The sequence below is a fragment of the Nocardiopsis sp. NPDC006832 genome, from assembly GCF_040635885.1.
In the GTDB taxonomy this organism is placed as follows: Bacteria; Actinomycetota; Actinomycetes; order Streptosporangiales; family Streptosporangiaceae; genus Nocardiopsis.
The window spans coordinates 57,672-104,901 of sequence record NZ_JBEYLC010000016.1; the positions used below are offsets into that span (position 1 = coordinate 57,672).

General features: G+C 68.5%; 42 protein-coding genes (1 of these 42 running past the window's edge). 20 read left to right on the forward strand and 22 right to left on the reverse strand.

The window, feature by feature from the left end:
* A protein-coding gene (locus ABZ717_RS10430) for a hypothetical protein (RefSeq protein WP_358508023.1) crosses the window boundary here: on the reverse strand, positions 1-2,901 show its 5' end (the start). It extends 7,527 nt beyond the left edge of the window; only the first 2,901 of its 10,428 coding nucleotides appear in the window; its start codon is at positions 2,899-2,901; its stop codon lies off the left edge, out of view.
* A 296-nt stretch (positions 2,902-3,197) separates the two neighbouring features.
* Positions 3,198-4,985, reverse strand: a complete 1,788-nt coding sequence (locus tag ABZ717_RS10435) for a BCCT family transporter (protein ID WP_358508025.1) — start codon at positions 4,983-4,985, stop codon at positions 3,198-3,200.
* Between the two features lie 628 nt (positions 4,986-5,613).
* Between ABZ717_RS10435 and ABZ717_RS10440 the strand changes: the two genes are divergently transcribed.
* Positions 5,614-5,853 (forward strand): hypothetical protein, encoded by a 240-nt coding sequence (locus ABZ717_RS10440; RefSeq protein ID WP_358508027.1) that lies wholly within the window; start codon positions 5,614-5,616, stop codon positions 5,851-5,853.
* Positions 5,854-6,116: 263 nt separating this feature from the next.
* Here the strand turns inward: ABZ717_RS10440 and ABZ717_RS10445 are convergent, their stop codons facing one another.
* A complete protein-coding gene (locus ABZ717_RS10445) occupies positions 6,117-7,190 on the reverse strand; it encodes an FUSC family protein (RefSeq protein ID WP_358508029.1) in 1,074 nt (357 codons plus the stop codon).
* 85 nt (positions 7,191-7,275) lie between these two features.
* Between ABZ717_RS10445 and ABZ717_RS10450 the strand changes: the two genes are divergently transcribed.
* On the forward strand, positions 7,276-8,142 hold the full coding sequence (locus ABZ717_RS10450; protein WP_358508031.1) for an SMP-30/gluconolactonase/LRE family protein: 867 nt from the start codon (positions 7,276-7,278) through the stop codon (positions 8,140-8,142).
* Between the two features lie 213 nt (positions 8,143-8,355).
* On the opposite strand, the gene ABZ717_RS10455 is transcribed toward ABZ717_RS10450, so the two are convergent.
* Both ABZ717_RS10455 and ABZ717_RS10460 read right to left on the reverse strand, forming a co-directional pair.
* Positions 8,356-9,108, reverse strand: a complete 753-nt coding sequence (locus ABZ717_RS10455) for a MerR family transcriptional regulator (protein ID WP_358508033.1) — start codon at positions 9,106-9,108, stop codon at positions 8,356-8,358.
* A gap of 43 nt (positions 9,109-9,151) precedes the next feature.
* Complete coding sequence (locus tag ABZ717_RS10460; protein ID WP_358508035.1) at positions 9,152-9,559, reverse strand: MerR family transcriptional regulator; 408 nt, start codon at positions 9,557-9,559, stop codon at positions 9,152-9,154.
* Positions 9,560-9,708: 149 nt separating this feature from the next.
* Between ABZ717_RS10460 and ABZ717_RS10465 the strand changes: the two genes are divergently transcribed.
* Both ABZ717_RS10465 and ABZ717_RS10470 read left to right on the forward strand, forming a co-directional pair.
* Entirely contained in the window at positions 9,709-10,770 is a 1,062-nt protein-coding gene (locus ABZ717_RS10465; RefSeq protein WP_358508037.1) for a hypothetical protein, read from the forward strand.
* 121 nt (positions 10,771-10,891) lie between these two features.
* On the forward strand, positions 10,892-11,359 hold the full coding sequence (locus tag ABZ717_RS10470; RefSeq protein ID WP_358508039.1) for a MarR family transcriptional regulator: 468 nt from the start codon (positions 10,892-10,894) through the stop codon (positions 11,357-11,359).
* 57 nt (positions 11,360-11,416) lie between these two features.
* On the opposite strand, the gene ABZ717_RS10475 is transcribed toward ABZ717_RS10470, so the two are convergent.
* A complete protein-coding gene (locus tag ABZ717_RS10475; RefSeq protein WP_358508041.1) occupies positions 11,417-11,617 on the reverse strand; it encodes a hypothetical protein in 201 nt (66 codons plus the stop codon).
* A 917-nt stretch (positions 11,618-12,534) separates the two neighbouring features.
* Here ABZ717_RS10475 and ABZ717_RS10480 point away from each other — a divergent pair.
* Positions 12,535-13,836, forward strand: coding sequence for an MFS transporter (locus ABZ717_RS10480; protein ID WP_358508043.1), 1,302 nt, complete (start codon positions 12,535-12,537; stop codon positions 13,834-13,836).
* Positions 13,837-14,076: 240 nt separating this feature from the next.
* Here the strand turns inward: ABZ717_RS10480 and ABZ717_RS10485 are convergent, their stop codons facing one another.
* The 4 genes from ABZ717_RS10485 to ABZ717_RS10500 form a co-directional block, all read right to left on the reverse strand.
* On the reverse strand, positions 14,077-15,036 hold the full coding sequence (locus ABZ717_RS10485; protein ID WP_358508045.1) for a DUF5996 family protein: 960 nt from the start codon (positions 15,034-15,036) through the stop codon (positions 14,077-14,079).
* Positions 15,037-15,439: 403 nt separating this feature from the next.
* Entirely contained in the window at positions 15,440-16,645 is a 1,206-nt protein-coding gene (locus ABZ717_RS10490; RefSeq protein ID WP_358508047.1) for a transposase, read from the reverse strand.
* A 97-nt stretch (positions 16,646-16,742) separates the two neighbouring features.
* Positions 16,743-16,982, reverse strand: a complete 240-nt coding sequence (locus ABZ717_RS10495) for a hypothetical protein (RefSeq protein WP_358508049.1) — start codon at positions 16,980-16,982, stop codon at positions 16,743-16,745.
* A 94-nt stretch (positions 16,983-17,076) separates the two neighbouring features.
* A complete protein-coding gene (locus tag ABZ717_RS10500) occupies positions 17,077-17,514 on the reverse strand; it encodes a hypothetical protein (protein ID WP_358508051.1) in 438 nt (145 codons plus the stop codon).
* A gap of 253 nt (positions 17,515-17,767) precedes the next feature.
* Between ABZ717_RS10500 and ABZ717_RS10505 the strand changes: the two genes are divergently transcribed.
* Complete coding sequence (locus ABZ717_RS10505; RefSeq protein ID WP_358508053.1) at positions 17,768-18,580, forward strand: Scr1 family TA system antitoxin-like transcriptional regulator; 813 nt, start codon at positions 17,768-17,770, stop codon at positions 18,578-18,580.
* On the forward strand, positions 18,580-18,759 hold the full coding sequence (locus ABZ717_RS10510; RefSeq protein WP_358508055.1) for a DUF397 domain-containing protein: 180 nt from the start codon (positions 18,580-18,582) through the stop codon (positions 18,757-18,759). Before ABZ717_RS10505 ends, ABZ717_RS10510 begins: the two co-directional genes overlap by 1 nt.
* 170 nt (positions 18,760-18,929) lie before the next feature.
* On the opposite strand, the gene ABZ717_RS10515 is transcribed toward ABZ717_RS10510, so the two are convergent.
* A complete protein-coding gene (locus ABZ717_RS10515; protein ID WP_358508057.1) occupies positions 18,930-19,352 on the reverse strand; it encodes a VOC family protein in 423 nt (140 codons plus the stop codon).
* Between the two features lie 140 nt (positions 19,353-19,492).
* Between ABZ717_RS10515 and ABZ717_RS10520 the strand changes: the two genes are divergently transcribed.
* Together ABZ717_RS10520 and ABZ717_RS10525 are read left to right on the forward strand one after the other, a co-directional pair.
* On the forward strand, positions 19,493-20,503 hold the full coding sequence (locus ABZ717_RS10520; protein ID WP_358508059.1) for a WYL domain-containing protein: 1,011 nt from the start codon (positions 19,493-19,495) through the stop codon (positions 20,501-20,503).
* Positions 20,496-21,068: a YdeI/OmpD-associated family protein gene (locus ABZ717_RS10525; protein ID WP_358508061.1), complete on the forward strand. Its 573-nt coding sequence runs from the start codon at positions 20,496-20,498 to the stop codon at positions 21,066-21,068. Before ABZ717_RS10520 ends, ABZ717_RS10525 begins: the two co-directional genes overlap by 8 nt.
* Before the next feature lie 35 nt (positions 21,069-21,103).
* Here the strand turns inward: ABZ717_RS10525 and ABZ717_RS10530 are convergent, their stop codons facing one another.
* The 3 genes from ABZ717_RS10530 to ABZ717_RS10540 all read right to left on the reverse strand — a co-directional run bounded on the left by ABZ717_RS10530 (position 21,104) and on the right by ABZ717_RS10540 (position 24,288).
* On the reverse strand, positions 21,104-21,487 hold the full coding sequence (locus ABZ717_RS10530) for a hypothetical protein (RefSeq protein WP_358508063.1): 384 nt from the start codon (positions 21,485-21,487) through the stop codon (positions 21,104-21,106).
* Positions 21,488-21,792: 305 nt separating this feature from the next.
* Entirely contained in the window at positions 21,793-22,923 is a 1,131-nt protein-coding gene (locus ABZ717_RS10535; protein WP_358508065.1) for a PQQ-binding-like beta-propeller repeat protein, read from the reverse strand.
* Between the two features lie 444 nt (positions 22,924-23,367).
* The gene (locus ABZ717_RS10540) at positions 23,368-24,288 is read right to left on the reverse strand and encodes an AraC family transcriptional regulator (RefSeq protein ID WP_358508067.1); all 921 of its coding nucleotides are present in this window, start codon (positions 24,286-24,288) and stop codon (positions 23,368-23,370) included.
* 124 nt (positions 24,289-24,412) lie between these two features.
* On the opposite strand from ABZ717_RS10540, the gene ABZ717_RS10545 reads away from it, so the two are divergent.
* The 3 genes from ABZ717_RS10545 to ABZ717_RS10555 all read left to right on the forward strand — a co-directional run bounded on the left by ABZ717_RS10545 (position 24,413) and on the right by ABZ717_RS10555 (position 29,426).
* Positions 24,413-26,542 carry an alpha-L-rhamnosidase C-terminal domain-containing protein gene (locus ABZ717_RS10545; protein WP_358508069.1) on the forward strand — a complete coding sequence of 710 codons (2,130 nt, stop codon included), beginning with the start codon at positions 24,413-24,415 and terminating at the stop codon, positions 26,540-26,542.
* A gap of 332 nt (positions 26,543-26,874) precedes the next feature.
* On the forward strand, positions 26,875-28,185 hold the full coding sequence (locus ABZ717_RS10550; RefSeq protein WP_358508071.1) for an ABC transporter substrate-binding protein: 1,311 nt from the start codon (positions 26,875-26,877) through the stop codon (positions 28,183-28,185).
* Positions 28,186-28,277: 92 nt separating this feature from the next.
* Positions 28,278-29,426, forward strand: a complete 1,149-nt coding sequence (locus ABZ717_RS10555) for a mandelate racemase/muconate lactonizing enzyme family protein (RefSeq protein WP_358508073.1) — start codon at positions 28,278-28,280, stop codon at positions 29,424-29,426.
* A gap of 33 nt (positions 29,427-29,459) precedes the next feature.
* On the opposite strand, the gene ABZ717_RS10560 is transcribed toward ABZ717_RS10555, so the two are convergent.
* The gene (locus ABZ717_RS10560) at positions 29,460-30,701 is read right to left on the reverse strand and encodes an MFS transporter (RefSeq protein ID WP_358508075.1); all 1,242 of its coding nucleotides are present in this window, start codon (positions 30,699-30,701) and stop codon (positions 29,460-29,462) included.
* A gap of 450 nt (positions 30,702-31,151) precedes the next feature.
* Here ABZ717_RS10560 and ABZ717_RS10565 point away from each other — a divergent pair, with 450 nt between their 5' ends.
* The 4 genes from ABZ717_RS10565 to ABZ717_RS10580 are packed head-to-tail and all read left to right on the forward strand — an operon-like array spanning position 31,152 to position 34,661.
* Positions 31,152-31,928: a methyltransferase gene (locus ABZ717_RS10565; protein WP_358508077.1), complete on the forward strand. Its 777-nt coding sequence runs from the start codon at positions 31,152-31,154 to the stop codon at positions 31,926-31,928.
* Complete coding sequence (locus ABZ717_RS10570; protein WP_358508079.1) at positions 31,925-32,716, forward strand: DUF364 domain-containing protein; 792 nt, start codon at positions 31,925-31,927, stop codon at positions 32,714-32,716. Before ABZ717_RS10565 ends, ABZ717_RS10570 begins: the two co-directional genes overlap by 4 nt.
* Positions 32,713-33,687 carry a GHMP kinase gene (locus tag ABZ717_RS10575; protein ID WP_358508081.1) on the forward strand — a complete coding sequence of 325 codons (975 nt, stop codon included), beginning with the start codon at positions 32,713-32,715 and terminating at the stop codon, positions 33,685-33,687. Before ABZ717_RS10570 ends, ABZ717_RS10575 begins: the two co-directional genes overlap by 4 nt.
* On the forward strand, positions 33,645-34,661 hold the full coding sequence (locus ABZ717_RS10580) for a pyridoxal-phosphate dependent enzyme (RefSeq protein ID WP_358508083.1): 1,017 nt from the start codon (positions 33,645-33,647) through the stop codon (positions 34,659-34,661). Before ABZ717_RS10575 ends, ABZ717_RS10580 begins: the two co-directional genes overlap by 43 nt.
* Positions 34,662-34,708: 47 nt before the next feature.
* Here ABZ717_RS10580 and ABZ717_RS10585 read toward each other — a convergent pair whose 3' ends face one another.
* Positions 34,709-36,646, reverse strand: coding sequence for a S9 family peptidase (locus ABZ717_RS10585; protein ID WP_358508085.1), 1,938 nt, complete (start codon positions 36,644-36,646; stop codon positions 34,709-34,711).
* 167 nt (positions 36,647-36,813) lie between these two features.
* Here ABZ717_RS10585 and ABZ717_RS10590 point away from each other — a divergent pair, with 167 nt between their 5' ends.
* Positions 36,814-37,560: a MerR family transcriptional regulator gene (locus ABZ717_RS10590; RefSeq protein WP_358508087.1), complete on the forward strand. Its 747-nt coding sequence runs from the start codon at positions 36,814-36,816 to the stop codon at positions 37,558-37,560.
* A gap of 15 nt (positions 37,561-37,575) precedes the next feature.
* Here the strand turns inward: ABZ717_RS10590 and ABZ717_RS10595 are convergent, their stop codons facing one another.
* The 5 genes from ABZ717_RS10595 to ABZ717_RS10615 all read right to left on the reverse strand — a co-directional run bounded on the left by ABZ717_RS10595 (position 37,576) and on the right by ABZ717_RS10615 (position 43,319).
* Positions 37,576-38,895 carry a YjiH family protein gene (locus ABZ717_RS10595; protein ID WP_358508089.1) on the reverse strand — a complete coding sequence of 440 codons (1,320 nt, stop codon included), beginning with the start codon at positions 38,893-38,895 and terminating at the stop codon, positions 37,576-37,578.
* A 131-nt stretch (positions 38,896-39,026) separates the two neighbouring features.
* Positions 39,027-40,193: a transposase gene (locus ABZ717_RS10600; protein ID WP_358508091.1), complete on the reverse strand. Its 1,167-nt coding sequence runs from the start codon at positions 40,191-40,193 to the stop codon at positions 39,027-39,029.
* 212 nt (positions 40,194-40,405) lie between these two features.
* The gene (locus tag ABZ717_RS10605) at positions 40,406-41,407 is read right to left on the reverse strand and encodes an ABC transporter substrate-binding protein (RefSeq protein WP_358508093.1); all 1,002 of its coding nucleotides are present in this window, start codon (positions 41,405-41,407) and stop codon (positions 40,406-40,408) included.
* The gene (locus ABZ717_RS10610; protein ID WP_358508105.1) at positions 41,404-42,186 is read right to left on the reverse strand and encodes an ABC transporter ATP-binding protein; all 783 of its coding nucleotides are present in this window, start codon (positions 42,184-42,186) and stop codon (positions 41,404-41,406) included. Before ABZ717_RS10610 ends, ABZ717_RS10605 begins: the two co-directional genes overlap by 4 nt.
* 14 nt (positions 42,187-42,200) lie before the next feature.
* Positions 42,201-43,319, reverse strand: a complete 1,119-nt coding sequence (locus tag ABZ717_RS10615) for an iron ABC transporter permease (protein ID WP_358508095.1) — start codon at positions 43,317-43,319, stop codon at positions 42,201-42,203.
* Between the two features lie 109 nt (positions 43,320-43,428).
* Here ABZ717_RS10615 and ABZ717_RS10620 point away from each other — a divergent pair, with 109 nt between their 5' ends.
* Together ABZ717_RS10620 and ABZ717_RS10625 are read left to right on the forward strand one after the other, a co-directional pair.
* Positions 43,429-44,235, forward strand: coding sequence for an AraC family transcriptional regulator (locus tag ABZ717_RS10620; RefSeq protein ID WP_358508097.1), 807 nt, complete (start codon positions 43,429-43,431; stop codon positions 44,233-44,235).
* Between the two features lie 404 nt (positions 44,236-44,639).
* Positions 44,640-45,251 carry an NAD(P)H-dependent oxidoreductase gene (locus tag ABZ717_RS10625; protein WP_358508099.1) on the forward strand — a complete coding sequence of 204 codons (612 nt, stop codon included), beginning with the start codon at positions 44,640-44,642 and terminating at the stop codon, positions 45,249-45,251.
* A gap of 112 nt (positions 45,252-45,363) precedes the next feature.
* Here ABZ717_RS10625 and ABZ717_RS10630 read toward each other — a convergent pair whose 3' ends face one another.
* The gene (locus ABZ717_RS10630; protein WP_358508101.1) at positions 45,364-45,975 is read right to left on the reverse strand and encodes a helix-turn-helix domain-containing protein; all 612 of its coding nucleotides are present in this window, start codon (positions 45,973-45,975) and stop codon (positions 45,364-45,366) included.
* Between the two features lie 139 nt (positions 45,976-46,114).
* Between ABZ717_RS10630 and ABZ717_RS10635 the strand changes: the two genes are divergently transcribed.
* Positions 46,115-47,011 (forward strand): SDR family NAD(P)-dependent oxidoreductase, encoded by an 897-nt coding sequence (locus ABZ717_RS10635; RefSeq protein WP_358508103.1) that lies wholly within the window; start codon positions 46,115-46,117, stop codon positions 47,009-47,011.
* Positions 47,012-47,230: the final 219 nt, after the last annotated feature.

The window sequence follows — 47,230 nt, forward strand, 5'->3', positions numbered from 1 at the left end:
CTCTGGCCGTTCTCTCCCAAAGGACGGTGGCTCGGCCACGGGTGTGACAGGAGCCGGCGCCGGGGGAACGATCGTGCTCTCCGTTCGCGGCGTGGGCGTCTCGTGCGAGGTGTGCTCCGCCTCTCGTGACGTACCGACCGTCTCCGTGTCGACCGGACCGTCCACCACCTCGGGCGGGTCCGAAGGGGCGGACACGCCCTCGTCCGTCGGCGATTCGAAGCCATCCCTTTGTCCCGCTTCGTACACGCCTTCTCGGGAGGGGCCCGAGCCCGTACCCTCTTGCCGCCCTGACGAAGACGAAGACGCCGGCCCGGTCGCAGGGCCTGAACCGGACGGTTGCGGTACGGGAGCGGCCACCATCGGGGGTGGCACGGGAGCACCCTCGGTACCGCTCTCCTGTAGGTCGCCGTTCAGGGATCGGAAGAACTCCCCGGCGATGCCACCGGCCTCCGACCCGTGGGGTTCGGACCGACCGATCCCTTCGTTCGAAGTTGGAAATTCTCCTTCGGGGTCGGCTTCCGTGAACGTGTCTCGCCTCTCGCCGCCGCGTGATTCGCCTTCGGGCGAGGGTGAGGACGGAGCCTGGGGGGTGTGCTCCTCGAACCCCTCGGGCTCCCCGTGCTCAGGACCCGTGGGCGAAGTGATCGTCTCCGCCTCCGCCTCGGAACGTTCCAGGTCCCCACGAGGTGCCTGCCCGGAGTGCTCCTCGCCGGTCTCCTGCGCGGCGGGCGGTGGCTCCACCACGGTGGTCGGGGGTGCGGGCTCGGCCTCGTGGGTGGGTTCCCCACCCGTGGTGTCGCCTGTGGTGGTGTCGCCGGTGAAGGCATCCTCGTGGCCTGGTTCGGGCGCCGGGGCGGGTTGGGCGTCGGACCGTTCCCGACCGTCCCCGTCGGAGCCGCTCGTGTCGCCGGACCGTGCTGCGGAGTGCTCCCCGCCGCGTCCGACGGGATCGGAACCGGTCCCCGCACGAGGGGCCTCCGCCTCACGCCGGCCGGAGTTCTCGTCCTCCCCCGAACGTGTCTCGGAACCCTGCCCACCCTGGGACGCCTCCCCGCCCCGCGAGGGCTCCGCGTCACCCTGACGCGGTTCTTCCCCGCCCCGGGGGGCACTCTCGCCGCCCTCGGACGCTTCCTCCCCGCTCTCAGACGCCTCTTCCTCAGGCCGGGAGGGTGCCTCACCACCCCGAGACGATTCCTCGCCGCCCGCGCCGTCCTCCCCACCCGGGTGGCCCGACAGGCCGATCGCCGTCGAGTCGTCGCCGCCCCCGCCGTCACTCTCGAAGGACGAGAGGCTCTCTCCGCCGCCTCGCAGACGAGAGGGCCTGAAATCGGGCTCCGGGCCACGGTCGCCGCCCCGCTCCGGGTCGGCCCCCGGCCCCGCACCACCGAACTCCGGTGCCGGTAGGTTGTTCAGGTCACGCAGACCATTGAGGGCGTCGATGCCCTTGAGACCGCCGCTCACGGCCAGATCGTGGACCACCGAGCTGGAGGCCCCGGCGACCGCGGACATGCCCGACGCCTTCCACTCCTGCTCGGGCGAGAACCACAGATTCGTGAGTCCCTCGCCCACGTAACCCTCGAACGCGCCGGAGGCGGCGCCGATGCCCAGGGACATGGCCCGGTCGCGCCAGCGGCTGCCGAAGTCGGCCACGGTGCGGCCGAAGGCCTCCGGCACGTCCCGGGCCAGGTGGTCCCGCGTGCTCTGGGGGAGCGGTGCGGAGCCCAGGACGTCGTCCAGGGAGGACGTCATGCGCGGTGTGTTCCACGTGCGCAGCATCGTCTCGGCGTACTCACGCCCCAGGTTCCGTGCGGCGGCGTCACCGATCGTCTCCCCGAAGTGCTTGGCGAACATGTCGCCGGACCTGTCCACGAACCGCCGGGCGTGGTCCATGCCCACACTCGCGGTGTTGGGCCGTTGGGCCGCGCCGAGGAACTCGTTGGAGTTGCGCGCGAACAGGTTGACCAGGTCGCGATTGAACTCCGGGGTGATGCTTCCGGGCGGCTGTGGGACGTGCCCCGGGGGCCCCTCGGGCCCGTCGCCGGGCTGGTCCCGAGGTGGAGGGGTCGGGGAGGCATCGGGGGTGTCCCGTGGCGTCGGGGTGGCGATCGAGTCGGGGTCCGGCCCCCGTACGGCCGGGCCGGCCGGGGGATCGGGGACGATGTCACGGACGGGTGGTGGGGGCGTCGGCGGATCGGGAAGGTTGTCACCGAAGAGCTTGCCGAGCCGGCCACTGAGGAACAGATCCGCGCCGAACGACAGACCCGCGCTGAGCAGACCTTCGACGAACGCGCCCGCGGCGGCCATTCGGGTGAGCTCCTTGTCCCACTCCTCCCGGTTGCCCTGGTCCATCTGGATCCGCTGGATGAGCAGGTCCATCGTCACGCCGAACATCTGCGCGATGAACAGGTGACTGAGCAGGTTCCACAGCAGTGAGTTGAGGATGCGCCGGATGACCACGCTCTTGATGAACTTGAACACCGGGATCATCTTCAGTGACGCGCCGAAGGTGAACTTGGCCGTCGCGATCGCCCAGGCGATCTCCAACGCCAGTTGGATGAGCTGGCCGATGATCATCCACTTGGCGTACTCGACCTGGTTGGCCGCGTCCTTGGCGTACTGGCGGATCTCCCCGGCCAGCTTGGCGGACTCGCCGACGTAGTCGCGCTCTCCAGCGGTGAACTGGGCCAGGGAGTTCTCGAAGTACTCGGTGGTGCGGCTGTCGAAGGTGCTCTGCACCTTGCGCCGCAGGACCACGATCAAATCGGGAAGCTCGGTGGCGAGGATGTACTCGACGGTCGCGTACGCGTCGGACATGTTCCGCAGACGGTCCTCGTCGACCTTGGGCCACTTGGTCCCGGTGAGCCCGTAGAAGAGATTGGCCAGATCGTCGGGGATCTCCATCCCCATGAGCGCCCTCGCGTCCTACCGCTCCGACTCGGTCAAAGGAACCGGGGGCGCATGGCCCGCCGACGCGATGATCCTAGGGCCACAGGACGCTCGCATCACCGGACCCGAGCGTCCCTTCCCGAACTGTTCGCCGCCCGGTAACCACACCCGCACCGGCCCGTGACCGTCCCAACTCCTGAGGTTCCAGACGTCACAACCCGGTGGAGGCGGCGGTCGGGGACCTCACTGTTGAGATCCCCGACCGCCGCCTCCACCCGGCCCGAGACCACCACGGTCCCGAAATGCTTCGCCTACTCGGAATCCTTTCGGTCCTGGGGTCCGGACGGCGGCGGTTGATACCGCGGGTGGTCCTTGTGCCCGGTCGAACCGGTCCGCGCCGACAGTGTGCCGTGTGTTCCGGTGGTCCGGACCTGCTTGACGTAGGGGTCGCGCAGTACGGGCGGCTCATCGACGGCTTCGGGCTCGACGACGATTTCCGAGGTGTCGTGTTCGTCCTCGTCCTGGCGGCGTTCGTACTCTTCCGGTGGCAGGACCTTCTTCCACCTGCGCATCCGCACCTGCGGCAGCTCTCCGGCGTCCTCCCTCAGGGCTCGATACATCGCGTACATCTGGAAATAGCCCATGATGAAGAACGGCAGGCCGACGAGGACGATGATCTTCTCCAACGCCTCCAGACCACCGGATCCGGAGAAGACCAGCAGGGTCGCGGTCACCACCGAGATGGAGATGGCCCAGAAGATGCGCTGTCCCAACGGGTTGAAGTCCTCGTGGCCATTGGCCATCGTGTCGGCGACCAAGGCCGCGGAGTCCACCGAGGTGATGAAGAAGACGACCACCAGGATGATGGCGATCACCGAGGTGACGCCCACGGCGGGGTAGTGCTCCAAGAACGCGAACAGGGCCCCGGGGACGTCCTCCTGTTCCACGACGCTTTCCACCAGTCCGCCGTCTCCGTGGAGTTCGATGTCGAAGGCGGAGAAACCGAAGACGCCGAACCACAGCACCGAGAAGCCGGCCGGAACGAGGAGCACACCCGAGACGAATCCGCGAATGGTCCGTCCCCTGGAGATGCGGGAGATGAAGATGCCCACGAACGGGGACCAGCTGATCGTCCAGGCCCAGTAGAACACCGTCCAGTCGGCCTGCCATCCGGAATTGGCGAAGGTGTCGTTCCACAGGGCCAGTTCCGGCAGGTTCATCAGGTAACTGCCCAGTGACTCGATGGTGCCCTTGAGCACGAAGAGGGTGGAACCGGTGACCAGGATGAACACCAACATGGCGATGGCCATCCAGATGTTGATGTTGGACAGGATCTTGATTCCGCGGTCCAGCCCCAGGGCGACGGAGATCATCGCGACCCCGCCGACGACGCCGATGATGATCAATTGCCACATGGCGCTCTCGGGGATGCCGAACACCTGGTTGATCCCGCTATTGATCTGCAGGGCGCCCAAGCCGAGAGAGACCGCGATGCCGAAGACCGTTCCGACGATGGCGACGATGTCGATGAATCGGCCGATCGGTCCGTGGATCCCCTCGCCGATGATCGGCTGGAAGATCGAGCTGACACGTGGTGGCAGGTTCCGTTTATGGATGAAGTAGGCGAAGCACAATGCCGGCAGCGTGAAGATGGCCCAGGTGTGCAGGGTGAAGTGATAGAACGTGAAGTTCATCGCGTCCGCCGCGGCACTCGGCGATTCCGGTTCGATGCCCAAAGAGGGTCCCCGCGGAGGGTCGCCGAAATGGCTGATGGGTTCGGCCACACCCCAGAACATCAGGATGCTACCGATGCCTGCGGCGAAGAGCATGGCGAACCACGCAGGTCCGGAGTGTTCGGGAGGCTCGTCGTGTGGTCCCAGTTTCACCCGGCCGAATCGACTCAGGGCGATAAAGATCAAAAATCCCAGAAACAGGGTGAGGCCGAGAATGTAGAACCAGCCGAGGTTGGCGTAAAGCCATTCCGAGGCGACGGTGACGGCCGCGTCGAGCGGCTCGGTGAAGACGATGGTTCCGACAACAAAGGCGATGATCACCGCGGCCGATCCGAAGAAGATCGGGGGTGAGGTACGCAGTCTCATGAAGTCGTGTAGACGGGTCAGCAAGTAATCTCCTCCTCATGCTTGACGCTGACTCAACGGGGTCATGGTCAGGTGACTCGGCCAGAGTACTGTTCCCGCCGACGTATTGCTCATATCAGCGAAACCATGGCGCCCTGTGTCCGTTTTTGGCGTTATGAGAATTACGTCCCGATAATGGTGTCGCGACGTGAAGATAGGAGTACGTCCGGGGGAGTGGCGGAGGGTGAGCACTCTCGCGGGACGTCCGCGGGCCGCCGGTCGGTGATCGACGATCGTTGGGCGCCACACTGAACTTTCGTTGCCCCACGGCGCGCGCACGTGAACGTTCGTCGGGGTCCGCTTCGTCCCCAAGGCGGAGGGTTCGCCGGTTTTCGTTTACTAGGTTGATCGGTGTCGGCGAGTAACCACTCGAACACACGCCGGTCGGAATCAGGGTGGTGGCCACGAGCAGGCTCTTCAGGACGGATCGGCCCGAGGGCCGACCTGGGCGACGACGTGTCCGATGACAGGACCTACCGGGCTCCCATCGGTGAGCCCGGGAAGAACCGACCGCCGCGAGCGGTCAGCACGGCCTCTCCCCGCCAAGCGCGGGGAGAGTAAACAGAAATCCACATTTTGGAGGAGACACATGTCCTTGTCGCAGCGCATCGCCACCGGACTCGCGATCGGAGCGGCGGCCCTGGCCCTCCCGCTCGCCGCGAGCCCCGCGCACGCGGCCGACTGGGAGGTCGTCGGTGGTGGCTTCGATATGCAGGCCGTCTGCCTCATCGATGCTTACAGCTACGTCGTCGAGGAGGACAACAACCACGACTTCACCGAGTACAAGTGCGTGTACAACGGCTCAACCTGGGACGTCTGGGTTCGCTGACCCCGGCCCGCCCCCTGACTCCCCCACACGGTGGTGCCGGATGATTCCGGCCATCCATCGTTGACATGGAGCTTCGCCCCACCGGAGACCCTCCGGTGGGGTCTTTCGCGTCGGGGCGTGAGTGTCGACCACCCGGGGAACGCCGACCCGCACGAACACCCCCGAACCGCCCAACGCCGCGGGCGGTCGACCATAGGGCCGCACTTCCTGGTGCCCCATCGGAGACGAACAGACCGGTAGGCGCCGCGAACCGGTGATGCGCCCTACTTCGCCGTTCGGCGAAGCGTGTCGCAGAGGATGTCGATGGCGCTGATCGCCGCGTCGGTCTCCGGACCCGAATCCTCCAGTCGCCTTCGGAGCCCGGGAAGGGTCTCGTGCAGCTCCTCGGCTCGCAGCGCCGCCGCGTCCCAGAAGGCCGCCGCCCCCCACGCGCCGTCGGTGGAACGGGCCTCGGCCACACGCGCGAACACGTCCGCGACCTCACGCACGACCGCGGCCAGGGCCGTCTGTGATTTCCCGGGGGCGGACAACACCGTCGTCGCCACGAGCGTGCACATCACGGCCACGCCCTCCAAGGGGCCGGCGGCCGCGACCCGCGTCCGGGTCCGTTGGCGCAGATACACCCCTCGGAGGGTGCGGTCAACGATGTCGAGAGCGGCTGATCGAGCCGATTCCAGGTCCGCGATGGCGGTGTGCGTCGAGACGAGCGCGTCCTGTACCTCGCTCTGCGCGTCGTCTCGCCGGTCGGCGACGTGAGCGGTCCTGACCAGCAGGCGGTGTAGATGGAAGACCAGCTCGTGCTCGGCCTGGGAGAGCAGGCGCAGCGGATGGGTGGGGAAGAGCAACTGGCTGAAGACCAGTGCCACGCCCGCGCCCAACGCGGCGTCGAACAGTCTTTGCGGTCCGCCATCCCCTCCGTAGGGGATGGTCACGGTGAGGATGGCGGCGGCCGCGGCCTGTGCGATGGTCACCCGGGCGGCGCCCACCGCGACGGCGACCAGCGTCGCGACCAGGGTCGCCACGACCAGCCCGAGACTGGGCGTGCTGATCAGCCACACCGCCGATGCGCCGACGATGATGCCGATCAGGGTGCCGGTGAGCAGGTTCACCGCCTGTACCCCGCGGACCCCGAAGCCGGTGTTGAGCGCGACCACGGCGGCGATCGGGGCGAAGAACGGATGATGGTCCCCCGCCACCAGCCACTCGGCCAGGATCCAGGCCAGTCCCGCGGCGGCCGACTGCTGGAGCACCGACCAGGCGTTGGTGCGCACCCGATTCCAGGCGGGACGCCAAAAGGACCTGGGTGTCGGACCTGACCGATCGGGTGCGGAACTCATGACCTCACGTATTGTAGACGATCTGATTACTGTGCGTGTTCATGTGGGAGATGTCGGCTACGATGCCTGGTCGGGGTCGGGTCGCATGACGAAGGGGGACGCGATCGTGAAGGTGGAACGGGTCACCGATCCGATCACCGAGCATGGCGAAGGGCCTTGCTGGTCACCGTCCTGGGGCGGGTTGCGCTGGGTCGACATGACCCGCGGTGACGTGTTGGGCCTGACACCCTCCGGCGACGTCTCCCGAAGGCACGTGGACGACGTCGCCGCGGTCGTGCGCCCTCGCGCCGGTGGGGGAACGATCGTGGGCGTGGAACGCGGGGTGGCGCTGTTCGACGATCAGGGCGAGGAACGGCGCCGGGTCGAGATCTGGACCGACCCGGGCATCCGCATGAACGAAGGCGGCTGCGCCCCGGACGGAACCTTCTACTGCGGATCGATGGCCTACGACAAGACACCGGGGACGGCCGCCCTCTACCGCCTCACGCCGGAGCTGGAGGTGACCACCGTGCTTCCCCACGTCACCGTCTCCAACGGCATCGACTGGTCGCCCGATGGCCGATTCGCCTACTACAACGACACCGACACCGGTTGCGTCGCCGTTTTCGACTGGGACTCCGACCGTGGCCTGACCGACCGCCGCGTCCTGGCCCGGATACGGGACGGTGGCCTGCCCGACGGCCTGGTCGTCGACGCGGAGGGCGGCATATGGACCGCGATCGTCAACGCCGGCCAGGTGCACCGCTACACCCCCGACGGTGACCTGGACGAGGTGATCTCGCTACCGGTCCAGAAGGTCACGGCGTGCACCTTCGGTGACGAGGACCTGGGCACCCTCTACATGACCACGTCCCGGGAAGACCTGGAACCGGACGAGGAACCGTTGTCCGGCTCGCTCTTCAAGATCCGCCCCGGCGTCCACGGCCGTCCGGTCCGGGCGTTCGCCGGATAGAGGGAGGTAGGCGACCCTGGTGCCGTCCGGGGAACAACACCGCCCGGCCGCGGGTGGGCGGGCCGAAGAACTCCTCGACGGCGATCGGCTTCGACGGGGCGGTCATGGTGGATCCCTCTGGTCGATGGACGCGAGCACGGTCCACTCAAAACTCCGACGCCGCTTCGGAGTCAAGGCCGTAGGGCATGGCCCGGACCACAGGGCTCGGTGGGGTCAGGACCCGGACGGTCGCCGTTCATGCTCCAACCGCTGTAGGACCTGGCGCAGCACCCGGTGCTGGACGGGTTCGAGGGACTGCTCGTACAGTTCGTCCAGCAGGGCCGAGGCCTTCGGGCCGGGCTCGGGCGTACCGGCCAGCCGCGCTGACAGTGGTTCCAGCCCGGTGACCCAGTCGTCGATCAAGGACACGACCTCGTCGTCCGGGGCGTCGGGGCCGAGGGCGTAGAACCGCGCCGTCAGCGGCTCCAGCCGCTCGATCATCTCCTTGTCCACCCCTGCGAGCAGGGTGGCGAGTCTCGCTGGGCCGTCCTCGCCGAGCAGGTGTCCGATCAGGACCAGCTGTTCGTGTTCGTGTCGGGCCATGTCCTCGGGCACCCCGGACTCGGGGGCGGAGCGCAGCATCGCCAGCTCCGGGGGAAGGTCGGGCGGGGAGCCGCTACTGCGCAGGGCGGCGATGTCGGCCCTTCGGGCGTTGAGTCGTGCGATCTCGGCGGCCGCCTGGCGGTCGAGCTCGTCCAGCAACTCCTCTACCCCCGCCGGATCATCCAGTACCGCCGGCAGTGCGGACAGGGGTACGCCCAGCGCGGTCGACCTCGTGATCCGCAGGAGCCGCACGAGGTCGCTCACGTCGTAGCGCCGGTAGCCACCGGTCGAGCGCGAGGGCTCGGGCAGCAAACCGATCTGGTGGTAATGGCGCAGCGTGCGGACGGTGACGCCGGCCAGTTCGGCGAGTTCACCACTGAGCATCGGATGACTCCTAGGAGTTCGGGCCGCGCGGCGCGCGGGACGATCACGTCCGGTGGACGGGAAGGTCGAGAGGTCGGCCCGCCTGGTTCCTCGGTAGCCGAGCGCGATGCTCCCGAGCGGTGTCCATCAGGGCGTCCAGGGCCTTTCGCGCCCGCAATAGATCCTCGATGTCGCTGGTGATGCGCAGGCGCTCCCGTGCCAGGCGTTCCATCGCACTGTCGAAGTTCTCCTCCAGGGGCGTGTCGAAGCAGGGCATCATCTCGGCGATGGCACGACTGGTCGCCCCCGCCGCGAGGAGCCGGCGCACGAACTCCACGCGTGGAACGGCGTCCTCCGTGAAGTGGCGCTGTCCGCCGGCGCTGCGGGTACTGCCGATCAGGCCCTTCTCTTCGTAGTAGCGCAGCAGCCGGACGCTCGCTCCGGTCCGTCGTGAGAGCTCCCCGATCCTCATCCCACCCCCTTGGTGAACTGCGACACATCGCTTGCCTCTCACATTGATGTGAGGTTTTAGCGTCGCCAACGTACCCGGTTCGGTCGCGATTCCGCGACCGTTCTCGACCGGGGCATCGTCACACCCACCACTGAGGAAGTTCTGTCGCCATGAACACCGAGGGACCGACCATCGACACGGAGCCTCTCCGTAAGAACCTGTTTCGGCGAGGGCGGATGAAGCGCGATCTCGCAGCGCTGCTGCTGGCGCTCGCCATTCCGCTGACGGGCTGTGCCGCGCTCGACATAGGCCAGGAAGCTTCATCGGACACCAGCGCCTCCGACAGCGGCCCGGAACTCACCGTGTCCGCCGATGAGCTCGCCGCGGCGTTCGCCTGCTTCGAAGGTCCAGGCGACGGCGAAGCGGCTCCCGTCCTGCTGATCCCGCCGACCCTGCTCACAGCGGACGAGACCTTCTCCTGGAACCACCTTCCCCGGCTGAACGAGTCCCGAACGGTCTGCACCATCGAGCCGCCCGAGAACTCCACCGCGGACATGCAGGTCTCGTCCGAGTACGTCACCCACGCCATCCGCGGCACCTACGAACAGCACGGTGAGGAGATCGACGTCCTCGGGTTCAGCCAGGGCGGGGTCCTCGGGCGCGCCGCCCTGCGTTTTTGGCCCGACACCAGGGACATGGTCGACGACCTGGTGACCCTGGGCTCGCCGCACCACGGCAGCACCGCGACCCACTGCACCACTGAGGTGGAGTGCCCGCCCGCGCTGTGGCAAATGGACCCGGAGGCGAGGTTCATCACCGAGCTCAACTCGCCGCGGGAGACCTTCGCCGAGGTCAGCACCACCAGCATCCTGAGCACGACCGACGACACCGTGCACCCGGCCACCACGGACGAGTCCGGGGCGTCCGTACTCGCCGGCGAGAACGTGCGCAACGTGGCCGTCCAGGAGCTGTGCGCGGACAACGAGTCCGACCACCTGATGCTCGGCACGACCGACCCCGTCGCCGCGGCCCTGGCCCTGGACGCCTTCGACAACCCGGGTCCGGCCGACCCCGAGAGGATCACCGACCAGGTGTGCGCCGCCGAAGTGCCCCAGGTCGACGCCGAGACCGCCGCCGAGGGTCTGGAACGGTTGGCGTCCGCCATCGGCGAGACCCTGACGGGAACGCCGACCGTGGCGGAGGAACCGCGGTTCGTCCTACCCACCGACTAGGACCGCTCGCGCGATGGTCGAGGCTCCGTGCGATCCACGGAGCCTCGACCTCCGGGGTTCATTGACGACGTCATGTGAGCTCTGATAGATGAAGTGTCAACAGTTTCGCTACACTGCGTCCATGTATGAGACACCGCGCAGGCTCGACCCGGACGAGCAGGCCGCCTGGGACGGTTTCATCCGCATGCAGGAAGTCCTCATAGGGCGGCTGACCCGTCTCGTTCGGGCCGACTCCGGGATATCCGCGTCCGATTACATCGTGCTCGCCAAACTCACCGAGGCCCCTGACGGGCAGATGCGCTTCCTGGAACTGGCCAAGCTCGTCGAGTGGGAGAAGAGCCGTATGTCCCACCAGGTCACGCGGATGGTGAAGCGCGGGCTCGTGGCCAAGAAGGAATGTCCCGAGGACGCGCGCGGAGCGTTCATCGTCGCCACTCCAGCCGGCTACGAGGCCATCCAGGACGCCGCGCCCGTGCACGCCGAGCACGTCCGCCGTCTCTTCATCGAGGCACTGACGCCGAACCAGCTCAACACGTTCGCCCGGCTCTCCCAGCGCGTCCTGGAGCACGCGGAGAAGCAGCCGGGCTGAACCGGCCACACGGCGTTCGTCCGGGCCGCCGGACCCTCCCAGGAGGATCACGGGTGATCAGCGATGTTCGGGATCGGCGTTGTCGGGACCACAACCGGCGTCCCAGGCCGCGCGCTGGTTTTCGTAGGCCGGGAAGCCGCCGGCGTGTCCGTAGTAGGCGTACCGGCCCTGCTCGTCGAGCACGCCGGAGCAGCCGTGGAGCCGGTCGATCACCCCTTGGGCGTGGCTGAGTTCCGGGGTCCGGCTAAACGGTCTCACCAGGGACGATGGTCGCGATAGTGACACCGCGTCATGTCCACACCCCTACGAACCTCATGCGGAGGAGTTGACGCGGCGGCACTCCCCGGCGAACGGCCCGACGGCTTGAATCGGAGTGCACCTGATCAGAGGCGACGCCGCGGAAGCAAGGACCGGAAAACATGGCACTCCCCAAGCTCCACACCATCGAGGACCTCTTCGGCTCTCCGCGGCGCCGGCGCGTCGATCTCTCCGGACGGCACCAGGATGGCGTTCCTCGGGCCCTGGAGGACCCGGCTCAACATCTGGGTCCGGGACCTCGAACCCGGATCCGAGCCCCGGCCCGTCACCGCCGACGAGACCCGCAGCGTACAGAGCTTCGAGTGGGCCGACGACCCGCGCCGGCTGCTCCACCTCCAAGATGACGGAGGGGAGCAGAGATGGTACCTGCACCGTGCCGACCTCGACACCCCGGGGTCGGAGGCGGTCGACCTCACCCCCTTCCCCGGAACCACGGTTCTGGGATTCGCCCCCTCCCCGGTCCGCCCGGGGAAGGTGACCCTGCTGCTCAACACTCGCGACCTCGGGACGTTCGACCCCCACGAACTCGACGCCCCGGTCCCGGCAAGGTCTGGGGCCAGGCCGGCGACGGTGCGTGGTCGTCGAGGGCGAGGGGCACGGGTTCGTGAACCCCGAGAACCAGATGGCCGTGTTCGAGGCCGCCGACCGCTTCATCGCCCAGTACCTGGGCGGACGGTCCGGGCAGAGCCGACCGCCGCACCACCAAGCGACTGGTCGCCTCGGACGGCCCCGCGACCGGTCCGCGGGGCTGACCGGTTCGTCCCGACGGCTCCGTACTTCACGGAGCCACCCCATCAGCTCGCGCGTGCCCGCCGTCCCGGGCACGCGCGACCGACTCCCTGAGGAGGTCGGCCACCGTGCGCCGCAGCCCGACGATCTACTTCACCTCCTACGCGCTGTCCTTGCTGGGAGCCGGGATCGCGAGCGTGGTGATCCCGCTCCTGGTACTCGACCGCACCGGAGACGTGCTCGCGGCGGGGATCATGGCGACCGTGGGTATGGCCGTGTCCGCGTTGACCGGGCTCTTCTCCGGGCTGCTCGTCGACCGGGTCGACCGGCGCGCGGTGTCGGTCATCGCCAACCTGCTCAACGCCCTGTCGATGGCGGCGCTGCTGTTCATCGACCTGACGTGGGGCCTGAACCTGGCCTGGTTCCTGGCCATGGCCGTGGTCGGGGCGTTCATCCGGGTTCCGGGGATGACCGCCCAGGAGACCATGCTGCCCACCCTGGCCCGCCTCGGTGAAGCCGAGCCGGGCCGGAACGGGCGCCCGGTCCGGCTGGACCGGCTGGTCGCGGTCCGCGAGACCGTGGGCAACATGCTCGTGCTGGCCGGCCCCGGCCTGGGCGGGCTGCTGGTCGCGCTGTTCGGCCTGTCCCCGGCGATCCTGCTCGCCGCCGCCGTGACCAGCCTGCTCGCCGCACTGAGCATGCTCGTTCTCGACCCGCGGGCCGGACGGATCCCGCCCCGGGACCCCGTCCCGGCCGATGCCGCGGGGGGCTCGCTGCGGCGGGCGGTGGCCGATCTGGCCGACGGGTGGCGGTTCCTGTTCCGCAACCGGCTGGTTCTCGGATCGACCCTGGTCACCGGGGTGTTCATCGCGGTTCTGAGCGTCCTACAGACCACCCTCATGCCCGCCTACTTCACCGAGCAGGACCTTCCCGAATTGACGGGTCTGACCCTGAGCGCGATCGCCGCGGGCAGTATCGGCGGCTCCGCGCTCTACGCCGCCTTCGCGCTCCGGGTCCGTCGACGGGTCTGGTTCGTGATCGGCATGCTGGGCGCGCTGATCGGGTTCGCCGCGGTGGGAAGTATGGCCTCCCCCTGGTTGGTGCTGGGCGGCGCGGCCCTGGCCGGGTTCCTCTTCGCTCCGGCCGGAGGCGTGCTCGGGGTGCTGACCATCGAGGCCACCCCGGACGCCATGCGCGGTCGTGTGCTGGGGGCGCAGAACACCGTGATGCTCTCCGCGCCCGCCCTGGCCGGCGCACCGCTCGCGGCGGTGGCCTCGATGGCCGGGTTGCCCGTGGCCGGGGCCGTGATCGCGGTCCTCGTCGGGGTCACCGCGTTGGCCGCCTTGGTCTCCCCGGCGTTCCGTGGGATCGACGACCTCGGCTCCGAGCCGGAGGAAGCGGACCCCGACCCTTCCGTCGTCGAAGCCTGACGTGAGGGTGCGCGATCCGGGATCCTGTGTCACGTCACCGAGGGTCAAGATCCCGAACCGCATCGCACTTACCTCCCTGCGGTCGCTGTGTCGACCGGCGTGGTGAACGAGATGCCGGGCCTGGTCCCTCGCGTTCCTCGACATCGTCACCGTTCGATTGATGAATCGACTTCATGCTTGGGAAGTTCCTGTTGACCAGTCAACAGGATTTGCGCTTCCTCTCCGCCCGTGGCAGTCCGGTCAGGCCTCGCCGTTCCCCGGCGTCGCGGAGGTTCCGTGCCAGCGCAGAGGGTCGTCCTCCAGCGCGGGACGATCCCAGCGTCCGAGGTTCGCGGCGGCTTCGTAGGTGCTGTGCAAGAACTCGGCCACGGCGCGGTCGGGGTCGGGGGCGGTGCGGGCGACCTCATAGGGGAACAGGAACTGCTGGAACTCGGTGCTGTAGTGAGCGCCCTCGGGGCCGGGCGACTGCTCGGCGAAGCCCTCGGGTGCGGGGTAGGCGTAGGAGTAGAAGGCGCCTTCCTCGCCGCCGCCGGGCCAGAAGCCGCAGCTGGACAGTTCCCGGGAGTAGCCCTCGACCATGACCCAGTCCCCGCAGTTGGGGACCCCGCCCGGGTGCTCGGGGGCCGGCCGCCCGGAGAAGCGGGTACAGGCCAGGTCCATCCCTCCCCAGAAGAAGTGCACCGGACTGACCTTGCCGATGAAGTGCGACCGGAATTCACCGATCACCCGGTTGGCCTGTAGGAGCTGACGCCAGAACAGGGTGGCCGCCTCGCCGTCGTAGGAGGCGTGCTCGTGGTCCTCGGCGAAGGGGATCGCCGGGTCGACCTCGTTGGGGATCGGCCGGATCGGCGCTGCGATCCCGAGTCGGCCGAGCAGGTCCAGGATCCGGGAGTAGAACGCGGCGACGGTCATGGGCCGCAGTGGGAAACCGTCCGTGTCGCCGTCACTGCTGCGGACCTCGATCCGGTGGCCGACGAAGTCGAACTCGATCTCGAAGGCCCCCGAACGGTAGGGGACGGTCGAGGTGGTCAGTCCGCGCGGGCTGACGTACAGGGGCACCTGCCACCAGTGGTTGACCAGTGGGGCGTGGGCCATGCGGATCTTGCCCACGATCTGGGTCCACATGTGCAGGGTGTCGCGGGTGTCCGTCCAGTCCGAGACCCGCAGGCTCGGCCAGTTCGTCGTCGAGGAGTCGCTCATCTGGTTCTCACTTCCTTTGTCGCGTCCCCGGAGAGGGAACGTGGCCTGGGGTGGAACCTCGCGTCCCCGTGCTCCCGGCTCGGCCCGGATCCCGGTGATGATCGATACGGCATCCAGATGGTAGATGATCAATCAACTTTATGGTGGGACCCGCCCTTGACCTGCGGTTCGGGTTCGTATTTTGTCGGCGCGTCATCCGAGTGGCCGGCGAAGTCCCGTCCGACCCCCAGAACACGCTCCCCGGGGGAGCCGACGTGACGCCGCCGCAGATCTGGCCGCCTCAATCCGCCTGGCACCGCAACGGACGAGATTCCTGCTCTGCGCCCCGAACCGATAACGCGCTCAGGCGTCGCGCTTGCCCCACTCGATCGCGGGGCAGACGTCCTTGACTTCCTCCCCACGTCTAAGGGCGGGGGATTCCCACCAGCGGCAACGCCGGTTGGTGCGCCTGCCCTCGCGGGGGCGCTGGTTCCTGCTTCACAGACCGGGCAACCCCGAGGTCTCCGCAGGCTGACACCGCATGCCCTGCGGCGTGAAGGATGTTCTTGGCCGCGTTCACATCGGCGTGATCGGTATGAGCACAAGAAGTGCACACGAACTCGGCTTGGCTCTCGCGCGAGTTCGCGTCCACCACCTTGCACCGATAACACGTCTGCGAGGTGTACGCGGGATCGACCAGCACGATGCGCGTGCCGGTCCTGCGCGCTGCGTTGCGCAACGCGAGTTCGAGCCGGTGCCACCCCTTGTCCAGGATGGCCCGATTCAGGCCGCTCTTCTGACGGACCCGCTTTCCGGGCTCTTCCGGGGTCCCCTTCGCGGAGGCGGTCATGTTGGTGGTGCGCAGGTTCTCCAGCACCACCATGCTGTGGCGGGTGGTCAGCTGGCGGGCGAGCCGAGCGCAAAAGTCGGTACGCCGGTCCACCGCACGAGTGGCGATGCGCCCCAGGGACTTGAGGATCTTGGCCCGGTTCGCGCCGCCCTTCTTCTTCCGGGCGAGCTTGCGCTGAAGGCGCAGGTGTCGGGCCTTCTCCCCAGGAGAGGCGAAGGGACGGTCGTGGAACCGGCCGGTGGACAGGGTCGCGGCGACCTTCACCCCCCGATCCACCCCCACCGGGGTACCCGGATGGTGCTCGGGGGTGAGCAGCCCGTCCTCCACGAGGAAGGACACGAACCAACGCCCGCCCTTACGGGACACCGTCGCCGAGCGGATGATGCCGCCGATCGGCCGGGAGGAGCGGAACCGCACCCAGCCGAGCTTGGGTAGTTTGGCCCGTGACCACTTGCGGTTCAGCTTCTCCACGGTGATGAGGTTCCCGGCCGGGAAGCGGAACGACGGGCTCCACCGGTACTTGGCCCGCCACCGCACCTTGAAGGTGCCCTTCTCCCGGCAAGCCCGGTCCAGGTCCTTCAAGGTCTGCTGGAGCACATGCGAGGGGGCCACCTTCAGCCAGGGCTCTTCGGCCTTGGCCTCGGCCAACTGGGCGGCCTGAAGGTGGTAGCCGCAGAACCCACCTTGTCGGCCTCGGGTGTAGCGGTCCACGTACTGGCGACGCTGATCCAGAGCGGTGTTCCACACCGCCCGGCACAGGTCACCGAACTCGGTACACATCGCCTCCTGTACACCGGTCAGAGCAAGCCGGTAACGACGACCCGTCAACACCGTGAAACACCCCCTTCCCTCTCAGCGGCTCTCCTGGTTCGCCACGTCACGCTCGATGCGCTCCCGGCAGGACACCTCCGACAGCGGCCACGAAGCAGCCGTGGGTCCACAGCATCGGCAGGGGGACTTCAGGTGCCCGAGATCCCTCGCGCACGAGCTCCTTCATCCCTTCCTCGACACAGCCCCCCGGTACGCGGCCTCGGTGCATGGGGTACCAGAGCACGTGGAAGGCTCGTGGGAAAGTGATGCCGCAGATCGAGCGCGGAGTGACGGACGAGTAACTCATCGTAGGGCAAAGGGCTGTTCCATGTTCCCGTTCGCGGAAGGACGGCTATCCCTAGGGCTGAAGCCCGGGGTCTGCGCTGCCCGAAAAACTCCGATCAAAGGGTCCTTCGGGAGTTCGGGTCGGTGGTGTCGAGGACGACCTGCATGGTCAGCGCGCGTATGCGGTGCCCGTCCCAAGTCCAGGAGAAGTCCCAGTACACGGAGAGTCGCTCGACGAGGGCGAGACCGCTGTGCGGGGCGTGGGTGAGGCGATGCGGATAGCTGATCAAGGGATCGTCCGGGCGCGGGCCTTCGTCGGTCACGTACAGGTGAGGTAATAGGGGGAGGGTCTGGTCGAGCACGACACGGACGGTGCCGCCGGGCAGCCCTGAACTTGAGTGGTGGTGGGCGTTGTCGACCAGTGCTCGGGTGATCTGGATCAGCGGTACGGCGCGGTGGGGGAGCGTGGTGCGACACCAGGTGAGTAGGGGAGCGGGGGCGAGGGTGTGCCCCAGGAGGATTCCGGACCGGCGCGAGTTCGGGAAATGGAGCAACCGCGGATAGGGCTCGTCTGGTGTGGGGGGCGTGCCTGGGTATCTTGCATTCTTCTCACTCCGGGTAATTTTGGGCGATTCGCCTGCCCCGGTGGGCCGTCGTAATCGGCCCCGGGGCTTCTTCTGTTCCGGAAGAAATGTCCTTCTGTGAAAACTCTGACAAGGGCTTCTGTCGCCGGCTACGCTTATCAGGAGACTCGGTAGAGGTTTCATAAGCGGCGATAGGTTCAGATATTCGACCGGAGGGCGGTCTGTGAAGAGGAACGATGTCCAGATTCCGCTGGCTCGGTTCGGCAATCTCATGAAGAAGATTCGGGTGCAGGCGAGCATGACTCAACAGGAGTTAGCCGCTGTATCCACCGTTGGACAGAGCACGATCAGCGATGTCGAACGAGGGAAGAAACAGACACATCGGGAGAATGTGCTCCGTCTGGATTCCGCGCTTACCGCGCACGGAGTTCTGACGAGTGCCTGGGACGCGGCGTTCTCCGAGGGTGGTACCAGTGCGTACTTCCGTGAGGTCGCGGGATCCGAACAGACCGCGCTGGAGATTCGGGAGTTCGCGCTGGGCTTGGTCCCCGGACTTTTGCAGGTCGAGGGATATATCCGGGCTATCGGCCTGTTGGCCCGCCCGCAGGCGGATCCCGGGAGCATCGAGAAGAACGTGGTCGCTCGACGTCAACGGCAGGAGCTGCTCGTTCGTAAGCACCCGCCCGCTCTCACTGTGCTTTTGGACGAGTCGGTACTGTTGCGGCGCTTTCAGGACCCGAACGTGATGGAGGCACAAGTCGATCACCTGATCTCTCAGTCACGAAAGCCTCGACTGCGGATTCAGGTCGTACCGCTCAGGGCCGAGGGTCATGCGGGTTTGTGTGGGGCGTTTACTCTGATGGAAGTACCTGATTCGGGCACGTTCGCGTATGTGGAGAGTCAGGAGACGGGGTTCGTGCTGAGGCAACCGGAGGTTGTGGCAAGCTACGAACGGACTTTCGCGGAGTTGATGAGTGCCGCTCTGCCGGTTCCTGAGTCCCGCGCCAAACTGGAAGAGATTCGAGGCAACCTCTGATGATGACCGAAGACTGGCACAAGTCGTCGTACAGCAACGGCACCGGCGGGAACTGCGTGGAAGCGCGTGAGTACGCCAGAGGCGCGGATGTCCGAGACTCGCAGAACCGTGACCTGGGAACACTCGACTTCTCCGCCGAGGAGTGGGTTGCTCTCCAGAGTTGCCTGCGAGCCGGCTGACCCCGTACGGAAACGGTCCCCCGCCAGGCGTATTGGCGGGGGACCGCTCGCGCATAGATTACCGATCTCCGCTGTCCCGCACCTTCGAACCCGCGAAGCCGGTCATCGCGTTTCGCGAGTTCAGGTGCCCCTTGGTGTCAGCGAGATCAGCGTGTGCCGGCGACGGTGGGTCAAGCGGTGGGGTATTCGACGGCGACGTCCAGCACCCAGGTGACCCCGAAACGGTCGGTGAGCTGTCCGTAGAGCGGCGCCCACGGGGATGGGCCGATGGGCTGCTTGACCTCCGCCCCGTCGACGAGCTTGTCCCAGTAACCCTGAATCTCCTCAGGGGCGTTACCGCGGACGGAGACGAAGAACGGGTCCTGCCCCTGGTCCCACTCCAGGTGGGGATACACGTCGTAGGCCATGACGCTGAACCCGTTGTCGGCGGTGACCTGGCCAAAGGTCACGTGATCGGCGGTGGCGGGGTCGGTGTTGCCCATGTCGGCGTAGCTCGCGATGGTCAGCTCACCGCCGAACACCGTCTGGTAGAACTCCAGCGCATCGCGCGCGTCGCCACGGAAGTTCAAGTGCGGCGTGACGTTGATGGTCATGTCGATGACTCCTCGAATCCCTCTTGTTTGATGGAGCGAGCGCGGTTTCCCGGCCGCAGTAGGAGCCTCACAGGGGTACCGGTCACGGGGTGTCCGCTTCTTCGCGCATGATGACTGACATGGCCGGATCATCATCGAGAATGTTGAAGCTGCTGTCGTTGCTGCAGACCCGGCGCGACTGGCCCGGTCGGGTGTTGTCCGAACGGCTGGAGGTCAGTGATCGCACACTGCGCCGCGACATCGACCATCTGCGTGAACTCGGCTATCGGATCACCACGTTCAAGGGCCCTGACGGCGGTTACCGGCTCGACGCGGGTTCGGAGCTGCCGCCGTTGCTGTTCGATGAAGATCAGGCCGTCGCCCTGGCCACCGCCCTTCAGGCCGCCGCGGCCTCGGGCGCGGCGGACGGTGAAGCGGCGCTGCGGGCACTGACGACGGTGCGGCAGGTGATGCCCTCACGGCTGCGCCACAGGGTCGACTCCGTGACGTTCTCGACGCTGCCGTCCGACACCGAAGTGGTGGCCGAACCCGAGATGCTCCTCGCGGTGAGTGCGACGGTCCGGGCGTGCGAGGTACTGCGGTTCGGCTACGTGTCGGTGAGAGACGATCCGGATGCCGAGCCGTCGCGGCGGCGCGTCGAACCACACCACGTCGTGTTCGGGAACGGGCGTTGGTACCTCGTCGCCTGGGACCTGGACGTCGACGACTGGCGCGTCTACCGACTCGACCGGATGAGGCCCCGCATTCCCACCGGACCCCGCTTCATCCCCCGAACAGTGCCCGGCGGGGACGTCCGCGACTTCCTCGCCGGGCGGTTCAAGGGCTCGGTCGGTGAGAACACGTGGCCCTGTACCGGCGAGGTCGTGCTGCACCTGCCGGCCCAGGAGGTGATCCCGTTCGTCACAGAGGGGACCGTCGAGGACCTCGGCCCCGACCGATGCCGGCTCAGGGTCGGGTCCTGGTCGTGGGTAGCACTCGCCGCCTCGCTCGGTCGCTTCGACGCCGCCCTCACCGATGTGGCACCACCCGAACTCGCCGACGCGTTCGCCCTGCTCTCGCGACGCTTCGCAGGCACGTCTATCCGGCGGCTTGACGGAGCGGCCGGACATTCTCAGAACGAACCCGATAGTAGGAGGAACACCGATGGATGACGGGTCTTTGCTGCTCGCGGACGTGGCAGCGTGGCGAGCCTGGCTCGACGTGAACGAGAACGCTTCGGATGGCGTGTGGCTGGTGATGGCGAAGTCGAGAACGGTCGTGCCGACTTCACTGACGTATGCCCAGGCACTCGATGAGGCGTTGTGCAGTGGATGGATCGATGGTCAGCGAAGGAAACGTGACGGCACGACGTTCCTCCAACGGTTCACGCCCAGACGAGCGAGGTCGATCTGGTCGCAGCGCAATGTCGGACTGGTCGAGGCACTGATCGCACAGGGCCGCATGCGACCACGAGGGCGGGCGGAGATCGAACGCGCCCGGCTCGACGGTCGCTGGGCCCGTGCCTACCCCGGCTCGTCGGCCATGGACGTGCCCGAGGACGTGGCCACGGCGCTCGCGGCGTCACCGATCGCGACGGAACGGTTCGCGGAGCTGGACTCGGGTCGGCGATACGCCCTTCTGCTGCCGATCATCACGGCCCCACCCGAGCTCCGTGGACGCCGTGTGGCGGGCATGATCCGAAGGCTTGAGGTTCCGGATCCCTCCCCTTCCCGATGACCGGGGCACCTGGCCCGAGCACCCGACCTCGCCGTTCAGCCGAGGTCGGTGTACTTCCTCAGGGCGCCGGCCTCCCGTCGAAGCCGCTCCGCGGCCTCGCTTCGTCCGTGCGAGTCATAGCGTTCGGCTTCGTTGATCCGTTCCTGGACCTGCGCTCGCAGCAGCGAGCGCACCTCATCAACCGACAGTGTGCGTCGCCCGGTCTCGGTGGAACCGACCCCGACCCCGACACCGGCGACGTGCTCGCTCACCGACTCCATCGGGGCGTCCGGTACCTCGACGGCTTCGGCGTTGTCCACTGCTGCGATCGCGGTGCGCAGGGCGGAGACCACCTCGGATCGCCGAGCCTTCATCGCGATGACCAGGTCTGCGCGGAGCTCGGCTCGCAGCTCATGGACGGTCTCGGAGTTCGTGGTCATGTCGATTTCTCCCATCCAAGGTGTTGATCTGCGGTGTAGATACGCACAGATTATCCTCTATCGTTCCCTGATTATCCAGAAGGTTTCTGAAATGGGGAAGCTTTGGGAGTGTGCGCTCGGCGGTAGCGCAGGGGCGGCTCTCTAGAGGTACGGCGGAAGGTGCGGGGGAATGCGAAGGGAGCCCCGTAACCCACCCGGGCGGCCATCTCCTCCACCGGTGGCCCTCCACTCCGAGGCGATCGCCGCCATCGATCAATAAGGCGACGTCGGTCTCATCGCTCCGGACACGGCACAGTCAGGTGAGCTCACCGGAACCCGATCACCTTGACGCCCTCGCCTTGGGAATCGCTCCGGTCGACCAACACCACCGCGCCGGGCACCGCCTCGAACTGCCCCTTCGGCTGCCTCCCCTGGAAGTAACCCGCCACCTCGACCGGTTCCGGCAGGTCGATCCGGTACGGCTCACCTCCATTCCACGGTGTGACACTGACCGGTGTCTCCGGGTCCTTCGGTTCGAGCTTGACCACCGCGTCCTCCAGAGCCAGCACGTAACTACCGGCCGACCCCGTGGGCACCGCCTGTCCACCGGTGGTCAGGGACCGGCCGTCGAACCGGCGCAGTTCGTAACCGACGGTGCTCTCGCCGGGGGCTCGCTGTGACACCAGGAACCCGTCCTCGACCGTGCGGGCCAGATACCAATCCAATCCGTCGACCCCCGATTCATCACCCACGACCTCACCCGTGACCGGATCGAATACGCGCAGCTCGCTGAACTCCTCGTCCTGATACATGGGCCCTCGGTCGTGGTAAACGGGTAGCAACTCACCCATCCCACGCAAGGAACGCAACTCCGGAGTCAGAAACTCAGCGTCCTCGCCTTCGAGGTGCCACAACACCTCTCCATTGACGACGTCCAGGGAGATCAGCTCGGCCTGACCCGAATCGCACCCCGCCTTCACGACCACCGCCTCGGAGAACACCACCGGACGGTCCGCCGTGTTCACATGCGAACCCTCACAAGAGAAAAGGTCATCCGTCCGCCACAGTTCGGAACCGTCCTCAGCCGAGAGCATCACCCCCGAGAGCAGGTCGCCACCCTCCAAGTGGAAGACACCCCCGTCACCGGCGACACCCACGTTGAAGGGCCCGGGCTTCTCAACGTCAGCGGCGATCGACTCCTCGAAGTCACCGACGATCTCCCCACTGACCCCGTCCAGGACCACCCGGCGCCACGCGGCCTTCGCGGCATGCTCATCCTCGGTGTCCTCAGACCCTTCGTCCGGGACCTCCTCAGGAAACAGCACATGGACTCGCTCCTCGGAAGAAGAGACGTCCGTCAACACACGGACGTCCTCGTCCTCCACGCTGAAACTCCACCGTTCCTCACCCGTCACACCGTCCAGGGCCACCACACCCTGGGATGTACGAACGAGCACACCTCGCGGAAGCGCGGTCACCTCCATATCCCCCGGATATCCCTCGGCGACCCACTCCCACGCCACCTCCGAGACCGACCCCGGTACATCGGCGTCCGACCACTCACCCTCCAACTCCTGATGACTGGTCGAAACACCCCCAAGCCCCAACACCGAACAAGCACCGAGAGGGGTCAGGAACACCACGGTCGCCCCGACCCCCGCCCACCGGCGGAGCAGCCGTGTCCCACTCATCATTCTTCTTCGCCCTCTCCGTCGGCTCTTCGGTCGGCCCCACATCGCGTTCCACTCCGCCGTCGACCTCATCCGGCAAGTCCTGGATCATCGCCAGGCGTGCGGTCATGTCGATTTCTCCCACACAAGGCGTTGATCTGCGGTGCAGACCCGGACAGAATATTCTCTATCGTTCTCTATGTGTCCAGGTGGTTTCCGAAACAGGGGAGTTCAGGGAGTGTGCGCTCGGCGGTAGCGCAGGGGCGGCTCTCCGTAGGCGCGGCGAAAGGCATGGGAGAACGCGAAGGGCGACCCGTAACCCACCCGCGCGGCCACCTCCTCCACCGCCAGTTCGGTGTCACGCAGTAGCCCCTTCGCCCGGTTCATCCGCCACCAGGTCACATACCCCATCGGTGGCAGACCGGTGAGCGCCGTGAACCGGCGGGCGAAGGTGGCCCGGGACATCCGGGCTGTCTCGGCCAGGGCCGTCACCGTCCAGGAACGCGCCGGATCCCGGTGCACCGAGGACAGGGCGGCACCGACCCCCGGATCGGTCAGCGCCCGGGCCCAGCCCTCCGAACGGCCGTCGGCGGCCGGCTCCAGGCAGGCGCGCAGCACGTACAGCAGCAACGCGTCCAACAGCAGGGGCAGCAGGGCGTCGCCGCCGGGCCGCGACCCTTCCGTCTCCTCGCCGAGCCCCGCCAGAACCCGGGCCAGACCCAGGTCGCCGGCTCGAACGTGGACGTGCTCGGGCAGTCCGGTGAGCAGCGGGTGTGCTTGCTCTCGATCCAGTCGGTATCCGCCACAGACGAAGATCATCGGTGGGCCACCGTCGGTCTCGCCGTAGGTGTGGCGGCCGAACCCGCCTTCGCCGGGACGGGCCTCCTCCAAGGTCAGCTCGGGCCTGACCGGATGGTCGGCCAGCCCGTATCCGTCGCCGTGCGGGGAGAACACAACGTCACCGGAGCCCACGTGCATCGGCTCGCCGTCCCCATCTGGGAACAGCCAACACGTGCCCTCCAGCACCGCCATGAATCCGGCGACCTCGGGGTCTCCGGGCAGGTACCAGCCCCAGGTGCCGTGCATCTCGACCCGGGCGGCCCCTGGGATACCCGCGCGCATCGAGGTGACCACGTCGCTCAACAGGTCCATACGGGGAGCCTAACCGGATCGTCCTTCGGGCTGAGCGTTCAGCGAAGGAAAAGCAGTGAAACAAACATGGATCGTCTCGCCGGTGCTTTCTAGGGTCGACGGTGCGACCCGAGAAGGAGACACCATGCCGACCGCCGAAGAACTCTCCCGCACGCCGCTACCCGAAGACCACTCCTGGCGCGAGCTGGTGGTCCTGCCGGATACTCCGCTCATCGAACCGGCCACCGTCACCGTCGAGGGCGACCCCGCCGGGGCGCCCGATCCGGACCGCCTGGCCGTGTCCGAGGGCCCGTCCTTGGTCCTGCGCACCACCGAACGCCACGGCACCCGGGTGGTGGTGGATCTGGGACAGCTGGCAATGGGTCACCTGGAGGTGCGGGTCGAACGGATCTCCGGGGCGCCGCTACGGGTGGCACACGCCCAGTTCCGCGATCAGCTCACCCCCGAGGGCGACGGCATCGAGGCCTTCTTCGGCACCGACGCCGCGCCCTGGTCCAGGGTCGACCTGTTCGATCCTCGGGAGGGCCCCGCCACCCTGGTGAGCGAGGGCAAACGCGAGACGCGCTACCTGCTGCTGACCCTTGATGGCCCGGGTGAGGCCGTCATCGGTCACGTCCGGCTGCGCTCCACCGTCTACCCGGTGACCCGCGACGGCCACTTTCTGTCCAGCGATCCGTTGCTCAACCGAGCCTGGCACCACAGCGCCCACACCGGTGACCTGGCCTCCGTCAGCGAGGACAGCGACCTTCCGGGCGCTCCCGAGGGGCCCAGTCCGTGGATGCTCACCACCCCGTTCGACCGAGTGATCTTCATGGGCGACATGCACATGCAGGCCCTGGCCGGGTACCAGCAGAGCAGCGACTATCGGTGGCTGGTGCGCAATTCGCTGATGCGGTTCGGCTGGGTGCAAAACCCCGACGGTTCGTTTCCCATGGCCGCCTCCCACCTGGTCCACGGCGACCCCGAACACCCGAACGAGCCGGGGCCGCCCAACGGCTGGCGGGCACCGGAGAACGGTCCCGACCCCGACCAGGCCCTGGGGTTCGTGGGCGAGGACATCTCGCTGTTCCACGACGCCACCATCCACAGCTTCACGGCCTTCTGGGTCGCCGCCCTGGCCGACCACCACCTCTACACCGGTGACACCGGGTTCGTGCGCCCGTTGCTGCCGGTCGCGCGCCGGGCCATCGCCTTCCTGGAGAGCCGCACCGACGCCGACGGTCTCTTCCGGGAGGAACAGGACCGCCGCACCGACTCGGACGCGTCCTCGGCCCTGGTCGCCAACTGGTCACCGCTGGACCTGGCCGCCGGGGTCGACTCCCTCACCAACGCCGTCCTGTACGACGCCCTCAAAGGGCTGGCGGCGCTGGAGCGGGATATCGCCGGCGACCCCGACACCGCTCGGCGGTTGGAAGGGCGGGCCGAACACCTGCGAGAGGCGCTCTTGGCCCGGCTCTGGGACGAGGAGACCGGCGCGATGGTCCTCAACACCGACGACCCCACCGGTGACCACAGCGGGGACGCCAACGCCGGGAACCTGGTGTTCGCCACCCTGGACCCCGAGCGGGCCCGCCGGACGATGGACTTCCTGGGCACGAAGTTGGCGACGCCGTACGGCACCCGCTCCAGCGAGTTCGAGGAAAACCCTTACCGGGCCTCGGACATCCAGGGCTACATCCAGGCCCTGGAGGTCCTGGGTCGCGTGCGCAACGGCGACACCCAGGGTTCCCTCGACCTGATCCGGCGCTGGTGGGGCCACATGCTCGACCAGGGGCCGGGAACCGGATGGTTCGCCTGGGAGAACGAAGGGAGCCGACCGCGCGGCGCCATCGCCGGTACCCCGTGGACCACCGCCGTGCCCGCCTTGGGCGAGGGGGTGCTGGGCGTGCGGCCCACCGCACCCGGGTTCGAGAACTGGCGGGTCGCGCCGAGGACGGCGGACCTGGAGTGGGCCCAGGGGCGGGTGCCGACCCCGGGCGGGGGGCTGGCCGTGCGCTGGTCCCGGGGCGAGGCCTCCGGTTCCTTCGTCCTCACGGTGGAGCCCTCCGAAGGCGTGGGCGAGGTGGTGGTTCCGCTGTTGGGCCGGTCGCGCCGGGTCTCGGTGGACGGGGTGCTCCGCTGGGACGGCGAACGTTCCGTGAACGGTGTCGGCGCGGGTCTTGGGGAGCCGCGCCTCAAGGGCGATGATCTGCTGTTCCCCCGCACCTCCGGCGCCCACACTTTCGCCTGGTCGGGGGAGGACCGCGAGGAGTAAGCGCTTTCCGAATATCGATCGGATCGTGGTCGGGGTCGCGACCCGACCGCGTGGGTGCACTTGTCGACGTTCGGGGGCGTGCGCCCGTCGCACGCCTTGTTGAAAGCGGCTTTCAACTGGTGTTTCAGTCCAGGCGAGGGAGGGGTTTCATCGATTCGTTCGGTGATGACCTCACGAGGGGGCGCCATTGACACCCGTGAAACCCGATGTTAAAAATGTCGGAATCCATCGCTTGGATAGCGCTTACCAGGAAGATGGAAAACGCTTTCTTCACGCAACTTCACACGCGAGGTGGGCCGAGTCCGCCCTCGCCCCCGAAGGGAAGTCCCGGCATGCGCCAACCCCCCGGCCGATTCCGAACCCGCCCCGGACCGACGGCCGGCACGGCCGCCGCGGTCACCGCACTGGTCCTGGCGGTCTCCGCCTGTGGGGGATCGGGTGACGACGGTACCGTCCAGCTGCGTTTCTCCTGGTGGGGATCGGACGAACGCCAGTCCACCATGAACGAGGTCATCTCGAACTTCGAGGCGGACAACCCCGGCATCACCATCACCGGGGAGAGCACCGACTGGGGTTCCTACTGGGACCGCCTGGCCACCAACACCGCGGCCAACGACGCCCCCGACATCGCCATGCAGGAGGAGCGTTACCTGCGCGAGTACGCCGAGCGAGGCGCCCTCCTGGACCTCAACGAACTGGACGGCCTCGACCAGTCCGGTCTGGACCCGCTCATCGCCGAGAGCGGAGACCTGGACGGCAGCACCTTCGGGATCGCCAGCGGGGTCAACGCCTACGCCATCCTCGCCGACCCCGAGGCCTTCGAGGCGGCGGGCGTGGACATGCCCGACGACCAGACCTGGACGTGGGAGGACTACGTCGAGATCTCCGCCGAGATCACCGAGGCCACCGACGGCGAGTACGTCGGCACCCAGAGCATGGCCTACAACGAGGCGGGCTTCCAGGTCTTCGCCCGCCAACACGGGGAGAACCTTTACGCCGAGGACGGCTCACTCGGCTTTTCGAAGGACACCCTCGCCGCCTGGTTCCAGATCACCCAGGATCTGGCCGACAACGGCGGCCAGCCCGGCGCCTCGGAGAGCGTGGAGATCCAGGCGGGCGGTATCGACCAGTCGGTGGTCTCCACCAACCGCGGCGCCATGGCGCACTTTTGGACCAACCAGCTGGTCGGCGTGAGCGAGACCTCGGGGAGGGACATCCAACTGCTGCGGTACCCGGGAGAGACCGAGTTCGACCGCACCGGCCTGTTCCTCAAGCCCGCCATGTACTACACGGCCTCCGCCGGGACCGACCACCCCGAGGAGGTCGCGCTCTTCCTCGACCACATGATCAACGACCCGGCCGCCTCCGAACTGCTCCTGGCCGACCTCGGACTGCCCTCCAACCTGGAGGTGCGCGAGGCGATCCTGGGCGAGTTGTCCGAGGCCGATAGCCAGACCGCCGAGTTCATGGCAGAGGTCGAGGGCACCATCGTGGACGGCAACCCGCCCCCGCCGATCGGCGCCGGCGAGGTCGTGGAGATCAGCAGTCGGGCCACCGACAACCTCCTCTTCGGGGACCTCACCGCGCAAGAGGCCGCCGAGCAGTTCATCACCGAGGTCGAGACGGCCACCGGCGGCGGCTGATCGGGTCACCGAGAACCCACCTTCGAAACCCCCGCGCGGGAGGGCGGTCCCCTTCGCCCTCCCGCGCCCCCGGACCACAGAACGGACAGTGGATGTCGACCACCACGCCCGGAACGGCCACCCAGGACCGCGTCACCCGCGTCCGGATCTCCTCGGTGACCCTGCCCCTGGAAACCCCCATCAGCGACGCCAAGGTCCTCACCGGACGTCAGCGCCCCATGACCGAGGTGGCGATGCTCTTCGCCGAGATCGGCACCGAGGCCGGCCACGAGGGCATCGGGTTCGGGTACTCCAAGCGGGCCGGAGGCCCGGGTCAGTTCGCGCACGCCCGCGAGGTGGCCCCCGCGCTGTTGGGGGAGGACCCCAACGACATCGAACGGATCTGGGACAAGCTCGTCTGGGCGGGCGCCTCGGTGGGCCGTGGGGGACTGTCCACCCAGGCCATCGCGCCCTTCGACATCGCCCTGTGGGACCTCAAGGCCAAGCGGGCCGGGCTCCCGCTGGCCAAGCTTTTGGGCGCCCACCGCGACTCGGTGCGCTGTTACAACACCTCGGGCGGGTTCCTGCACGCCTCCACAGAGGAGGTCCTGGCCAACGCCACCGCGTCACTGGAAAGCGGTATCGGGGGGATCAAGATCAAGGTCGGTCACCCCGACCGTGCCCGGGACCTGGCCCGGGTGGCGGCGGTCCGCGATCACCTGGGGGATGACTTCCCGCTCATGGTCGACGCCAATCAGCAGTGGTCACGGGCCCAGGCGCGACGGATGTGCCGGGACCTGGAACCCTTCGACCTGGTGTGGATCGAGGAACCCCTCGACGCCCACGATTTCGCCGGGCACGGGCGCCTCGCCGAGGTCTTCGACACCCCCATCGCCACCGGCGAGATGTTGACCAGCGTGGCCGAGCACGCCGAGCTGATCCGGCATGGCGGAGCCGACATCGTCCAACCGGACGCGCCCCGTATCGGCGGCATCACCCAGTTCCTCAAGGTGCTGGCGATGGCCGACCGGAACCACCTCCACCTGGCGCCGCACTTCGCGATGGAGATCCACGTCCACCTGGCCGCCGCCTACCGGCACGAGCCGTGGGTGGAGCACTTCGAGTGGCTGGATCCGCTCTTCGAGGAACACCTGGAGATCGCGGACGGTCGTATGCACCTGTCCGGTCGCCCGGGGCTGGGGATCACCCCGAGTGAGCGGATGCGCGAGTGGACCGTGGACACCCATGAGGAAGCCCTGTGAGCCACGGGTAGTGGACCCTCGCCCGGCACGGGTTCAGCCACGCCCGTGCCGGGTCCGGAAGTCCCTCGCCCCGGGTGCCAGCGCCGCCAGTGCCGGGACGACCACGCACAGCGCGGCACAACCCAGCAGCACCGCCTCGGCGCCGAACGCCTGGGCCGCCGGGGCGATCAGCGCCAGCCCCACGGGTGCGAACCCGTAGGCGAACAGGAAGTCCAAGGACGAAACCCGCGCGAGCTTGTCGGGGGCGACCTCGCGCTGGGCGGCGGTGAACCACGGGACGTTGAACAGTTCCACGCCCAGCCCCACCACCGCGTAGGCGGCGAACACCACCACCGCGCCGACCGGGAACGCCAGACTCAGCGGGGCCAAGGCGTAGAGCCCCAGTCCGAACAGCGCCCACCAACCCTGCGCGCGGGGCTTCCAGCGGGACACCAGGACCGCGCCGACCAGGGCGCCCGCGGTGTAGGCGGTCAGGGCGCCGGCGAGCACGGCCTCGGTGCCGTAGTGGTCGCGGCTGGCCAGCGGAAGCAGCACGTTGGTGGCCGAGTAACCGAGGGCGATGACGGTGGTCAGGGCGGCCAGTCCGGCCAGGAACCAGGGGTGGCGGCGGGCCTCGGTGAGCCCTTCGGCGAACTCCACGTGGAAGGGGGCGCGCTCGCGCGGGGAGCCGGGGACGGCGTCGGCGCCGCGCGGCAGCAGGGCGGCGGCCAACCACAACCCGGCGGTGACCAGGAGCAGGGTCGCGGGCCCGCTGACGGTGGCGGCCAGCGCGGTCAGGCCGGGGGCGAGCAGGGTGACCACGCGCACCGAGAAGGTCATGGCGGCATTGGCCTGTTGACGGTCCTCGACGGCGACGACCTCGGCGGTCAGGGCCTGGAAGGCCGGCCGGCAGGCGCCCTGGCCCACGCCCACGACGACGGCGGCCACGGCCATGAGAGTGGTGGAGGTGCCCAGCCCGGCGGCCAGGACCGGGGTGGCCACGGCGGCGGCGAGCCCGGACCACAGCACCACGGCGCGGCGTGAGTGACGGTCGGCGAGTAGCCCACCGAGGGGTACGGCGACGAGGAATCCGGCGGTTCGGGCGGCCAGCACCAGGCCCAGGCCGACGGCGCTCAGTGAGCCGTGCAGGACGGCGAGTCCGAGGATGAACGGCATGGCCCAGGTGGCCATGCCGGACGCGGTGGTGGCGCACCACAGGCGTACGAAGTCCGGGCGCAGCAGGGGGGAGGGGCGCCGGGGCCCGGTCGTGTTCGGCGGCGACGTCGTCGAGGACACGGGTGGTTCTCATCTCTGGTCGGTTCGAGTGTGGTCGCGCACTACTCTAGTGAAAACGATAATCAGTTGCGCGCATCTTCGTGTGTATCACCTCGCCCGGGTCGCCGGGGCTTGGTCTCAGGCGATGCCCCGGCCCGCCGGCTCGCCCCGAGATGCTCCCGGTTTCGATGCGTAGCGGCCTTTCGGTGGAGGTCGCGTGCGGCTGACCTCGGGTGGCGGAAGGCCCATGGTGACCGGGGTTCGACGCTCCGTGGTGGGGGGAACGACTCGTGGGGGCGCGCGGGCGCCCGGCGTCCGTGAGCCGGTCCGGCGAGCGGGCCGACCGACCGATCCACTCGCCGATTCCATCCATTTGCGTGACAACGATTTTCATTGTCGTTATAGTCGCTCCCCGGAAGCCGTGACCCCCGCCCCGCCCATGTCCGATCCAGCCCCACCGAAAGGATCCGGGTGAACCCCTCCCTCCTCGACCAGTTGCCCCCACCGCTGCCCGCCGAGCAGATCATCGCCCTCAACAAACCCAAGGCCGACCTGCACACCCACCGCGCCTACACCTGGAACGGCTGGGAGTTCGACGTCCCCCCGGGCGTCTTCATCCCCGGCGCCACCAGCCGGATGATCCACCAGCGCGTCCTCGACGACGACATCGACGTGCGCGGACGCGTCTACGCGGCCATGGGCGTCGGGCTCGGCGTGGAGGCGATCGTGGCGGGTCTGCGCGGCGCCGCCCGCGTGCACGCGCTGGACGTCCACCCCGCCAGCGTCGCCGCCACCGAGGCCGGTTACCACCGGATCGTCGGCACCGACGGCGCCACGGAGTTCCTGCCCCGGGTCGGCGACCTCTTCGAGGCTCTACCCGACGGCACACGCCTGGACACGGTCACCTTCAACCCGCCCGCCGTCAGCCGACCGGTCAGCGACGATCCCGACATCGTCCGCAACGTGTGCGCGGGCACCCCCGTCACCGATGCCTTCTTCACCCAACTCGCCGAACGCGACCTCCTCGCACCCGACGGCGAGGTGTACTTCGTCGCCTCCAACACCGCCGACCTGCGCCACATCATCGGCCACGCCGCCACCGTCGGCTTCACCGCGAACATCCACCACCTGCACGACTGGGACGACGGGGTCCTCACCTACCTGTTCCGTCTGGCCCGAGAGCCCGGCACGATCTCCGAAGCCGCCACGACCGCGGATCCCGGACCGAACGTGGAGGCCGTCCGATGAGAGACCTCGAAGAACTCCGACAGTCCGTCCTGGCCACCCCCGACCTCCCCGTCGCCACCAGCGTCTTCTGGGTCCACCACGGCACCCGCCTGGCCGGCGGCGACGTCACCTACCTCAACCAGTACGTCCTGGTCCGGATCGGCCGGGCCTTCGGCGCGTGCGCGTTCGAGGCCGGCGAACTCGACCCGGCGATCTGCGCCGACCTGTCCGGCCGTCCCCTCGTCGACCTCCTCCAAGGGCCCGCACCCGTCCGCCTCGCCGCCCTGGACGCCTACCTCGGCCAGGCCACACCCCACCGCGAGGACCCGCGCGCCGAAGCCGTCACCCTTCCGTACGGAACCCCCGAGGAACGCGCCGTGGCCCGCGACCGCGCCATCGCCGGCCTGCTGCCCGCCCCCGACAACAGACGCGTCGCCCTCATCGGCGTCGTCAACCCCCTCGTCGCCGCCATCCGCGAACGCGGCGGCGAGTGCCTTCCCTGCGACCTCAACCTGCGCCGCACCCAGTGGGGCGACGAGGTCCACACCGACATGGAGGACGTGCTGGCCAAGGCCGACGCCGTCGTCGCCACCGGCATGACCCTGGGCAACGGCAGTTTCGACCGCATCCTGGAACGCTGCCGCGAACGCGACCTCCCCTTCGTGGTCTACGCACAGAGCGGCAGCGCCGTCGCCCGAGCCTTCCTGGGCTTCGGCGTCACCGCGGTGTCCGCCGAACCCTTCCCGTTCTCCCAGTTCAGCGCAGAACCGACCACTCTCTACCGATATCGCGAGGAGGCCGAGGAGTGACCCTCGGAACCGGACAGGCCAGTTGCCACCACGGCGAGATACTCCAGGGGATCTTCCTGGACGGGCGGGGCGAACCCACCCGTGGCCTGGTCACCCTGCCCATGGCCGAACCCGCCACCCACGCGGTGTTCACCCCGTTCTCCACCCGCGCCCCCCGGCGCGTGGTGGTGGACCCGCCCGACCGCGCCAAGGCGGCGCGCGCCGCCGAACTGGCCGTCGCCGAGTGCGTCCGCCGGGGCGACGTCGCCCCGGTCGGCGGTTACCTGAGCGTGCGGGGCGGTGCCGAGCCCGGGCTCGGCATGGGTTCGTCCACCAGTGACGTGACCGCCGCCGTGCGCGCGGTCGCGGACGGGCTCGGGGTGGAGCTCGCACCGTCGATCGTGGCGAGGGTGGCGGTGGCCGCAGAGGGCGCCAGCGACCCGGTCATGTTCGGGGAGCGGCCGCTGCTGTTCGCGCAGCGTCGCGGCCGGGTGCTGGAGGAGTTGGGCGCGGCGTTGCCCGAACTCGCCGTGGTGGGCTGCCTGACCGGTTCCGGTCAACCCGTCGACACCCTCGCCCTGCGGGGTACCGCACGGTCGGGGGACATCGCCGTCTACGAGAGGCTGCGTGCCGCGCTGCGCACCGCTATCAACGAACACGACCCCGCCGGGGTGGGGCGGGTGTGCACCGAGAGCGCCATCCTCAACCAGCGGGTGCTGCCCAAAACCGAGCTCGGCGCCCTACGGGCCGCCGCCCGCTCCTGCGGGGCGCTCGGTATCCAGGTGGCGCACAGCGGCAACGTAGCCGGACTCCTCTTCGACGCCGCCGAACCCGGACCCGAACTGCGTGCCCGCATCGACGCGGCCGTCGACCGGCTCGGCTGGGAGGGGCTCACCCCCACCCGTGTCTTCTCCACCTCCACGAGAACCCTCAGCACCGGGGAGCGATCTTGGACCACCACGTTTCCGAAGCCATCGCCCGACCTGATCTGATCGACCTGGGCGGCGGCCTGGCCTGCCTGCGCTTCGAGTCGATGAAGGTGGCCTCCGCCCTCGCGGCGGTGCGCCACCTGCTGGAGTCCGGGGTCGTCCGCCCCGGAGACACCCTCATGGACAGCTCCAGCGGAATCTACGCCTACGGGTTGGCGCTGGCCGCCCACCGCTACGGGCTGCGTTGTCACATCATCGGATCCACCACCATCGACCAACCCCTGCGCCTGCAACTGGCCGTGCTCGGCGCGACCCTGGAACAGATGCCGCCCTCCGACGACCTGGGCCTGGACCAGAACCGGCGGGTCCAGCGGGTAAGGGAGGTATTGCGCGAGCACCCCGAGTACCACTGGATGCGCCAATACCACGACGTCATCCACGGGCTGGGATACCGGGCGGTGGCCGAACAGATCCGCAAGGACGTGGGAGAGGAGCCCCTGACCCTGGTCGGTGGGGTGGGGTCGGGGGCCTCCACCGGGGCGCTCGCCCGCTACCTGCGCGAGAGCGACCCCGCCACCCCACTGGTGGGGGTGCAACCGTTCGGCAGCGTCACCTTCGCCAGCGACCACGTCACCGACCCACAGATCATCATCGCCGGCATCGGCAGTTCCATCCCGTTCGGCAACGTCGACCACACCCTGTACGACACCCTGCACTGGACCGGGTTCGACGCGGCCCTGGCGGGCAGCGTGGACCTGCTGCGCCGGCACGCGATCTTCGCGGGGCTCTCGACCGGGGCCGCCTACCTGGTGGCTCGATGGGAGGCGCGCACGGGACGAAGACGGGTGGTGTTCGTGGCCGCCGACACCGGGCACCGGTACGTGGACTCGGTGTTCGCCCGACATGAGGAGGCCCGCCCGGTCGCCGATCTCTCCCCCCGGGAGATCGACGATCCGGACGGGCTGGAACCACCCTGGTGCCGGATGGACTGGGACCGCCGCCCGGCCCCCGAACAGGCCGTGCACAGGGAAGGCTGAGTCGGTCGGGCCCCGGAGGAGGGGTTCTCCTCCAGGGCCCGACCCGGTCACCCGTCGTCGGTCTCGGGTCGACCGGTGTGGCCCAAGTGCTCGGCGAAGTGCCGCTCGATGGCGTACTGGAGCCGGATCTCGTTCTCGGGGTTGGCGAAACCGTGTCCCTCGTCCTCGGCGACGAGGTACTCGACCGGCACCCCGCGCTCACGAAGGGAGTCGACGATGCCGTCGGACTCCGAACGCATCACGCGGGCGTCGTTGGCGCCATGGGCGACCAACAAAGGCGTGGTGATCCTGTCGACCATGGACAGGGGTGAGCGCGCCGAGATCTCGTCGGCCCGCGCGGGGTCCTCGGGGTCGCCCACGTACGCGAACCAGTTGTTCATCAGGTAGGGACGGCTGAACGGCGGCAGGTCGCGCATGAAGCTCGCCAGGTCGGCGATCCCGACGAAGTCGACGGCCGCCGCGAAACGGTCCGGGGTGGCGGTGACACCCACCAGAGCCGCGTAGCCGCCGTAGGAGCCGCCCATGATGGCGATCCGGTCCGGGTCGGCGTACCCCTGGTCGATCGCCCACGAGACGGCGTCGAGCAGGTCGTCCTGCATCGCTCCGGCGAACTCGCCGATCCCGGCGACGGTGTGCCGCCGCCCGTACCCGGTGGAGCCGCGAAAGTTCACCTGGAGCACCGCGTAACCCCGGTTGGCCAGGATCTGCGCCTGAGGGCTGTAGCCCCAGGTGTCGTGTGCCCACGGCCCGCCGTGCACGTTCAGCACCAGCGGCAACCTCTTCGGGGCCAGACCCACCGGAAGGGTGAGGAACCCGTGCACCGGCAACCCGTCGCGTGCGGCGAACCCGATGGGTTCCATCGGCGCGAGGTCCGCCGGGTCCAGGTGCGGGAAGGGCCGGAACAGGCGACGGCTGTGGCCGGTGGCGTGGTCGTAGAACCAGGCCACGGCGGGGTCCCGGTCATGGATGAAGGTGACGATCCACCGCTGCCCCGAGTCGTCCGAGGACAACGTCCCCACAACGCCGTCGGACAGGGCCGACAGCCGCGCGTAGACCTCGGCGAACCGTTCGTCGAGCACCTCGATGCCCGGGCGCGGTCCCACGAACCGGGCGGCGAGGACCTCGCCGGTGCCGCGTCGGGTGAACACCGTCGGGGGCAGCACGCCCGGGGCCATGCCGCCCATGGTGTCCAGGCTCCGCCCCTCCTGCGCGGCGATGACGGTCGTCGCACCGGTCTCGCGGTCGATGCGCACCAGTCGCAGGTCGTCCGAGTCGAGGTAGGCGCCGATGACCAGTCCCGTGCCGTCCGGGGTCACCAGTTGTGGATGGACGCCCAACGGATACTCGGCCCCGCCCACGCGCCTCAGGAGTCGGTGTTCACCCGAGACCGGGTCGATGGCCGAGAACTCGATCGTGCCGTCCTCGGTGAGTCGGGAGGAGAACGCCGGTTCGCCCTCGTGGTCCAACAGCACGCTCTGCGTGGGTTCGGTCTGCTCGTGGTGCGGGGTCGTCTCACCCGTGGCCACGTCGATCCGGAACAGGTCCAGGGCCGTCGGCCGCTTGTTCATCGTCACGAGCACGCTCCCCGCGCGTGCGGGGAACGACTCGACCGCGAACACCCGGGAACCGGGCGGCAAGGGTGTGAGGTCGACGGCCGGAGCGTTCGGGTCCTTCAGGTCCACCCGGTACAGGTGCCAGTCCTCGTTGCCATCGGTGTCCTGCAGGTACAACAGCCAACGCGAGTCGTCGGACCAGTGGTAGATCGTGACGCCTCGTCGCTCGTCGTGGGTGACGCGGAGGGCCTGTTCGTGGTCCTCGTCGATCCCGCGCACCCACACGTTGAGCCGCCCGTGGGCCGGCGCGAGGTAGGCCATTCGCGTGCCGTCCGGTGAGATGGTCGGGTTGGCGAAGGCCGGATCGGAGAAGAGCTCCTCGACCTCGACGCGTCGAGGACGGGGCCGGGGATGGTGTTCCTCGGTGGCCATGGGCGTGCTCCTTCGGTGTGGTCGTCGACACCGACATCCCAAACGATGCCCCAAGGGCATGGTCAAGCCCGGGGAGCGCGACCGCGCCGGGGAGCCGCCCCACCTTTGCCGTTCCGGCGCCCGATCACGGAGAATGGGGCCATGCCGAGCCCGAACCCCCTCCACTGATGTCTTGGAGCACCCGTGAGCTCGCCGAACTGGCGGGCACGACCATCAAGACCATCCGGCACTACCACGCCATCGACCTGTTGGAGGAGCCCGAGCGCGCCCTGAACGGCTACAAGCGCTACGGCACCGGCCACCTCGTACGGCTGTTGCAGATCCGGCGGCTGCGGAACCTCGGGATGTCGCTGGCCCGGATCGCCTCGATGGACGGGTCGGAGGACGGGTTCGTTGACACCGTGCGCGCACTCGACGCCGAGCTGGCCGCGTCCATCGAGCGCAGGCGGGCCATCCGCGCCGAGCTCGCCGACCTGCTGCGCCACCACGCGTCGGCGGACGTTCCCCCGGGGTTCGAGGCGGTCGCCTCGCACCTGACCGACGCGGACCGGGCGATGATCATGGTCTCCTCGCAGCTGTTCGTCGAGGAGTTCGTCCAGGACATGCGGGAGATGTCCGCCCGGCATCGGGAGGTGGACGCCGAGTTCAACACCCTGTCCGCGAACGCCGACGAGGACACCGTGCAGGCGGTCGCCGAGCACCTCGCGCCGGTGCTCGGCGCCATCCGCGAGGAGTACCCCTCGGCGGAGGACCCGGCGCCCTTCGTCCTGGGCCGGGAGCGGGACGCCATGGAGATCATCACCCGAGCACTGGCGGACCTGTACAACCCGGCGCAGATCGAGGTGCTGCGCCGGGCCCATCGCCTTCTGGCGGACGACCCCTCTCCGGAAGGGACGGGCGACGATCACCTCTGAGCGCGTGACCGGGGGTCACAGGCCGACCAGGAGATGGGCGAGGGGGCCGGTGATGAGAATGCCGAGGACCACGCGTTGGAACCAGATCACCACCAGCCGCCCCACCGACAGGGGGATCTTCGTGGCCAGCACGCAGGGGACCAGGGCGGAGAAGAACACGATGGAGGCCACCGACACCACGCCCACCGTCAGGCGCAGCACCTGGTCGTCGGATCCGGCGGCCACGGTGGCGGGCAGGAACACCTCGGCGACGCCCACCGACAGCGCCTTGGCGGCCAGCTGCGGATCCGAGCTCCCCACCACCCAGGTGAAGGGCACGAACACGTACGAGAGCAGGTCGAAGACGGGGGTGTGCCGGGCCAGAACGAGGCCGATCGTGCCCACCGACATGATCGACGGCAGGATCGACATGGACATCCGCAGGCCGTCCATGAAGTTGGCGCCGACGTTGCGCGGCAGGGAGGGAGCCGCGCGCAGGGCCGCCTTCGCCTCCTCCCAGGCCCGGTGCAGGCGCCGGCCGCCCTCGTCGTCTTCCGGCTGTGGGGTCGCCTCGGGGTAGGGCACGTCGGGGACACTGCTCAGCGGGGGAACGCGCACCTGGATCGCGGTGATCGCGTAGGTGACGAAGAACGTCAGGAAGAAGTAGGTCAGCCAGACGTCCATCAGGTCGAGCGTGTTGGCGATGACCACCATGAACGTCACCGAAACGGTGGAGAACCCGACCGCGATGATCGCGGCCTCCCGCCCGGTGTAGCGTCCCGACCGATACACGCGGTCGGTGATGAGCAGCCCCAGCGAGTAGCTGCCCACGAACGAGGCCGCCGCGTCCACCGCGGACCGGCCCGGCACCCGCCACACCGGGCGCATCACCCGCTGCAGCAGCACTCCGACGAACTCCATCAGGCCGTAGCCCACCAGCATGGCGAGGAAGACCGCGCCCACCGGTACGAGTAGACCCACGTTGACGGCCACCGAGTCGAACAGGAACGGCGCCAGGTCCTCGTCCAGCAGCCAGGCCGGGCCCAGGTCGAACACCACCATGGACGCGGTGAGCAGACCGACCACGTTGAGCAGCGCGAACAGCGACTTCACGCGGGTGCCGCGCCATTCGCCGGTGGCGAAGGGGAGCACGGTCCCGGCGGCGATGAGCAGCAGGATGACGTAGGGGAGGGTCGGGCCGAGACCGGCCTGGATCAGCCGGACCAGGTGGTCCAGCGGGATGGCGTTCTCCCCGCCGATGGTCAACGGCACGAAGAACATGAGAACGCCGATGGCGCTGTAGACCACCAGACGCCAGATCTCGGGGGTCCTCTGGACGGTCTTGTGCTCGCTCACCCGTGTGCCTCCCGATCCACCGCCGAACCAACGAATTCCGGCAGTCAACTACCTGTGGCTGAAGTCCACGGGCTTGCGGGTAGGCGCCCATCTGGTGGATGGGTCGCACCTCCCGCGTCTTACACACCCAACTATCTGGTGGGTGTGGGGGCGGTTGACTGGCGCCCCGCGTTCCACGCGGCCTGGCCTCGGTGGGCGAGGTTGCGTGAAGCATTGACATCGGCGTGCAGCATCACACCACAGCTTTGGCACACGAACCGGTTCCGGGAGGGCCGGTTGCGTCTGCTGGTGTGGTCGCACTCCGAGCAGGTCTGGGAGGTGTAGGCCGGATCCACCACCAGGACCGGAACCCCAACCCTGCGAGCCTTATAGGTAACGAAGTCCCGCAACTGCGCGAAACTCCACGAATGCAACGCCGAGCGGTTTCTCTTGGCCTGCCGTACTCGGCCACGGATGCCCCGAAGGTCTTCTAGGACGATGCCGTGATCGGTGCGTTCGGCCCGCTCCACGATGCGCTTGGAAATCGTGTGGTTCACATCCCGTGCTCGCCGTGTTTCCCGGCGGCGCAGGCGTTTCAACACCCGTTTGGCGCTCTTGGTGTTCTTCCGTTGGAGTTTGGCTCGGAGTTCGTTCTGTTGCCTGCGCTGCCGGTTCAGGTGGCGTCCGGCGAACCGGTCCCCGGTGGAGGTGGTGGCGATCTCCACGATCCCCAGATCCACCCCCACGAACCCCACCGGATCGGGGTTCTCCACCCGTTCGGGCACCTCGCAGGTGGCCGCCAGGAACCATTGCCCGTCCTGGCAGAGCAGGTCGCTCTCACCCTGCCGGTACTCGGTCAACAGCTTCAGTTGATCGGGGGAGGTGGTGAAGTCCAGGTTCTTCATCCGCCCGGACACGGTCCAGATGGAGACGGTGCGGGCGTCCATCTGCCAGGACAGACATCGATCGTCGAACGGTTGTGCGGCATCGGAGCGGAAACCGATCGGAGTGGATGCCACCCGCTTCCGTCGCTGGGAGCCCTTCCGTCCAAGGTTGCCGGCTTTCAGGTTCGCGTGCCGGGTGGTGTAGGCATCGCACACTTTGCCGATGACCCGCACCGTCGGCTGCGCCGACAAACCGAACCGGCCCTTCAGCTCGTGGTAGACGGCCTTTTGTAGGAGGTACTTGTCCGTCGCTCCGGTGCTCTGAGCCACCTGGGAAGCGTGGTCGGCCGCCTCGTTGCAGGCGCGCAGGGTCGCTTGCAGTGCCTGCGCCTGTTCCGGCGAAGGCAGCAGCTTGACCCGCACCACCAGCTTCATGAGCCAACACGTTAATCACCCCCGACCGGGGCGTGGGGCCGAATCAGAGAACTTCTCCGTGTTTTTCCGGTCTTTGGTAGCCAGGAAGGGTGGGCTGGGGCGTTTCCTCTCGTCCCTGAAGGACCGGGCTTCCACACCTAAAACCTGGTGAATCAGGAGGTGACCCGGCCCTCACAGGGGTCAAAGCGAGGAACCGTCCGAGGTTTCGGACATCAGCCTCGGTTCTGGTCGAACTCGCGCAGGTACTCGGCGAACTTCTCCAGACCGTCGATGTTGCGCGGCCCCGAGATGCCCTCGTTGTAGTCCAGGACGAAGAAGTTCTCCTCCGCCACCGCCGGAACCTCGGCCATGGTCGGGGAGGAGGTGAGGAAGTCGATCTTGTCCTCGGCGGGCTGGTCGCCGTAGTCGAGGATGATGATCACCTCGGGCTCGGCCTCCACCACGGACTCCCAGCCCACCTGGGTCCAGCGTTCCTCCAGGTCACCGAAGATGTTCTCGCCACCGGCGTGGGAGATGATGTCGTCGGGCGGGACCTGGTTGCCCGCGGTGAAGGGCTGGTCGGTGCCCGAGTCGTACAGGAACACCGGGACCGGGTCGCCCTCGGGGGCCTGCTCGACCACCGTCTCCACGCGCGAGCGGTAGTCGGCCACCAGCTCCTCGGCGCGCTCTGGCACCCCGAAGATCTCGCCCATCCGCTCCAGGTCGGTGTACAGACCCTCGAAGGGCGTCACCCGCTCGGGATGACCGGGGTAGTTGAAGCAGGACTCGGTGTGCATGAAGCTCTGGACATCGAGCCCGTCCAGGATCTCCGACGTGATGCCGCGCTCGTCACTGAAGCCGGAGTTCCACCCGGCCACGACCATGTCGGCCTCGGCGTCCACGACCAGTTCCCGGTTGAGCAGGTCGTCGCTGAGGAACTCCACGCTCGCGTAGTCGTCCGCCCACGGGGACTCCTCCACCGGCGGGTTGGCCGGCGGCATCACGTACCCGTGCACGTGGTCGGCCAGGCCGAGCGCGAACAGCTTGTCGGCGCTGCCCGCCTCGTAGGCCACCACCCGCTCGGGGGTGCGGTACTCCACCTCCTCGCCGCAGCGCTTGACGGTGGTGGTGTCCAGCGCCGCCTGGGAGGGCTCCTCGACCTGCGCGCCGCAGCCGGCGAGCAGGACCGTGGTCGCGGCCACGGGCAGGAGGACGGTGCGCTTCTTACGGTTCATCGGGGGCCTTTCGTGGAGGGGAGCCGGTACAGCAGTTGGGTGTCGCCGGTCAGGGGGTGGGCCACGACGGTGGCCTCCACCCCGAAGACCTCGCGCAGGGTGTGTTCGGTCAGGACCTTCTCGGGTGGACCGGCGGCCACCAGGGAGCCCTCAGCCAGCACCCCGACGACGTCGCAGGCCGCGGCGGCCAGGTTGAGGTCGTGCAGGACCACCAGCACGGTCACGCCCACCTCGCGCAACAGGGCCAACAGGTCCAACTGGTGGCGCACGTCCAGGTGGTTGGTGGGCTCGTCCAGCACCAGGACCCGGGGTTCCTGGACCAGGGCGCGGGCGACCAGCACCCGCTGACGTTCGCCGCCGGACAGCTCCAGCACCCCGCGCCCGGCCAGGTGGGAGACCTCCATGCGTTCCATGGCCCGGTGGCACAGCTCCCGTTCGCGGGCACTGAGCGGCTGGTTGCCGCGCAGGTGCGGGGCCCGCCCCAGGGCCACGAGTTCGGCGACGGTGAAGTCGAGATCGCTGCCGCTGTCCTGGGTCAGGGCGGCCACGTGGCGGGCGGCGTCGCGCAGCCCCATCGCGGTGAGGTCGTCCTCACCGACCAGGACCCGGCCACCGGCGGGCGTCAAGGCCCGGTAGACACAGCGCAGCGCGGTGGACTTGCCCGAACCGTTGGGGCCGACCAGGCCCACCACCTGACCCGCGGGAACGTCCAGGGTCAGGGCGCGCAGGATCGTTCGTCCGCCCAGGTCGACCGAGAGGTCGTCGAGTCGCAGGTCCATCGGTGTCGTCTCCATCAGCGTCCTCCGAAGAGGTAGCCGCGACGGCGCATCAGGACCAGGAACACGGGCACCCCGATGAGCGCGGTGATCACGCCCAAGGGGAGTTCGCGCGGTGCGACCACGGTTCGGGATGCCAGGTCGACCCACACCATCAGGACCGCACCCGCGAGCGGGGCGACGGTCAGCACTCGGCGATGGTCGGCGCCCACGAGGATGCGCACGATGTGGGGGACCACCAGCCCGACGAACCCGATGGCGCCGCTGACCGCGACCATCGCGCCGGTCATCACCGCGGTGAGGACGAACAACCACCGGCGCAGACGGTGGGCGTCCACTCCCAGACTCGCGGCGGTCTCGTCGCCCAGCGCCATGACGTCGAGCGGCCGGGCCAGGCCGCGCAACAGCACCACACCGACCAGGACGGTGACGGCCACGACCGGCAGCGAACCCCAGGTGGCGGCGCCGAAGCCGCCCATGGTCCAGAACAGGACGGTGCTGGTGGCCTCGTTGCTGGGGGCGAGGTAGACGATCACGCTCATGACCGCCTGGAAGCCGAAGGACAGCGCCACCCCGGTCAGGACCAGGCGCAGCGGGGTGACTCCGGCGCGGCCGTGCGCGATGACGTACACGAGCAGGGTGGCGACCAGGGCACCCGCGAACGCCCCGGCGGATACGGCGTAGATGCCCAGCAGGGAGAGTCCGCCGAGTGCTCCGACCAGCACGGCGCCCACGGAGGCGCCGGAGGAGACGCCGAGGATGTAGGGGTCGGCCAGGGCGTTGCGGACCATGGCCTGAACGGCCACACCGACGGCGCCCAGACCGGCGCCGACCACGGCCGCGAGCAGGACGCGGGGTGTGCGGATCTGCCAGACGACCTGGTAGCGGGTGACCTCCTCGGCGGAGATGGTGCCTCCGGTCAGGGCCGCCCACAGGTAGCGGGCGGTCTCGGCGGGCGGGACCACGGCCGTGCCCAGGCCGACGGCCAGGAGCGCGGAGACGGCCAGGAGGACCGCGAGCACCAGCGCGGTGGCCGCGGTCCCGGCGGGGGTGGCCAGGCGACGGCCCCGGGGTGGGGGAGAGGGGGCCGGGGGCAGGTGGGGTGGTGCGTCGGGGGGAGCGGTGGCGTGCCGCATCCGTCCTCGCTTTCCGGGGGGTCGTCCGAATCAGGTAATGAAAACGGTTTTCATTCTAAACATAGTTTCGCCCCACTCCGCCCCGATCGACGCCGCGTACCCTGGTGAGGTGCCCGTATCCGATCCCCGCACCGCCCGGCGCGCCGGTTCCGACAGCCGCAGACTGCCCCGCTACGCCGCCGGTGAGATCGACGTGCCCTTCGTGATGCGGGGCAGCGTCGAGGTCATCGCGCAGGACACCTTCTGGGAGGAGCACTCCCACCCCACCCACGAACTCCTCTGGAACGAACGGGGCGCCTCCTCTGCCACCGTGGGCCCGCGCCTGTGGTCCATCACCCCTTCGGTGGGGCTATGGATCCCGGCGGGCGTGCCGCACTCGGGATGGACCCCCTCGGGCACCTGGCACAGGGCCGCCCACTTCAGCGTCCGCGAGGTCGCGCCACTCTCCGACCGCCCGGTCGCGGTCGAGGTCACCCCGCTGCTCAAACTGCTGCTCGGCCGGCTGGGGGAGGAGGAGCTCACCCCCCAATCTCGCGCCAAGGCCGAGTCGATGGTGCTGGACGTGCTCGCCCCGGCCGAACACGAATTCCTGCTGCGCTTTCCGGAGTCCGGCCTGCTGCGGCCGATCGTCGACACCCTGCGCGAGGACCCGGCCGACACCACCACCATGGCCGCCTGGGCCACACGTCTGGGGGTGAGCTCGCGGACCCTCACCCGAGCCTTCCACGCCGAGACCGGGATGGGTTTCGCCCAGTGGAGCGCGACCGCCCGCGCCCAGCACGCGATCGTGATGCTCGCCCGCGGGGAGGGTATCGAGGAGGTCGCCGAACGGGTGGGTTTCCGCTCGGCCAGTTCGTTCAGCACGGCCTTCAGGAGGGTCACCGGGATGAGCCCGGGACGCTTCCGGTCACAGTGAAGCCCTTGCGGCTTCGGTGCCTCAGGTTTCCCGGTGCGGTGCCGATCGAATGCACGAAGAGACCCACGCGCGGCATCGGACGAGAAGGTCCGGCGCCCTGGTGCCGTACCGCCCCCATCCGAAGCGTGATGCCGTCCCGTGCCACGGTCTGCCACCCGGTGTCGTCCCGGTCCAAAACCGCGGAGCACGAACGGAGCACCCACGGGTGGTCGGCGGTGCCCGATGACACCTCGTAGGGTCCTCACGGGTCAGGGGCACAACCTGCCGCCGACCCCGGTAATGACTCATGGCTTCTTCCCGCAGGCCCGTCGACGAGGACTGATTGACACCACGTTTCCGTGAAATGGCCCGTCGAAGCGCCGCGCTTGCAGAAGAACAAGACCGGAGATGGGTAGGGTGCCGCCATGTCTTCCGATCTGCGGGCCCTCGCCCTGGTATGCAGTCTCAAGCCCACTCCGGACCCTTCCAGCAGTGAGTTGCTCGCCCGGCAAGTGCTCGACGAACTCTCCGGCCACGGCGTGCGGGGCGAGTCGGTGCGGGTCGTCGATCACCGGGTCAGCCCCGGTGTGGCGGTCGACATGGGGCAGGGCGATGAATGGCCGGGACTCCGGCAGAAGCTTGTGGACTCCGACATCCTGATCCTGGCCACGCCCACCTGGGTGGGCCACATGTCGAGTGTCGCCCAGCGGGTGCTGGAGCGGATCAACGCCGAACTCTCCGAGACCGACGACCAGGGGCGGCCGTCGATGTACGGCAAGGTCGCCGTGGTGGCCGTCGTCGGTAACGAGGACGGAGCGCACAAGATCGTCGCGGACTGCGTGCAGGCGTTGAGCGACACCGGGTTCACCATCCCCGCCACAGGGTCCACCTACTGGAACTCCGAGGCGATGAACCCGAAGGACTACATCGACCTCGACAGCACTCCGGAGGCCGTGGCGACCACCACGGCGACGGCGGCCCGCAACGCCGCGCACCTCGCGCGCCTGCTTCAAGCGCAGCAGTATCCGACCTCCTGAACGGCCGCGACCCGAGTGGCTCTTTCTCGAAAGTGGGCCACGGCGTGGGAGGTCGCCGAACACGGCCCCGTGTTCGCGGAATTCACGGTCGTTCAGGATCGTGTCATTCGGATTAGGAAGGTCGCGGACCGCGCAGGCCGTCGATGGTCACTGAGAGGAGGCGCGCGCGCTGGTCGGCGTCGAGGCCGACGTGTTCGTGCGCCCGAGACGCTCCGACCATCAGCGCGATGACCTCTGACGCGCCCACGTCCCGCCGGATACCACCGGTGTGCTGTGCCCGGGTGAGCAGAACGCCCACGGCCTCGTGCAGCTTGCGCCCGACGTCCGGATGGGTGTCCCTGATCTCTTGCACATCGGTGCCGGAGCGAGAGAGTGCCCCCGCGAACTCGTACTTCGTCGCTGAGAGCTCGATCCAGCGATGGAAGAAGGCGAGGAAGGCCGCGTCCGCGTCCACGGCGTCGGCGAGCCGCTCGGCCTCCGTGGTCAGCTGAGCGAGCCGCCCGACCACGACCGCCTCGATCAGCGCCTCCTTCGTGGGGAAGTGCCGAAACACCGTTCCGATGGAGACCCCTGCCCGTCGGGCCACCTCCTCCGTGGAGGCGGCCGGGCCGAACTCGGAGAAGACGGCGTCGGCGGCGTCGAGGACTCGTTCACGGTTTCGGCGTGCGTCGGCGCGCAGCGACGTCCGCTGAGGGGCGGCGGTCGCCGGGGTCTGTCGTTCCATCGGTCTCATCTCGGACAAGCGGCTACCAGGGCCACTCACGTTACTACCGGGCCGCGGAGGCCTTGCTAAGTCGAGTCTCCACTCATTATATTAAGCGGAGTTCCCACTCAAGTTATTGCTGTAGCGAGGTGCGTCCCTGATGAGAACGATCGTGATGACCGGCGGAACATCCGGCATCGGAGAGGTGGCGGCGGGACAGGTCCTCGCCGCTCCGGACACACGCCTTCTTCTTGGAACGCGTGGACAGGCGCCGGACGGTGCCGAATCCCTCCCGCTCGACCTGACACGGCTAGCGGACGTGCGTTCCTTCGTCGACGGGGTGAACGACCGGCTCGGTGCCGGCGAGATCGACGCCCTGGTCCTCAACGCCGGTGAGAATCAGCCGAACGGCGACGGGCGCACGCCCGACGGGTTCGAGACGAGCTTCGTCGTCAACTACCTCGCCCATTACCTCCTGCTCCGGTTGCTGGTGCCCCGGCTGGCAGATGGCGCCGTGGTGTCGATGACCACAAGCGGTACGCATGATCCGGAGGAGAACACGATGCTCCCGCCGCCTCGTCATGCCGATGCCACCCTGCTGGCCCGTCCCGACCGCGACCCGGAGCGTGACGTCGAGCCGCGTGTAGCGGCTGGGAGGGCCTACTCCTCGGCGAAGCTCTGCACGATCTTGGCTGTGCGCGCTCTGGCGCTGCGGCCGGAGGTGGTGGCCAAGAACGTGACCGTCCTGGCGTACGACCCGGGCCCTACGCCCGGAACCGGGCTGCTTCGCAACGCGCCTGCGGTGGCCAACGTCGCCTGGCGGGTCTTTGGCGGCCTCCTCCGCCGGATGGTGCGGCGTTACAACAGCAAAGAGGCGGGCGGTGCCCACTTGGGCGCGATCGCGCTGGGGAGGGTGGACCCGCCCGCCGGGCGCTACTACGCGGCTGTTCGACGCGATGCGCTCACTTGGCTGGAGCCCTCGAAACTCGCTCGCGACGACAAGGTGAGGGACGCTCTGTGGAGGGACAGTGCCTCACTGGTCGGCCTCCGGTCGTGAGGAGCGTGCTGGACGCACCGGTCGACCAGGGAAGGTCCGGCGGCGAGGGCCGAGTCGGATGGGGTTTTCGCGGGTGCTGCCGTGGTCGGGAGGCACAACAGGAGCGAACATGGCGTCAACTTGACCCGGCCCTGAAGGACCGGGCTTGGAGGTAGCGCCCAACCGGCTGCTGGGGTGGACTCCTCCGTCCAGACACCCCTTATGGGGTGGCAGGGACGC

Excerpts from the sequence above, each read along its gene's own strand:
- ABZ717_RS10435 (WP_358508025.1), bottom strand. The coding sequence starts at position 4,985 with ATGAGACTGCGTACCTCACCCCCGATCTTCTTCGGATCGGCCGCGGTG.
- ABZ717_RS10440 (WP_358508027.1), top strand. The coding sequence starts at position 5,614 with ATGTCCTTGTCGCAGCGCATCGCCACCGGACTCGCGATCGGAGCGGCG.
- ABZ717_RS10445 (WP_358508029.1), bottom strand. The coding sequence starts at position 7,190 with ATGAGTTCCGCACCCGATCGGTCAGGTCCGACACCCAGGTCCTTTTGG.
- ABZ717_RS10450 (WP_358508031.1), top strand. The coding sequence starts at position 7,276 with ATGACGAAGGGGGACGCGATCGTGAAGGTGGAACGGGTCACCGATCCG.
- ABZ717_RS10455 (WP_358508033.1), bottom strand. The coding sequence starts at position 9,108 with ATGCTCAGTGGTGAACTCGCCGAACTGGCCGGCGTCACCGTCCGCACG.
- ABZ717_RS10460 (WP_358508035.1), bottom strand. The coding sequence starts at position 9,559 with ATGAGGATCGGGGAGCTCTCACGACGGACCGGAGCGAGCGTCCGGCTG.
- ABZ717_RS10465 (WP_358508037.1), top strand. The coding sequence starts at position 9,709 with ATGAACACCGAGGGACCGACCATCGACACGGAGCCTCTCCGTAAGAAC.
- ABZ717_RS10470 (WP_358508039.1), top strand. The coding sequence starts at position 10,892 with ATGTATGAGACACCGCGCAGGCTCGACCCGGACGAGCAGGCCGCCTGG.
- ABZ717_RS10485 (WP_358508045.1), bottom strand. The coding sequence starts at position 15,036 with ATGAGCGACTCCTCGACGACGAACTGGCCGAGCCTGCGGGTCTCGGAC.
- ABZ717_RS10490 (WP_358508047.1), bottom strand. The coding sequence starts at position 16,645 with ATGTGTACCGAGTTCGGTGACCTGTGCCGGGCGGTGTGGAACACCGCT.
- ABZ717_RS10495 (WP_358508049.1), bottom strand. The coding sequence starts at position 16,982 with ATGAGTTACTCGTCCGTCACTCCGCGCTCGATCTGCGGCATCACTTTC.
- ABZ717_RS10510 (WP_358508055.1), top strand. The coding sequence starts at position 18,580 with ATGATGACCGAAGACTGGCACAAGTCGTCGTACAGCAACGGCACCGGC.
- ABZ717_RS10515 (WP_358508057.1), bottom strand. The coding sequence starts at position 19,352 with ATGACCATCAACGTCACGCCGCACTTGAACTTCCGTGGCGACGCGCGC.
- ABZ717_RS10520 (WP_358508059.1), top strand. The coding sequence starts at position 19,493 with ATGTTGAAGCTGCTGTCGTTGCTGCAGACCCGGCGCGACTGGCCCGGT.
- ABZ717_RS10525 (WP_358508061.1), top strand. The coding sequence starts at position 20,496 with ATGGATGACGGGTCTTTGCTGCTCGCGGACGTGGCAGCGTGGCGAGCC.
- ABZ717_RS10530 (WP_358508063.1), bottom strand. The coding sequence starts at position 21,487 with ATGACCACGAACTCCGAGACCGTCCATGAGCTGCGAGCCGAGCTCCGC.
- ABZ717_RS10540 (WP_358508067.1), bottom strand. The coding sequence starts at position 24,288 with ATGGACCTGTTGAGCGACGTGGTCACCTCGATGCGCGCGGGTATCCCA.
- ABZ717_RS10545 (WP_358508069.1), top strand. The coding sequence starts at position 24,413 with ATGCCGACCGCCGAAGAACTCTCCCGCACGCCGCTACCCGAAGACCAC.
- ABZ717_RS10550 (WP_358508071.1), top strand. The coding sequence starts at position 26,875 with ATGCGCCAACCCCCCGGCCGATTCCGAACCCGCCCCGGACCGACGGCC.
- ABZ717_RS10555 (WP_358508073.1), top strand. The coding sequence starts at position 28,278 with ATGTCGACCACCACGCCCGGAACGGCCACCCAGGACCGCGTCACCCGC.
- ABZ717_RS10570 (WP_358508079.1), top strand. The coding sequence starts at position 31,925 with ATGAGAGACCTCGAAGAACTCCGACAGTCCGTCCTGGCCACCCCCGAC.
- ABZ717_RS10585 (WP_358508085.1), bottom strand. The coding sequence starts at position 36,646 with ATGGCCACCGAGGAACACCATCCCCGGCCCCGTCCTCGACGCGTCGAG.
- ABZ717_RS10590 (WP_358508087.1), top strand. The coding sequence starts at position 36,814 with ATGTCTTGGAGCACCCGTGAGCTCGCCGAACTGGCGGGCACGACCATC.
- ABZ717_RS10600 (WP_358508091.1), bottom strand. The coding sequence starts at position 40,193 with ATGAAGCTGGTGGTGCGGGTCAAGCTGCTGCCTTCGCCGGAACAGGCG.
- ABZ717_RS10605 (WP_358508093.1), bottom strand. The coding sequence starts at position 41,407 with ATGAACCGTAAGAAGCGCACCGTCCTCCTGCCCGTGGCCGCGACCACG.
- ABZ717_RS10610 (WP_358508105.1), bottom strand. The coding sequence starts at position 42,186 with ATGGACCTGCGACTCGACGACCTCTCGGTCGACCTGGGCGGACGAACG.
- ABZ717_RS10615 (WP_358508095.1), bottom strand. The coding sequence starts at position 43,319 with ATGCGGCACGCCACCGCTCCCCCCGACGCACCACCCCACCTGCCCCCG.
- ABZ717_RS10625 (WP_358508099.1), top strand. The coding sequence starts at position 44,640 with ATGTCTTCCGATCTGCGGGCCCTCGCCCTGGTATGCAGTCTCAAGCCC.
- ABZ717_RS10630 (WP_358508101.1), bottom strand. The coding sequence starts at position 45,975 with ATGGAACGACAGACCCCGGCGACCGCCGCCCCTCAGCGGACGTCGCTG.
- ABZ717_RS10635 (WP_358508103.1), top strand. The coding sequence starts at position 46,115 with ATGAGAACGATCGTGATGACCGGCGGAACATCCGGCATCGGAGAGGTG.